General features: G+C 33.0%; 58 protein-coding genes (2 of these 58 cut by a window edge). 20 read left to right on the forward strand and 38 right to left on the reverse strand.

The window, feature by feature from the left end; all coding sequences use genetic code 11:
- On the reverse strand, positions 1-645 hold the 5' portion of the coding sequence (locus BK821_RS00345; protein ID WP_046835678.1) for an AEC family transporter. It extends 264 nt beyond the left edge of the window; 645 of the gene's 909 nt are visible here — the first part of the coding sequence; its start codon is at positions 643-645; its stop codon lies beyond the left edge, outside the window.
- A 135-nt stretch (positions 646-780) separates the two neighbouring features.
- Here BK821_RS00345 and BK821_RS13395 point away from each other — a divergent pair, with 135 nt between their 5' ends.
- On the forward strand, positions 781-954 hold the full coding sequence (locus BK821_RS13395; RefSeq protein WP_169746230.1) for an SE1832 family protein: 174 nt from the start codon (positions 781-783) through the stop codon (positions 952-954).
- Between the two features lie 67 nt (positions 955-1,021).
- Positions 1,022-1,339 carry a membrane stabilizing protein MspA gene (gene mspA, locus BK821_RS00350; RefSeq protein WP_046835679.1) on the forward strand — a complete coding sequence of 106 codons (318 nt, stop codon included), beginning with the start codon at positions 1,022-1,024 and terminating at the stop codon, positions 1,337-1,339.
- 109 nt (positions 1,340-1,448) lie between these two features.
- Here mspA and BK821_RS00355 read toward each other — a convergent pair whose 3' ends face one another.
- From BK821_RS00355 to BK821_RS00365, 3 genes are all read right to left on the reverse strand, one after another.
- Positions 1,449-4,580 (reverse strand): efflux RND transporter permease subunit, encoded by a 3,132-nt coding sequence (locus BK821_RS00355; protein WP_071330955.1) that lies wholly within the window; start codon positions 4,578-4,580, stop codon positions 1,449-1,451.
- Between the two features lie 289 nt (positions 4,581-4,869).
- Positions 4,870-6,120 carry a lipid II:glycine glycyltransferase FemX gene (locus BK821_RS00360; RefSeq protein ID WP_071330956.1) on the reverse strand — a complete coding sequence of 417 codons (1,251 nt, stop codon included), beginning with the start codon at positions 6,118-6,120 and terminating at the stop codon, positions 4,870-4,872.
- Positions 6,121-6,488: 368 nt separating this feature from the next.
- Positions 6,489-7,250: a VOC family protein gene (locus tag BK821_RS00365; protein ID WP_046835682.1), complete on the reverse strand. Its 762-nt coding sequence runs from the start codon at positions 7,248-7,250 to the stop codon at positions 6,489-6,491.
- Positions 7,251-7,498: 248 nt separating this feature from the next.
- On the opposite strand from BK821_RS00365, the gene BK821_RS00370 reads away from it, so the two are divergent.
- Both BK821_RS00370 and BK821_RS00375 read left to right on the forward strand, forming a co-directional pair.
- Positions 7,499-7,933: a MarR family winged helix-turn-helix transcriptional regulator gene (locus BK821_RS00370; protein WP_046835683.1), complete on the forward strand. Its 435-nt coding sequence runs from the start codon at positions 7,499-7,501 to the stop codon at positions 7,931-7,933.
- A 1-nt stretch (position 7,934) separates the two neighbouring features.
- Positions 7,935-9,140, forward strand: a complete 1,206-nt coding sequence (locus tag BK821_RS00375) for an MFS transporter (RefSeq protein ID WP_046835684.1) — start codon at positions 7,935-7,937, stop codon at positions 9,138-9,140.
- 69 nt (positions 9,141-9,209) lie between these two features.
- Here the strand turns inward: BK821_RS00375 and BK821_RS00380 are convergent, their stop codons facing one another.
- The 7 genes from BK821_RS00380 to BK821_RS00410 all read right to left on the reverse strand — a co-directional run bounded on the left by BK821_RS00380 (position 9,210) and on the right by BK821_RS00410 (position 14,132).
- Entirely contained in the window at positions 9,210-9,560 is a 351-nt protein-coding gene (locus BK821_RS00380; protein WP_046835685.1) for a transcriptional regulator, SarA/Rot family, read from the reverse strand.
- 504 nt (positions 9,561-10,064) lie between these two features.
- Complete coding sequence (gene moaA / locus BK821_RS00385; RefSeq protein ID WP_046835686.1) at positions 10,065-11,087, reverse strand: GTP 3',8-cyclase MoaA; 1,023 nt, start codon at positions 11,085-11,087, stop codon at positions 10,065-10,067.
- Positions 11,088-11,101: 14 nt separating this feature from the next.
- A complete protein-coding gene (gene mobA / locus BK821_RS00390) occupies positions 11,102-11,710 on the reverse strand; it encodes a molybdenum cofactor guanylyltransferase MobA (protein ID WP_046835687.1) in 609 nt (202 codons plus the stop codon).
- 6 nt (positions 11,711-11,716) lie between these two features.
- On the reverse strand, positions 11,717-11,950 hold the full coding sequence (gene moaD / locus BK821_RS00395; protein WP_046835688.1) for a molybdopterin converting factor subunit 1: 234 nt from the start codon (positions 11,948-11,950) through the stop codon (positions 11,717-11,719).
- A complete protein-coding gene (locus BK821_RS00400; protein ID WP_046835689.1) occupies positions 11,947-12,399 on the reverse strand; it encodes a molybdenum cofactor biosynthesis protein MoaE in 453 nt (150 codons plus the stop codon). The genes moaD and BK821_RS00400 overlap by 4 nt, the downstream gene beginning before the upstream one ends.
- Entirely contained in the window at positions 12,400-12,876 is a 477-nt protein-coding gene (gene mobB / locus BK821_RS00405) for a molybdopterin-guanine dinucleotide biosynthesis protein B (RefSeq protein WP_046835690.1), read from the reverse strand.
- On the reverse strand, positions 12,873-14,132 hold the full coding sequence (locus BK821_RS00410; RefSeq protein WP_071330957.1) for a molybdopterin molybdotransferase MoeA: 1,260 nt from the start codon (positions 14,130-14,132) through the stop codon (positions 12,873-12,875). Before BK821_RS00410 ends, mobB begins: the two co-directional genes overlap by 4 nt.
- A gap of 63 nt (positions 14,133-14,195) precedes the next feature.
- On the opposite strand from BK821_RS00410, the gene moaC reads away from it, so the two are divergent.
- Complete coding sequence (gene moaC / locus BK821_RS00415; RefSeq protein WP_046835692.1) at positions 14,196-14,681, forward strand: cyclic pyranopterin monophosphate synthase MoaC; 486 nt, start codon at positions 14,196-14,198, stop codon at positions 14,679-14,681.
- A gap of 56 nt (positions 14,682-14,737) precedes the next feature.
- Here moaC and BK821_RS00420 read toward each other — a convergent pair whose 3' ends face one another.
- A complete protein-coding gene (locus tag BK821_RS00420; protein ID WP_046835693.1) occupies positions 14,738-15,238 on the reverse strand; it encodes a MogA/MoaB family molybdenum cofactor biosynthesis protein in 501 nt (166 codons plus the stop codon).
- Between the two features lie 12 nt (positions 15,239-15,250).
- Entirely contained in the window at positions 15,251-16,255 is a 1,005-nt protein-coding gene (locus BK821_RS00425; protein WP_071331343.1) for a ThiF family adenylyltransferase, read from the reverse strand.
- A gap of 329 nt (positions 16,256-16,584) precedes the next feature.
- On the opposite strand from BK821_RS00425, the gene cudC reads away from it, so the two are divergent.
- Positions 16,585-17,136 carry a choline uptake/conversion transcriptional regulator CudC gene (cudC, locus tag BK821_RS00430; RefSeq protein ID WP_071330958.1) on the forward strand — a complete coding sequence of 184 codons (552 nt, stop codon included), beginning with the start codon at positions 16,585-16,587 and terminating at the stop codon, positions 17,134-17,136.
- A 115-nt stretch (positions 17,137-17,251) separates the two neighbouring features.
- Here the strand turns inward: cudC and BK821_RS00435 are convergent, their stop codons facing one another.
- From BK821_RS00435 to BK821_RS00465, 7 genes are all read right to left on the reverse strand, one after another.
- Positions 17,252-17,857 (reverse strand): ATP-binding cassette domain-containing protein, encoded by a 606-nt coding sequence (locus BK821_RS00435; RefSeq protein WP_046835695.1) that lies wholly within the window; start codon positions 17,855-17,857, stop codon positions 17,252-17,254.
- Positions 17,858-18,529 (reverse strand): molybdate ABC transporter permease subunit, encoded by a 672-nt coding sequence (gene modB, locus BK821_RS00440; RefSeq protein WP_071330959.1) that lies wholly within the window; start codon positions 18,527-18,529, stop codon positions 17,858-17,860.
- A gap of 12 nt (positions 18,530-18,541) precedes the next feature.
- On the reverse strand, positions 18,542-19,321 hold the full coding sequence (gene modA, locus BK821_RS00445; RefSeq protein ID WP_071330960.1) for a molybdate ABC transporter substrate-binding protein: 780 nt from the start codon (positions 19,319-19,321) through the stop codon (positions 18,542-18,544).
- A 108-nt stretch (positions 19,322-19,429) separates the two neighbouring features.
- A complete protein-coding gene (galT, locus tag BK821_RS00450; RefSeq protein WP_071330961.1) occupies positions 19,430-20,920 on the reverse strand; it encodes a UDP-glucose--hexose-1-phosphate uridylyltransferase in 1,491 nt (496 codons plus the stop codon).
- Between the two features lie 3 nt (positions 20,921-20,923).
- The gene (galE, locus tag BK821_RS00455) at positions 20,924-21,925 is read right to left on the reverse strand and encodes a UDP-glucose 4-epimerase GalE (RefSeq protein ID WP_071330962.1); all 1,002 of its coding nucleotides are present in this window, start codon (positions 21,923-21,925) and stop codon (positions 20,924-20,926) included.
- Positions 21,926-21,959: 34 nt separating this feature from the next.
- Positions 21,960-23,120: a galactokinase gene (locus BK821_RS00460; protein ID WP_071330963.1), complete on the reverse strand. Its 1,161-nt coding sequence runs from the start codon at positions 23,118-23,120 to the stop codon at positions 21,960-21,962.
- A gap of 110 nt (positions 23,121-23,230) precedes the next feature.
- The gene (locus BK821_RS00465; protein ID WP_046835701.1) at positions 23,231-24,238 is read right to left on the reverse strand and encodes a LacI family DNA-binding transcriptional regulator; all 1,008 of its coding nucleotides are present in this window, start codon (positions 24,236-24,238) and stop codon (positions 23,231-23,233) included.
- A 205-nt stretch (positions 24,239-24,443) separates the two neighbouring features.
- Between BK821_RS00465 and fdhD the strand changes: the two genes are divergently transcribed.
- A complete protein-coding gene (gene fdhD, locus BK821_RS00470) occupies positions 24,444-25,250 on the forward strand; it encodes a formate dehydrogenase accessory sulfurtransferase FdhD (RefSeq protein WP_071330964.1) in 807 nt (268 codons plus the stop codon).
- Between the two features lie 52 nt (positions 25,251-25,302).
- Here fdhD and BK821_RS00475 read toward each other — a convergent pair whose 3' ends face one another.
- From BK821_RS00475 to BK821_RS00485, 3 genes are all read right to left on the reverse strand, one after another.
- The gene (locus tag BK821_RS00475; RefSeq protein WP_046835972.1) at positions 25,303-26,043 is read right to left on the reverse strand and encodes a GNAT family N-acetyltransferase; all 741 of its coding nucleotides are present in this window, start codon (positions 26,041-26,043) and stop codon (positions 25,303-25,305) included.
- A 44-nt stretch (positions 26,044-26,087) separates the two neighbouring features.
- Positions 26,088-26,636: a biotin transporter BioY gene (locus tag BK821_RS00480; RefSeq protein ID WP_046835703.1), complete on the reverse strand. Its 549-nt coding sequence runs from the start codon at positions 26,634-26,636 to the stop codon at positions 26,088-26,090.
- Between the two features lie 165 nt (positions 26,637-26,801).
- Entirely contained in the window at positions 26,802-27,707 is a 906-nt protein-coding gene (locus tag BK821_RS00485) for an ABC transporter substrate-binding protein (RefSeq protein WP_046835704.1), read from the reverse strand.
- 534 nt (positions 27,708-28,241) lie between these two features.
- On the opposite strand from BK821_RS00485, the gene BK821_RS00490 reads away from it, so the two are divergent.
- Positions 28,242-29,405 carry a CapA family protein gene (locus BK821_RS00490; RefSeq protein WP_082104687.1) on the forward strand — a complete coding sequence of 388 codons (1,164 nt, stop codon included), beginning with the start codon at positions 28,242-28,244 and terminating at the stop codon, positions 29,403-29,405.
- Positions 29,406-29,626: 221 nt separating this feature from the next.
- Here BK821_RS00490 and BK821_RS00495 read toward each other — a convergent pair whose 3' ends face one another.
- From BK821_RS00495 to BK821_RS00510, 4 genes are all read right to left on the reverse strand, one after another.
- Positions 29,627-30,787 carry an acyl-CoA dehydrogenase family protein gene (locus BK821_RS00495; protein ID WP_101118192.1) on the reverse strand — a complete coding sequence of 387 codons (1,161 nt, stop codon included), beginning with the start codon at positions 30,785-30,787 and terminating at the stop codon, positions 29,627-29,629.
- Between the two features lie 396 nt (positions 30,788-31,183).
- Complete coding sequence (locus tag BK821_RS00500) at positions 31,184-31,531, reverse strand: transcriptional regulator, SarA/Rot family (RefSeq protein ID WP_046835707.1); 348 nt, start codon at positions 31,529-31,531, stop codon at positions 31,184-31,186.
- A gap of 313 nt (positions 31,532-31,844) precedes the next feature.
- The gene (locus tag BK821_RS00505; RefSeq protein ID WP_046835708.1) at positions 31,845-32,204 is read right to left on the reverse strand and encodes a membrane protein; all 360 of its coding nucleotides are present in this window, start codon (positions 32,202-32,204) and stop codon (positions 31,845-31,847) included.
- 14 nt (positions 32,205-32,218) lie between these two features.
- Positions 32,219-33,271, reverse strand: coding sequence for an LLM class flavin-dependent oxidoreductase (locus BK821_RS00510; protein WP_046835709.1), 1,053 nt, complete (start codon positions 33,269-33,271; stop codon positions 32,219-32,221).
- 502 nt (positions 33,272-33,773) lie between these two features.
- Here BK821_RS00510 and BK821_RS00515 point away from each other — a divergent pair.
- Complete coding sequence (locus BK821_RS00515; protein ID WP_046835710.1) at positions 33,774-34,496, forward strand: CHAP domain-containing protein; 723 nt, start codon at positions 33,774-33,776, stop codon at positions 34,494-34,496.
- Between the two features lie 653 nt (positions 34,497-35,149).
- Here BK821_RS00515 and nhaC read toward each other — a convergent pair.
- Together nhaC and BK821_RS00525 are read right to left on the reverse strand one after the other, a co-directional pair.
- Entirely contained in the window at positions 35,150-36,541 is a 1,392-nt protein-coding gene (gene nhaC, locus BK821_RS00520) for a Na+/H+ antiporter NhaC (protein WP_046835711.1), read from the reverse strand.
- A 45-nt stretch (positions 36,542-36,586) separates the two neighbouring features.
- The gene (locus BK821_RS00525; RefSeq protein ID WP_046835973.1) at positions 36,587-37,657 is read right to left on the reverse strand and encodes an NAD/NADP-dependent octopine/nopaline dehydrogenase family protein; all 1,071 of its coding nucleotides are present in this window, start codon (positions 37,655-37,657) and stop codon (positions 36,587-36,589) included.
- Positions 37,658-37,900: 243 nt separating this feature from the next.
- Here BK821_RS00525 and BK821_RS00530 point away from each other — a divergent pair, with 243 nt between their 5' ends.
- The 5 genes from BK821_RS00530 to BK821_RS00550 all read left to right on the forward strand — a co-directional run bounded on the left by BK821_RS00530 (position 37,901) and on the right by BK821_RS00550 (position 41,142).
- Entirely contained in the window at positions 37,901-38,272 is a 372-nt protein-coding gene (locus tag BK821_RS00530; RefSeq protein WP_071330965.1) for a DUF4870 domain-containing protein, read from the forward strand.
- 315 nt (positions 38,273-38,587) lie between these two features.
- Positions 38,588-39,055, forward strand: a complete 468-nt coding sequence (locus BK821_RS00535; protein ID WP_046835713.1) for a CHAP domain-containing protein — start codon at positions 38,588-38,590, stop codon at positions 39,053-39,055.
- A 135-nt stretch (positions 39,056-39,190) separates the two neighbouring features.
- Positions 39,191-39,511, forward strand: coding sequence for a DMT family transporter (locus tag BK821_RS00540; RefSeq protein WP_046835714.1), 321 nt, complete (start codon positions 39,191-39,193; stop codon positions 39,509-39,511).
- Entirely contained in the window at positions 39,511-39,825 is a 315-nt protein-coding gene (locus BK821_RS00545; RefSeq protein ID WP_046835715.1) for a DMT family transporter, read from the forward strand. Before BK821_RS00540 ends, BK821_RS00545 begins: the two co-directional genes overlap by 1 nt.
- 357 nt (positions 39,826-40,182) lie before the next feature.
- The gene (locus BK821_RS00550) at positions 40,183-41,142 is read left to right on the forward strand and encodes a 2-hydroxyacid dehydrogenase family protein (protein WP_071330966.1); all 960 of its coding nucleotides are present in this window, start codon (positions 40,183-40,185) and stop codon (positions 41,140-41,142) included.
- 112 nt (positions 41,143-41,254) lie between these two features.
- Here the strand turns inward: BK821_RS00550 and BK821_RS00555 are convergent, their stop codons facing one another.
- The 7 genes from BK821_RS00555 to BK821_RS00585 all read right to left on the reverse strand — a co-directional run bounded on the left by BK821_RS00555 (position 41,255) and on the right by BK821_RS00585 (position 49,322).
- Positions 41,255-42,379, reverse strand: coding sequence for an FAD-dependent monooxygenase (locus BK821_RS00555; protein ID WP_046835717.1), 1,125 nt, complete (start codon positions 42,377-42,379; stop codon positions 41,255-41,257).
- A 141-nt stretch (positions 42,380-42,520) separates the two neighbouring features.
- Positions 42,521-43,297, reverse strand: coding sequence for an N-acetylglucosaminidase (locus BK821_RS00560; protein WP_046835718.1), 777 nt, complete (start codon positions 43,295-43,297; stop codon positions 42,521-42,523).
- Between the two features lie 26 nt (positions 43,298-43,323).
- Positions 43,324-43,596 carry a hypothetical protein gene (locus tag BK821_RS13560; protein ID WP_046835719.1) on the reverse strand — a complete coding sequence of 91 codons (273 nt, stop codon included), beginning with the start codon at positions 43,594-43,596 and terminating at the stop codon, positions 43,324-43,326.
- 148 nt (positions 43,597-43,744) lie between these two features.
- On the reverse strand, positions 43,745-44,209 hold the full coding sequence (locus tag BK821_RS00570) for a helical membrane plugin domain-containing protein (protein ID WP_046835720.1): 465 nt from the start codon (positions 44,207-44,209) through the stop codon (positions 43,745-43,747).
- Positions 44,209-47,163, reverse strand: coding sequence for a formate dehydrogenase subunit alpha (gene fdhF, locus BK821_RS00575; RefSeq protein ID WP_046835721.1), 2,955 nt, complete (start codon positions 47,161-47,163; stop codon positions 44,209-44,211). Before fdhF ends, BK821_RS00570 begins: the two co-directional genes overlap by 1 nt.
- Before the next feature lie 281 nt (positions 47,164-47,444).
- On the reverse strand, positions 47,445-48,404 hold the full coding sequence (locus BK821_RS00580) for an LCP family glycopolymer transferase (RefSeq protein ID WP_071330967.1): 960 nt from the start codon (positions 48,402-48,404) through the stop codon (positions 47,445-47,447).
- Between the two features lie 126 nt (positions 48,405-48,530).
- On the reverse strand, positions 48,531-49,322 hold the full coding sequence (locus BK821_RS00585; RefSeq protein WP_046835723.1) for an inositol monophosphatase family protein: 792 nt from the start codon (positions 49,320-49,322) through the stop codon (positions 48,531-48,533).
- 463 nt (positions 49,323-49,785) lie between these two features.
- Between BK821_RS00585 and BK821_RS00590 the strand changes: the two genes are divergently transcribed.
- A complete protein-coding gene (locus BK821_RS00590) occupies positions 49,786-50,478 on the forward strand; it encodes a helix-turn-helix transcriptional regulator (protein WP_046835724.1) in 693 nt (230 codons plus the stop codon).
- Between the two features lie 29 nt (positions 50,479-50,507).
- On the opposite strand, the gene BK821_RS00595 is transcribed toward BK821_RS00590, so the two are convergent.
- On the reverse strand, positions 50,508-51,236 hold the full coding sequence (locus BK821_RS00595; protein ID WP_046835725.1) for a CPBP family intramembrane glutamic endopeptidase: 729 nt from the start codon (positions 51,234-51,236) through the stop codon (positions 50,508-50,510).
- Between the two features lie 172 nt (positions 51,237-51,408).
- On the opposite strand from BK821_RS00595, the gene BK821_RS00600 reads away from it, so the two are divergent.
- The 5 genes from BK821_RS00600 (at position 51,409) to BK821_RS00620 (ending at position 56,166) form a co-directional block, all read left to right on the forward strand.
- Entirely contained in the window at positions 51,409-51,738 is a 330-nt protein-coding gene (locus BK821_RS00600) for a hypothetical protein (RefSeq protein WP_046835726.1), read from the forward strand.
- A gap of 98 nt (positions 51,739-51,836) precedes the next feature.
- Positions 51,837-52,892, forward strand: coding sequence for a MupG family TIM beta-alpha barrel fold protein (locus BK821_RS00605; protein ID WP_046835727.1), 1,056 nt, complete (start codon positions 51,837-51,839; stop codon positions 52,890-52,892).
- Positions 52,892-53,779 (forward strand): N-acetylmuramic acid 6-phosphate etherase, encoded by an 888-nt coding sequence (gene murQ / locus BK821_RS00610; RefSeq protein ID WP_046835728.1) that lies wholly within the window; start codon positions 52,892-52,894, stop codon positions 53,777-53,779. The genes BK821_RS00605 and murQ overlap by 1 nt, the downstream gene beginning before the upstream one ends.
- 69 nt (positions 53,780-53,848) lie before the next feature.
- Positions 53,849-55,288 (forward strand): PTS transporter subunit EIIC, encoded by a 1,440-nt coding sequence (locus BK821_RS00615; RefSeq protein ID WP_071330968.1) that lies wholly within the window; start codon positions 53,849-53,851, stop codon positions 55,286-55,288.
- Positions 55,289-55,290: 2 nt separating this feature from the next.
- Positions 55,291-56,166, forward strand: a complete 876-nt coding sequence (locus BK821_RS00620) for a MurR/RpiR family transcriptional regulator (RefSeq protein ID WP_046835730.1) — start codon at positions 55,291-55,293, stop codon at positions 56,164-56,166.
- A gap of 146 nt (positions 56,167-56,312) precedes the next feature.
- On the opposite strand, the gene BK821_RS00625 is transcribed toward BK821_RS00620, so the two are convergent.
- Positions 56,313-57,671, reverse strand: partial view of an alkaline phosphatase gene (locus BK821_RS00625; RefSeq protein ID WP_071330969.1) — the 3' portion only. The gene runs 75 nt beyond the window's last position; only the last 1,359 of its 1,434 coding nucleotides appear in the window; the start codon falls outside the window, past its right edge — the gene reads right to left on this strand; its stop codon occupies positions 56,313-56,315.

Raw genomic sequence — 57,671 nt, forward strand, 5'->3', positions numbered from 1 at the left:
AAATCTTTTATCAATACTGAAATTCAACATTAATCCTAGTAGTATCATTGATAATGGCATATTTGCACTAGATAACACAGAGAAGAAATCAATCACTGGTGCCGGAAAATGAATATTAAGCATATTTAAAATAAACATTGTAATATAAGTCATTAAAGGGACTGATTTCACTAAATTTTTACCTAAATATTTAAAATCAAAACTATCCCCTGCACTACTAAAATAACTCCCCACAAAATAAGTAACACCAAACATAATAATCGCTCCACCAATATCTGCCATACCAAAATATATCATGCCAGTTTTTGGCCAAATTGCTTCAACAAGTGGATATGCAAACAAACCTATGTTCAAAGAAGCCATCATCATACCCGTTGTTCCTCTAATTTGATTATCATATTTTACAAATAGCCAAATTACTATCACCTTTGCTAGAACGCCGTATAAAATCATCATAATAGGCAATATAGAAAGAGACACATCTAAATCCGCTTTATTTAAATTCACTATCACAAGAGAAGGAAGTGTGACGTTGAGAACTAACGTTGAAAAGACTTGACTATCGTTAGCCTTAAAATAATTAATTCTTTTAAGTGCATAACCTAATGCGATGAGTAAAATAATTATGATAAATTGTTGTGTCACAATAATCCTTCTTTCATTTTCATTCTATTTTCATATATTAACATATTTCTTCGCTATTTTAGAAGCGTTCAATTTCGTGTTATACTTTATTAAAATACTACAGTTTTCACTGTATCGATAAAGGAGTACGTTATAATGGATTTAAATGAAAAATTAGCTGAACTTAAACATGACTACGTAAGATTACAAGGCGATTTAGAAAAAAGAGAGTCCGTCAACCAGCAAGTTGACCCATTATTACGCCAACTTGAAGATATAGAACAAGAAATTGCTGAAGTGCGTTCAGAAATTAGTCAAAAAGAACACTAATAACATCCTAGTCAACAAAAAATTTACATGCTAAGATTAAGAACGAATATAGAAAGGATGTCATTTAATGCAATTGTATCTTATCTTTTTACCCATATTATATTTAATCGTCAGTTACATAAGTATATTTAAATTGAATACGATTATAACCCGTATTTTACGTATAATCATGGCTTTGCTTTTATTATTTGTTGTAGCTATTACAACGTTATCCTTCCCTGCATTAAATTGGTGGGTATTTGTTATACTCATACTCATTGTTGGGAATGTAGAAATAACTGCTTTTAAATACGGCAAAAAAGATCAAAAAGCTGTAAATATTTTAAACATAATGAGTGTTATATTATTTGTAATATATGTTATTTTATCTTTAGTGTTATATTAAAATTAAACAGTATATGTATCAGTACAGAAATAGTAATTTATTTCTGTACTTTTTATTTATACAAAAAGGCATGGGTATTTTATCGATACCCATGCCTTTCATTATGTCATTACTTATACTTTCTCTTGTTTATCAACTTACCTTTCAAAGTAAATAGTATTTCATAAATCACTGGTACGACTATTAATGTTAATAACGTAGAGGAAATAAGTCCGCCTACAACAGTGGCTGCCATTCCTTTTGATATTATGATTGAACTGCTTTCACCAAATAGCATTGGTGATAAGGCACCAATGGTTGCTAGTGCAGTCATTAAAATAGGTCTAATACGTGTGGCACCCGCCTCTAATAATGCTGCTTGCATATCCATACCTTGTTGTTGCTGATTAATTACTCTGTCTACGAGTACAATTGCATTCGTCACGACAATACCTATCAACATTAGCATACCTATCATACTTGGTACTGAAATCGTTTCACCGGTCAGAATAAGTGCTATAACGACACCTATAATTGTATACGGTAATGAGAATAGAATTGTTAATGGCGCTAATGGGCCTTTAAATGTTAATACGAGTACTAAGTAAACAATGATGATTGCTGCTAACATTGCCACTGCTAGCTGAGTAATCGCCTTAGTAATATCTTCATTTGCACCGCCAACGTTGGTTTTTACATTGCTTGGTTTATCCATGTTGTCCACTTTAGTCATGACTTTTTGTGATGTTCCACCAACATCATCATTTGTTACTTTTGCTGAAACTGTCGCTGCGTAATCACCTGCTTTAGTATTTATTTTGTTTGGTGTAGTCGACATTTCTAGATGAGCAATATCGCTTAATACGATAGTATTTCCTGTTGGTGTTTTTAATTCTGTTTGTTCTAATTTGTTTTGAGTCCAATGTGTTTCTTGATTTTTTTTAATTTTTACATTTATTGATTTACCATGCTCTTTCACAGTAGTTATACTATCTTCAGGTGTGTTTTGATTTAAAGTCATAGCTAACTGTGAAGCTGATAATCCATAGTTAGACGCTTTGTTTTGATCTACTTTAATATTATATTGGTCATAGGTTTGTGATAAATCAGATTTAACATTAGCTATCCCTTTTATAGCTTTCATATTATCTTCTATTTTATTTAATGTTCCTTTTATCGCATTTAATGACGGTCCACTAACGGTAACTTTCAATTCATTATTATTACCACCTGTACCCATGTCTTGATTCGACCACTCACCTGGATGATTGTATTTTTTTATATGTTTTAATACTTTATCTGGCTCTTCATCAAAGTGAGGTGTGTCAGATTGATATTCAACCATAAGCGCTAAACTCTTAGAATTACCGGTAGGATCTGTTGGCGTCGCACCACCAACAGAATACTGCACAGTTTCCACTTTGCTTTTGTCATTTAAGTAGCCTTGAATTTCTTTCGCATGCTTGAGTACGCTTTGTTTTGTTTCCCCTGGTTCTGGAGTATAGGTCAAAGCCATATATTTATCTGAACCTGTTGAAATAAAACTCGTTCCTAGCTTAGCAGCGCCTAATCCAATGCTCAATAATAAAATCAAGGTACTCACAATAATCACAAACCACTTATGGTTTAATGACCATTTCAATACACTTTTATAGTTTCTGCCTACTCTTCCTAATGAAGTTGCTTTACGTTGTTTAATACCGTTCTTAAATAATGTCGCACTCAACGCAGGTACAATCGTAATTGAAACAAGTAGTGAAGCTAACAGACTAAACGCAATGGCTAAAGCAAACGGCCTAAACATTTCACCAACTGATCCTGTTACAAATGCTAAAGGTAAAAACACAATGATGGTTACAATTGTTGATGACATGATTGGTTTAAACACTTCATTTGTTGCACTTACTATTAACGCGTCTCCTGTTAACCTTTCGTCTTGTTGCGATAACCGTCTATAAATATTTTCTACTACTACAATTGAGTCATCAATAACTCGACCAATGGCAATAGTCAAAGCGCCAAGTGTTAAAATATTTAATGATACATTGCACAACTTCAATGCAACCATAGCTATAAGTATCGACATTGGTATAGATACAATTGAAATGGCAGTTGTTCTAATATTTCTTAAAAATAATAAAATTACGATGATTGCAAAAATAGTTCCTAAAACTGCTTTTTCTATCATTGTATAAATTGAATCTTCAATAGGTTTTGCCGTATCCATAACTTTAGTGGCCACCATATTAGGATTTTCTTTTACAAACTGTGCTATTTCTTTCTTGGTATCTTTAGCAACTTGTACTGTATTCGCATCTTGTGCCTTAATTACTTGTACATTAACTGCATCTTTCCCATTTGTTTTAGATATTGATGTACGTTCATCTCCTATAGTCACTGTAGCAATATCGCTTAATTTAACAGCTTTACCGCTATTACTAGAAGATGGTCCCTGAACAGAGGAATTTGGCGCGTCCTGTACTTCACTTTCCCCTTGTGACTGAGCACCTGCACCTGCTTGAATTGGAATACTTAATTGTTTTAATGCACTTACAGACGCAAATTGCCCATCAACAACAACAGATTTTTCTGTTTTATTAAATTGGAAAAGCCCTAATGGTGTCTGGCTCGTAGCACTTTTCAAATATTGTTGAACGCCGTCAGCAGTCATTCCCGTTTGTTCAAGTTTATCTTGATCAAAGTTAATTGATACTTCCCTTGTTGTTTGGCCATTAAGTTGCGCATTTTGGACACCATTTATCGTTTGGAGTTTAGGAAGTAAATGGTTTTTAAGATTACTCGTAGTATCTCTTAAATGATCACCTTTCATCGTAAATGAATATGCAACAATAGGAAAAGCATTCATAGAACTTCTACTTAACTCGGGGTCATCTACTTCTTCTTTAAATTTAATTTTATCAATTTCTTTTTTTAATTCATTTTCAACATTATCTAAATCTACGCCTTCTTCATATTCTACAGAAATGATAGATGCATTTTGAATAGATTGTGCGCTAACGCTTTTAACATTAGCCATAGACCTCACTTGATTATCAATCTTGTCACTTACTTCTTCTTTTACTGTTTCTGGCGTCGCTCCCGGAAGCATTGTTTGCACTTTAATCATAGGGGGTTCAACATCTGGCAATAGTTCAAGTTTCATTTTCGAACTTGAATATACCCCTCCTAAAATGACAAGTAATACCATTAAGAAAATCGCAAATTTATTTCCCAATGAAAATTGCAATAACTTTTTAATCATTCCCTCATTCCTCTCTCCCACTTTCATATCATATAATCAATTTACCATAAGTTGAATTACTAAAATATCTATATTCTAATAATTCTATAAAAACACAATGATAAAAAATTTATATAATATACTAATAATAATTATTTTCCTCATCAAAAAAACCTATTACGCTTTTTTAGTAACCCATTCTATGTACCAATAAATATGAGTAAGTCTGAATCACTTACCGTCTTTAACATAGGAGGTATACTATTAAAAAACTTAATAGGTAAAATGTTTGTCTTTATTTTATAATGTATTATTTACGTTTTAACTTGCGCGAAATTTTAACTTTAGCTTTTGTTAACTTAGGCTTAACGTTTTCAATGATTTGATAGAGAGGTTTGTTTAAAACATAATCAAATTCTCCAATTTTTTCACTTAAATAAGTACCCCAAACCTTTTTAAAAGTCCATAATCCATAATGATCTGAATCTTTGTCAGGATTATTATCTGTGCCACCAAAATCATATGTTGTCGCTCCATGTTCTCTAGCAAACTGCATCATAGCAAATTGCATATGGTGATTCGGTAAAAACTCACGATATTCATTGGATGAAGCACCATATAAATAATATGCTTTATTGCCTGCAAACGTCAATAACGCTCCAGATAAATAGATACCTTCAGGATGTTTTGCTTCTAATGCTTCCATTTCTTTTATAAGTTCTGCAGTTTTATTCATTTTTTGTTCAGCATCATTAATTTTATTTAACGTTTTTTTATCTTGCTTTTTATCAGCTAATTTAGCTTTTTCAAGTTCTAAATCTGCTAAATCCTGTCTCAAGTCATTTAAAACTGGTTTCGGTTGAAGCTTAACTAAAAATAGTTCCGCATCACCGTCTGGATGAAGCGCATCATATATATTTTGGAAATAGCTAATATCTCGTGTTAAGAAACCATCTCGTTCACCCGTAATCTGCATCAAGTTTGCAAATGTTTTTAAGCCTTCTCTATTCGAACGCTCTATAGTAGTACCACGTTTTAATGCCAATCTAACTTTAGAACGGTTACGTCTTTCAAAGCTTTGAATCAACGCTTCATCGTCTTTTTCGATTGGTGTAATCATCGTCATTCTTGGCTGAATGTAATCTTTTGATAGTCCTTCTTTAAAGCCTTTATGCTTGAAACCTAGCGCTCGTAGATTTGTTAATGCATCCGCGCCTTCGTCTACTTCAACATCAGGGTCAATTTTAATTGCATAAGCTTTTTCTTCTTTAGCAATTTGCATCGCATATTCTAAAAGTGATTCTAGTGCAAGTTTGTTACTATAATCAGTAACAAAACCTCTAGATATATAACATAGCGTATAAGGTAGTTTAGGCACTTTTTTAAATAAAAGTTGTGCCACTCCAACGATTTCTCCCGCTTCCCCAACTGCAATACGCTTTGAATACCATCCAGTTAGTTTTTTTGTTTCCGCCCATTTAGTCAATTGTAATAAATCACCTTGAGGATGAGCTTTAACAAATGCATCATGTTCTTGATTTGTGATATTCATCTTTTCCATAAAACTGATATCTCCTTTATCTTACAGTACATTAATATTATACATTGCTTGACTCATTCTTTCACATATAAACCATTGATTTGCTATACTATAATAAAAGTAAAAAAAGAGGTATTTAACATGCGCATTTTTATTCTTAGTCTACTATTAATTATAAACGTTATCTTTGTGATTCATTCTTTAGGTCAAACCCTTACCATTTCATATCTTAGTTTAAGGATTTTGTTTGCGGCATTAACTTTTATTCTAACAATATATCTATTATTATTGCGCACGAATAAATTCTCAACTTATTTAACTATTTTAACATTAATTATTTCTTTGATACACATTTTTATTATTGCACATAGCGCTTATGTTTATATCTATTAATCAGCTTCAAAACGATAACTCACGCCTCTTATGATGAGCGTATAAGGCGATGTTGTTAACGTATCTTTGATCACAATAGATTTATAACCAGAGTACTCTCCATCCAATATACGATATGTTATATCATCTGCTTTTAATTTTAATACTGTCTCTGTGGCTGATTCGCTAATGATTGTCATATCAAACCATTCTTGCCATTTCTTTACAGTATGTGCGCGTTCTGTACTATATAATTCAATACCTTTCACACTAAATTCTTTTTGTTGGAAAGGCGCTATTTTTTTATTTCTCACTTCTTCACGTTCATTCCACTGTATGAAAAAGGGAGGTTTAACTCTATAATCTGGATCAGCAATATACAATAATTTCCAAGATGTTTTATCGCCCTTTTTATTCTCTCTCTGCATGTTTACTGGTCCAATCACTTCTATATTTCGGTTTTCTAAATCCCTCTTCAACTGCTCAATATCTTGCGTACGAAACGCTAATGTCTTTACCCCTTGTTTATAATTATCTTGTACTATTTTTGATGGAAAAGAAACGCGCCCTTCGTCAGACTTTATAACTTTTTGTAATATCTCAGGCTTAAATACATCTAATAGTTCAATATAGGCATTGTTTAGGTAAGCTAATCGATTAAAAGTACCTAATCTTACATGTTGACCCCCTTGGTGTAAAGTGAATAAATGCCCTGGGTATTTAAAGTCATTTAATTGATGAACATAATGGATAATGTGATCTAATTTTAAGTTTTGCATAGTAAGTGGCCCCTTAACGTTTGTTTACAGTTCCATATTACCAAACTGCGCAATGTATTACCTGTTTCAACCGCTTTTAGAAATTAGAATTAGCCCTTGCTGAATAATCCTAATTAAAAATTTTACGTTGTCTATTATTTACCCATCGCCCCTTCTTCGTAATCTCCTATTGCTTTATTACAAAAAAAGGATTACAATAATATTGTTACAAATTAAGTTAGCAAAGCTAACTACTTTCGGAGGTTCACATGTATACAAAAGACTTCTTCAACCACTTAACTGCTGTTTATAGACCCTATATAAAATTATTACAACCTATCTTTGATGAATTCGAAGTATATCCTGCACAATGGTTAGTATTAAAAGACCTCGCATATAATGGCCCAACAACTCTAGTACAAATTTCAAAACGACGTGCAATAGAGAAACCGACTACACGGAAAATTTTAAAAATTCTTTCTGAAAAATCTTTACTCACAATAGAACAAGGTATAGATAAACGTGAAAAAATATTAACGTTATCTGAAGATGGAAAAATATTATTCGATAATATTACTCAACGTATCGAAACCGTACAAGATGATATTGTTAAACATACGAATCTATCTTCATCACAATTAGATGAAGCAATTACAACCATTCAATCAATTCATGAACAAATATCAAAAATGGAGGAAGCATGACATGAACCAATCACAAACAGTTAAAGCGCCCATATGGACTAAAAGCTTTAACATTAACTTTATTACAAATTTTTTAGTTTATCTATGTATGTATCTACTCATAGTCATTATTGCTAGTTATACTAAATCCGAATACAATGTTTCAGATAGTGTAGCTGGTTTAGTATCCGGACTCTTTATTATTGGCTCCTTAATTGGTCGTTTCGCAACAGGAAAATATGTCAATAAAGTAGGACCTAAGCGTATATTGCTTATCGGTTTAGCTCTATTAGTCATCACCCAACTATTTTACTTTATAGAAGGGTCATTGGCTTTACTTATGTTTACTCGATTAATTAATGGTATTGCTACTGGTGTAACAACTACTGCTACTGGTACCATTGCCGCTTATGTTACACCACCTGAAAGAAAAAGTGAGGGCATTAGTTTATTCTCATTAAGTCTAGTTATCGGTGCAGCAATTGGTCCTTTCTTTGGCCTATTACTTATTAATACATTTCCAATAAAACTATTATTTTCTATTTGCCTTATTTGTGGGGTAGTAAGCCTAATCATATCGTTCTTTGTTAACCTTCAATTTGACATCATTTCGAATCAAGATGCTATTGAAAAAGCACCAAGTAAAAAATTCAATCTAAGCAACTACATTGCAAAAGAAGCGGTGCCTGTAGCTGTAATTATGCTAATATCTGGATTAACTTACTCATCAATACTTACATTTTTACAATTTTTTGCACAAGAAATTAACTTAGTAACACTTTCTAGTTATTTCTTTATATTTTATGCAATTGCATCACTAATTACTCGTCCAATTGCCGGTCGTCTGATGGATCAAAAAAATGAAAATGTGGTTGCTTATCCAGCGTTCATATTCTTATTTTTAACATTCATTGCACTCAGTGTCACAAGTAATGGTTGGACTCTCATTCTTGCTGGTTTGTTATTAGGCGCTGGTTATGGCAACATTTCATCATGTATGCAAGCTATCGCCATAAAAGTATCTCCACCAGCTAAATATGGTATTGCTACATCAACCTATTTTATTGGTTTAGATTTAGGTTTAGGATTTGGTCCATATGTACTTGGATTTGCAACTTCATCGGTTTCATATGCTCAACTCTACGCTATAATGGCAATTATTGTAGCAATTACAATGATTATATACTTCCTTGTACATGGTAGAAAAGTGAAACACATCAATGCGTAACAAAAAACGTAACATTCGTCATTGTGGAATGTTACGTTTTTTTTATATCTTCTTAAAATTAATCTTATGCTATTGAGCGATTTTAATATTTTCTATTTCACTTATAATCTCATCTAGTAATTTGATTTGAACTGTATTGAAATAGTAAAATACTTGACGTTCATCAGTTTCTGAACGCACTTTTGATATCAACTCTTTCTTATATATTTTTCTAATAATCACATCAATTTTACTTGTGTCCCATAACATCTCGAAATGTAAGGTATCTCGTAATTCTTTTCCACTAATTTTTTGAGCATCATAAACTTTATACAAGACTACGAACTCTTCTATAGATAAACTATGTATTGATTTAAGCCAATGCTTCAATTGACTCAAAGCTCTCTCTGATGTAATAAAATATGATACTTTACTTTCCATAATAGTTGCCTCCTCATTGTCTACTCTAGTTGTATTAAATGGCTTTATATAATGAATAAGCTTTTAAAATATTATATAACACTTTCTTCATTAAATTTATTATTTTTAAAGAAACAGATAAATGTTTTCTACTATAGAAAATAATTTATATATCCTACCATACATATCATTTTTGATTCATATAATCTAATACCTTTTTTATAATTAGCGTTTACTTCTTTCAATTTCTTACTAAATCATTTGAAATAATATTTTAAACAAATTGCTCATTTAATTTATAATTTGATAATATACGATTTTAGGTTATATTTTATTTTCATAAAAATGCCATGAATAGATTTATATCTTTCACTTTTTAGACAATATAAAGAACTGAAGTACTTCAACATGTGAGATACTTCAGTCCTTTAGTTTTTAGTATAGCGCTTATTTTATTATCACTAGTTAACATATAAAGCACCTCATTAATGATGCACTAAATTGATAACGCCTATCTTCTTCCTCTTATCCACCAATATAATTCATATTTATCTTTTTACGTTTTCTATTTGCCACAGTTTGTTCGGTCCGTTCATCAGAGTAACGATCATCTCTTATATGCCACAATGCTTTAAATTGTTCTAACAATGCATTGTCACTTACACCTGAACGCATAAAAGATTTAACATTAAAGCCATCCATTTCACTGAAGAGACAACCATAAAACTTACCATCTGATGAAAGCCGTGCACGTGTACACGTTGAACAAAAAGATTGCGACACACTGGTAATCAATCCAAACTGTGCATCATTATCGTTATGTCGATAATACTTCGCTACTTCCCCATAATACTTAGGTGGTACAGGGGAAATATCAAATCTAGACTCTATCATATTAAGCATATCTGCTTTGGATACCACTTTACTAAAGTCCCATCCATTGTCATTGCCAACATCCATAAATTCAATAAATCTAATTTCAATATGCTTCTCTTTAAAATATTGAACCATTGGAACGATTTGGCTGTCATTCACACCTTTTTGAACAACCATATTAACTTTCACATGAAAGCCAATAGAAACGGCGTAATCAATTTGGTCTAAAATAGTTGCAGCCTTGATATTTCGATTATTTATTGCTTGAAATACTTCATCATCAATGGCATCTAAGCTCACATTTATTCGTCTTAATCCAGCATTGTATAGGTTTTGACCGTGCTTTTTCAAAAGTAATCCGTTGGTTGTCAAACCTATATCTTCCACACCATCAATTTCATTGAGTTTATATATTAATTTATATAAATCACGTCTGAGCAATGGCTCACCGCCTGTAATCCGAATTTTTTTCACGCCTAATTGTGTATACACTTTCGCTATCCGTGCCATTTCATCAAATGTAAGCAATTCATCTTTAGGTAAAAAAACAAAGTCATCACCAAAAATTTCTTTTGGCATACAATAATCACAACGAAAATTGCAACGATCGGTAACTGACAATCTTAAATCGCGAATTGGACGTCCGAGTTTATCAGTTATTTGTTCTACCATAGCAATAGGCCTCCTTATCTATTCATCATAACTTGCTTTAAATCGTTCAAATCTTGTTGATAGTTAATGTTTTTGTACCAATATGATGTTGATTCAATTGCTTGAACATCTAGCCAATCACTTTCAACTTTTGTATATACATTCTTTAAACTATAATCGTCTGAAGCTAAGGCTTCATCTATATATTGCAAAGCATGTGGACTATAAAAAGCTAGTGTAGGAATGGGTCTTCCATTGTCTTTAAAACCCGCGATATCTAATTGATCCTCTATAAGGTGTTCAATCATAAATTGGTATAATTTACTAATTGCCTTTTGTGTAATCATTGGGGTATCCACAGATATCACAAAAAATAATTCTTCATCCTTATATTGACGCATAACTGAGCGAATACCTGCCAATGGTCCTTTATCTTTATTTTGGTCGTCATCTATAACTATATTAGGATAATCAAAATGACTCGCTAATTGTTCATTTGTACTTATAACAATTTGATTAAACATATTTGTGGCTTCTAACACATCAATAATTCTCTTATAAAACGTTTGCGACTCAATCTGTGCAAAAGCCTTGGGTTCACCGAATCTCTCAGATTGTCCTCCGGCAAGTATAATAGCTTTCATCTCTCTTTAACCTCCGCTAACTGGTGGAATCAATGCAATAATGTCATTAGGTCGAACAATATCGTCATTTTTTACAAATTCTTCATTTACTGCGACTTGAAATTTTTTATCACTGATACTAGGATAACGTTTAAATAGATCAATTATAAAATCTTCCACAGTGATATCATAGTTTAAATTTATATCTTCCGTATCTTTCTCTAATATTTCTTTAATTTCTGCAAAATAAAGTACTTTCATGATTGACCTCCTTCAATTGCATCTTCATAACTTCCATGTTGGTGCCCTTGCCATTGCGCACCATCTTCCCATATTTCTTTTTTCCATATAGGGACAATTTCTTTTATACGTTCAATCGCATACTCATTTGCTTCATATGCATCTTTTCTATGTGGGGAAGAAACACTGATTAAAACTGCGATATCTGAAATTTTTAATGGACCAATTCTGTGAACAATTGCCGAGTAGGTGCCTGGCCATTTCACTGATATCTCATTTCCGATTTGTGCTAACATCTTTTCAGCCATTGGAATATAAGCTTCATATTCTAAAGATTCTGTTTTAATCCCTTTAGTCCATTCTCTTACATGACCAGTGAAAATGACTACTGCGCCTTGGTGCGCATTAAGCACGTATTCTCTATACTGCTCTGTTTGGATAGGTTCACTTACAATTTCGAATTGTTTCATTTAGTTCATTCCTTCTATATTAAAAAAAGATAATAACCATTGCTCATACTTAGGTAATGCATCCACTTCGTCTAAATTAATACGATATTGTATATTTGTAAGATGCTCTAATACATTTAACTCACTTTTGTCTCTATAAACTAACACTTTATCAAAATTCGCTTCTTTAAAGCCTTCTACTAATATAAAGTTTGTTTCTATTGTAACAGATTCATTGATGATTTCATCTAGAGATTGTCTGTATTTTCTTGTAACCGATTGTTGATAACTTGTTCCTTGAACAATACTTTGATCCGCACCAGCTTGAAAGTGTTTCATATGATCGACATCATCGCCTTGTAGCGTAATATCATCCATATCATGTCCATGATGTTTAATTGTTGCTATATTAAAGCCTTGTGACTTTAAAAATTGAACTGTGTGCATCATTAGCGTTGTTTTACCTGTGTTTTTATAACCTACAATTTGTAAAATCATAGTTGCCATTCCATTTCATAACTTTGTGATTCAGTCAATAATACATTCACTGTATAACCCTTTTTATAGCCTCTTGTTCCCCCTGGTAACATGATCATTGCATTGCTATGTGCTATAGCTACTACCGCGCCTGATTTGTTAAAGCCTGAAGGCACTACAGTCATCTCTTTACCATTAAAGGTTGCACGTGCGCGAATAAATCGCGTAAAGGGGTTAGGCTTTTTAAAGTCTTCCATTAATGTAGCTCGTACTACTTGTGGATATATCGCCTTAGCCCCCATCATATGTTGCACTGCCGGCTTGACGTATAGCTCGAAACCAGTAAAGCATGCTGAGGGGTTTCCAGATAAACCAAATAAGTATTTTCCATCTGCAACTGCTACTGTAGTCACACTCCCAGGTCTCATTGCAATTTTATTAAATAATACTTCAGCTTCTATTGCTGCATATATCTCAGGCAAGTAATCAAAATCACCAACAGATACACCACCTGTTGTAATAACAATATCATGACAGCTCATAGCTTCTTTGACAGCTTGTATACTACTTTTGAGATCGTCTTGTTGTATTTTATAAGATTCTACCTTTAAATCTAACTTTTGAGCTAACGCAACAATCATAGGACCATTTGAATTTCTAATTTTACCAGCCTGTAAATTATCTGTAACATCTAGCAACTCACTACCTGTTGCTATTACTGCAATAGTAGGCTTTTTAAAAACAGGAACTTCTCCATAACCATATGTCGCCAGTACTGCAATAGCTCCTGGATTTATTTGTTGTCCTTTTTGCAATACAATATCACCTGTCCGCGTTTCTTCACCTTTTAGCGATATATTTTCATTGGCTTCAAATGGTTTGCGCAACGTAAAACTTTGATTACTTTCAACAGTTTGTTCTAACATTACAACTGCATCTGCCCCTTCAGGTATAGCTGCCCCTGTCATAATTCTGACCGCTTCAAATTCACCGACAGTTTTTTCGGAAACAGAACCCGCACCAATATGATCAATCACATTAAATTTTATTCTATGATCACCATTTGCACCTACCGTATCTTGGCTTCTAATCGCAAAACCATCATATGGGGATTTATTAAACCGAGGAATATCATAAGTAGCTACAATGTCCTCAGCTAATATATGATTTATACTTTCATGTAATACGACCGTTGTTTGTGTCATAACGATATTTTGACTAACAACACGTTCAATAGCACTACTAACAGAAATTGGATTTCTCTTTTCAACTGTCATATAATCTACTCCTTACATATATTTATTTCGTGATATACTAAAAAACGATTAGGAGGGATATTTTTGTCTGAATTCACACATATTAATGCCCAAGGAAATGCCAAAATGGTTGATGTTTCAGAAAAAAACATTACCAAACGTATAGCAATTGCTCACTCTAGTATTACGGTAAACCCAGAAATTTATAAACAGATTGTTGATCACACAAATAAAAAAGGAAACGTCTTAAATACTGCACAAATTGCCGGTATTATGGCTGCTAAAAAGACTGCTGACATTATCCCTATGTGTCATCCATTACCGCTCACTGGTGTCGATGTTGATTTTACTTGGCAAACAAATAAAACTACTTATACATTAAACATTCAGGTCACTGTGTCAACAACTGGTAAAACTGGTGTAGAAATGGAAGCTCTTACAGCAGCTTCTGCGACAGCCTTAACTGTTTATGACATGGCCAAAGCCTTAGATAAAGGCATGATTATTGGCGAAACCTATTTGTTATCTAAATCTGGTGGTAAAACTGGGGACTTCCAACGTGACGCTTAGTTATCCTCAAAAGAGCAGGAATAAATAGCACGAGCCCAATTTTGTTTGGGCTCTAATTATTTTTTAATTTCTGTTACTAAATGATTGAGTTCAGGTTTTATTAATCTGTCTAATGCTAATTTAATTGCTCCTGTTGACCCTGGGAGGCTAAATATCAATTTATCCTCAACTGTGCCTGCAACTGCACGTGACAATAATGCGCGTGTCCCTACATCTTCTGTATAACTTAAATATCTAAATAATTCTCCAAATCCTTCTATCTCTTTCGTTAATAATGAAGAAACTGCTTCTATTGTCACATCTCTTTTGGCTATGCCTGTACCACCAGTAGTAATAATTACGTCAATATCTTGAGACAACCATATCTTTAATTGATTTAATATTTCAGATATATCATCTTTAACAATACAGTAATGCTCCTTTTCTACTGAAGCATTTATTTCTGATAATAACGTTATTATTAAATTACCACCTTTATCTGTTTTATAATCTCTTGTATCTGAAACCGTTAACACTGCACATTGAATGTCTCTATCTAATTTAATATTTGTATGCATAAACGCGCTCCTTTATCCAAAAAGTTGGTTGATTAAGGTTATAGCTTGGTTTGGGTGTTTCATTTTATGAATTAATAATCTACCGCCTCTAAAACTCACAATAGGATGTCCTTTAAATTCGAAACGTAACATATATGGATTCCGTTGATAATCAATGGCTTGCTTAACTAAAAATGATTCTATTATTTCCTGGGAAATTTCTGGGTTTTGGTATTGAATTGTATCTCTTCCGCATAAACTTACATACTGTCGCTTTGTTTCATTTATATAAGGATAACTTGGGTTTTTACCACATGTAGGGCACGTCTCTCTTTGTATTTTACTAAATCCAAATACGTAGTGGTTGCCTTCCCATATATCACCATAGGTTAATTTTGTAGGTATGTTTTGTTGCGTTAGTATTTTAAGTGCATCTCGTGATTGTAAACTCGTAGTCATTGTCACCGCAGGCTGTATCACACCTACAGTATCACAAGTCATATTTATCATTGGTAATTGAGGCACTAAACAGTTAAAGCAAGGTGTCTTACCTGGAATAAATGCTGCTTCTATATATGTACTTTGAACTACGCCACCATAAATCCAAGGAATATTCTGTTGAAAAGCAAAATCATTAATTAATTGTCGAGTTTCAAAATTATCAGTGGCATCTAAGATTAAACTTACCTTTGTACCATAATGCTCTAAAAATTGTCTGTCAACGTGTGCAATATGCGCATGAACTTTTAAATCTGATCGAATTTCAGTCAGCTTATTTTCTGCAGCAATCACTTTAGGCAATGCTGCTTTTGCATCTATTTCTGTAAATAATGTTTGCCTTTGCAAATTACTGAATTCAATATAATCCCTGTCAACAATCGTTATTTCACTCACTCCTGCTCTTACCAAACTTTCTGCAAGATGCGTGCCTAAAGCTCCCATACCAATTATGAGTACATGAGAATGCATAATTTTATATTGTCCATTGTTACCAATAGCTTTAAATAATGTTTGTCTAGAATATCGGTCTATAGTCACCACAATAATCCTCTCTATACGTCATTGCTTCCATTATAAATCTTGCATCAGAATGTCACAATGGTTTGGTATCGATAATGTATAAACACGTGTATTCCCTAATTCGGGTACTTATTATCACTTAAAATTTTTAATACAATAGCTTAGATGCTGCATTTATTATTTGAAATGTTCTCTTAACCTATAATTGTGGCCTGAATCATGTATATTACTTAAATACAAGTATCCATTTATGAAAATAGTAAAATATTAAATTGCTCACTATAAATAATATCCATTGAATATGCGTTCGTGGTACAATAAATTGAATATAATATGGAGGTGAATGAATGGCACGTTCAAAAGGCTACGAAGAACAGCTTGAACAAGCTAAAGATATAGTCATAAACTCTATCGGAGAAACAATGGACCTTTATGGGGTTAACCGTAGTGTCGGTAACTTATATGGTACGATGGTCTTCGAACAAAAAAGTATGACTTTAGATGAAATGCGTTATGAATTACAAATGAGTAAACCAAGTATGAGTGCAGGTGTTAAAAAACTTCAAGAGTTCGATGGTGTTAAGCAACAATTTATCAGAGGCAGTAGGAAGCAACATTTCACTGCTGAAAAAGATTTTTTCACATTCTTTGGCAATTTCTTTTCTTTAAAATGGAAACGTGAAATTAAGTTAAATATAGAAGCGATACATAAAGCTGAAAATATACTTAATCCCATTGTACATTCAAATACAGCAGCTCCAGAAATCATAGAGGAAGCAAAAGAAGTATTAATTCAAATTGAACATTCTAAAGTCTATTACGCTTGGCTTTCAACACTAAGTGATGCATTAGCTAGCGGCAAGATTTTCGACTATTTTCCTATACCAGAAGATAAATAGTAAAAGGCATGAAGCACATCACGGTGACTTCACGCCTTTTTATTATGTCGTAGTTTTCACCTTGCACATGTTTTTCAAATCGAGAGAACATCAGATTTTCACACCTCTATTGCAGTCAACCAATTTCAACTACTTCTTGTGCTAATAATTCAGCTTCATAATTTGAATGTGTTACAAAAATCAACGGAATTTGCCATTCGTCAAATATATGCTGAACTAAACGAATACTTTCTTCTTTCGTCGCATCATCAAGACTAGAGAATGGCTCATCTAATAGTATTAAGTCCGGTTTAGTACTTAAAGTTCTAGCAAGTGCTACGCGTTGTGCTTCCCCACCTGATAACCGTGCTGGAAATTGTTGCTTTAAATGTCCTATATTTAATTGGTGCATTACTTTTTCAATATGCTCAGATGGTTCAGCCATAAATGTGATATTTTGATACACATTCTTATTAGGAAACAATTGATAATCTTGAAACAAATATCCTATATTCCTGTGTTGAATTTTAACTTCAATATGCTGCGTTGTATCTGTTAGAACATGGTCTTTTAATTCAATATATGCCTGATCTGCAGGTTTTAAACCAGCGATAATATTTAATAATGTTGTTTTACCAATTCCAGACGGTCCTTTAATTGCACATATTTTAGGGTTTTTATGATGTAGATGAATATCTAAGCGTGTATGTTCTAGACTATGATTAATTTTTATATTTAACAATTAATCTACCTCCTGAAAACGGTCTTTGTTTAACACATTAATTGTCCCAATCACTGTAATCGCAAATGCAACAAGCACAATCACCCAAAGCCAAGCTTGATGTTCTTTACCTTGTTCTACTAAAAAATAAATTTCTAAAGGTAACGTATTAGTTTTATTTGGAATATATCCGGCAACCATTAGCGTTGCTCCGAACTCTCCAATGGCACGTGCGAAACTCATCATAACTCCAGATAATATGGATCGTTTTGATAAAGGTAAAATTAATTCAAAAAATATTTTACTCTCGCTTGCCCCCATCGTTCTTGCAGTATTGAGCATCTTATTATCAATACTACGAAACCCTTGGACCGTATGTTGGTACATCAAAGGTAAACTTACAATTACAGATGCTATAATGGCCCCTGTCATTGTAAATACGACAGGTAAATGTAATACATTATCGAAAAATGAACCGATTATATTTCGCGGTGAAAATATAATTAGCAAAATAAATCCCATTACTGTTGGAGGTAATACAATAGGTAAAACAATTATACTCTCTAAAACTCTAGCAAAAAAGCCATGCCTTTTATACAACCATCTCGAGATAAAAATACCGATAAAAGTAACGATAATCGTACTTATTATTGCTACTTTGAGCGATATCCAAAACGGTGTAATATCTGGCATTATCAGAACCTCCTAGATTTCAAATTGATATTTTTTCAATATATTTTTAGCTTTGTCAGTTTTAAGGAAATCTATCCAAGCTTTAGCTGTTTTTTTATCTGACGTTGCAGCCGCCTTATAAATAATTGGGTTATTCAAATTTGCAGTATTTAGCGATTTAACTTTACTATTTCCATTTTCCTGACTTTGATACAAGTCTGTTTTATAAACATAACCTAATTGTGCGTTACCTTTTTCTACGTAATTAAGAACTTGACGTACATCTTTAGCAAAGACCAAATTACTTTTTACTTGGTCATAAAGATGATGCGCTCTCAAATATTGTTCAGCATATTTGCCCGCAGGCACAGATTTAGCTTCTCCAATCGCTAATTTATCATTTGCTTTTAAATCTTTTACCGATGTATATGTACTATCTTTTGTTCCAATAAGCACTAGCTTATTTTTGGCATATTCATATGTATAGCTTGCTTTCTTTTGTTCTTTTAATGCATCAACATCTTTCGTATTAGCTGACATGAGCACATCTACAGGTGCTCCTTTTTCAATTTGTTGTCTTAACGCACCAGAACCACCATAATTAAAAGTAACATTAATTGATTTATGCTTTGTTTCAAATGCCTGCTCTAAATCTTTTGTAACATCAGTTAAACTTGCTGCTGCTGATACTTGCAATTCTTGCTTTTCATTATCTTTATGCTTAGCATTGTGGTCGGTCGAACTTGAACAGCCTGCTAAGACAAGACAAAATGCAACTACCACTAATATGATATGTCTGTATTTAACTTTCATTTTAGCAACTCCTTTTGGTCATTATTATATGCTTAATTATAAAAAAACAAAAGAGCTGGCCAAAACGAAATATATTTTGACCCATCTCTTTTGTAAATTAAATTGATACTATAAACTATTAATAAAACGACTAAAAGCTTGCTGTCCTTGGTCTGTATTTTTAAATACGCCTGCATCCTCCAATACACGTTTGAACTTGTAACCAACTTCATTATCCACGATTTGGTCGACATTTGAACTACTAATATCATAGTTCTGCAACATCTTTTCTGCCCATTGTTGGTGAACACCTATATCTAATTGTGACTCACCTAACAAGTATCTTTTCACCTGTCTCAATTCTTGCTTCAAGCGTCCAGGTAATATGGCAGTGCCCATTACTTCTATAAGACCAATGTTTTCTTTTTTTATATGTTGTACGTCTTTATGTGGATGGAATATACCATCAGGATATTGCTCTGAGGTTTGATTGTCACGCAAGACAATGTCTAGCTCATATTGTTGGTGTCTGTATCTTGCAATAGGTGTAACTGTGTGATGACGTTCTCCTTTATTGCTATATGCTCTAATTGCAACTGCTTCGTCTGTATATTGATTCCACTGATTCATGACGTATGTTGCTGCTTCAATCAGTTCATTTTTCTTTGTACTTTTTAAACGAATAACACTCATCGGCCAATTTAGTGTACTCGCTTGAATTGAAGGGTACTCAACTATCTTAAAATTTTCAACTTCAGCAGCATTATCCATAGGAAAGACATATTTCCCAGATTGGTAATGATTATGAGATAAAATAGATCCCCCCACAACTGGTATATCAGCATTTGAACCTATAAAATAATGTGGAAATTGGTCAATAAAATCCAACAAATTAACGAAAGTTTGTTGGTTGATTTTCATAGGTACATGGCTTTCTGATAATACAATACTGTGTTCATTAAAATAGGCATATGGAGAATATTGAAATGCCCATCGCTGATTTCCTAGCATTAAATGAACGATTCGATGATTTGATCGAGCAGCTTGTAATACTGAACCTACGTATCCTTCATTTTCAACACATAATGCACATTGAGGATAATCTGAACTTGGTGCTTCTTTCGCTTGTGCAATTTGCTGCGCATCTTTTTCTGGTTTTGAAAGGTTAATTGTAATTTCAATGTCACCATACTCTGTCTCTACGTCATAATTAATATTATGAGCAATCGCATCTTCTTTCACATAATGATTACGTTTTGATAATGTATAAAAGTAATCTGTGGCCGCTTCAGGTGATACCTTGTAAGCTTTATTAAACTCACGATTAAGCACAGAAGGACGCGGTGTAATTAAATCTAAAATTTGTGCTTCAACAATTTCTCTTTGATACAATACATCTTCAATACAATTTTGATCAACTGCATTTTGTATCCAATATTGCGTTATCTCGTTTGCTGTCGCACTTTCATTTAATGTAGCTATTGAAGTATTATCTATACCGCTTGCATTTAAAATACGGATCAATTGATTTTGAATATATATGGCATCTTCTACTTCATAATCTCCATACATGACGGCTTGAGATACAAATTGTTGAACTAATTGTTGGTTTAATAACACGTCTTACCCCTCCATATCTTCTTGATAACCATTTGGATGTTGGTAATGCCATTGCCAAGCTGATCCAATGATGTCATTGATATTGTCATGTTTTGGTTGCCAACCTAATAATTGTCGTGCTTTATCACTTGATGCCACTAATTTACTTGGATCACCTACTCTTCGTTCACCTACAATAGCTTTAATCTCTTTTTGAGTCACATTACGAGCTGCTTCTAATATTTCAAATACAGAGTACCCTTGACTACTACCTAAGTTAAATGCACCTGGCTCCCCATCATTTTGTAAATATTCATATGCTAAAATATGCGCCTCTATCAAATCTTCAACATGTAAGTAATCACGTATACATGAACCATCTTCCGTATCATAATCATCTCCAAATACGGTTATTTGATCTCTTTGACCTAGTGCAGTTTGTAATACAATGGGAATAAGATGCGTTTCTGGACGGTGATCCTCGCCAATTGTGCCATCTTCTTTAGCACCAGCTACATTGAAATAGCGTAATGCAGCATATTTTACTCCATAGGCTTCGTGACTCCAATGCATCATTTTTTCCATCATTAACTTACTTTCACCATATGGACTTGTCGGTGTTTTAGAATCTTCTTCTGTAATTGGTACTGAATCTGGTTCTCCATATACTGCTGCAGTTGATGAAAAAATAATATACTCAACTTGGTGTGCATACATTACTTCAAGTAGAACTTGCAAACCTTGTACATTATTATTAAAATACGCTAACGGCTTTTGTACAGATTCTCCTACTAAAGAATACGCGCAAAAATGAAAGACGCCTTCTATAGATTCATTAGTAAATATGTGCGTTAAAAACCCTTGGTCTCGGATATCTCCTTCATAAAATTTCGCGTCTCTATGAACAGATTGTCTATGACCTGTGCCTAAATTATCTACGACTACGACGTCATATCCTCTAGAAATAAGTTGATCTACCGCGTGACTACCTATATATCCTGCGCCACCTAAAACTAAAACAGCCATATTAAAAATCCTCTCTCGATTTATAGTATCGTTTTTATAATATTTTCACGCCATCACTAATACCTACATGATAAAATGATGGTAAATATCCAATTTTTTCTTTATACGCGTGAGATACCTCGTCTTCCAAATGTTTGATGCTATCTTTATGTACTAATGCAATCGCACAGCCTGCAAACCCGGCACCTGTCATCCTCGCACCTAGTACACCTTCAACTCGTTGTGCTGTTTCAGCTAGCGTGTCTAATTCAATTCCAGTAACTTCATAATCAACTTTCAGGGAAGCATGAGATGCATTTAATAATTGTCCAAAACTACTAAAATCATTTTCTTTTAAATATTGATGTGCTTTTAGTGTACGTTCATTTTCAGTTACAGCATGTCTCGCACGACGTAATTTAACCTTATCTTTAATTAACTTTTGATGTTGCTCAAATTGCTCAAAAGATAATTCCCCTAAAGCATCAATATCAAGTTGTTGTTGTAATGCAGCTAATGCATCCTCACACTCAGCACGACGTTCATTATATTTACTCTCTGTTAATGACCGACGTTTATTAGTATTCATAATTGAAATGACATAGTCACCGAACTTCGCAGGGACATAATCATATGCTAAAGTTGCTGTATCAAGCAATATCGCATGTTCAGATTTACCCATGCCAATAATAAATTGGTCCATAATACCTGAATTAACGCCCATAAATTTATTTTCTACAGTTTGACCTATCTGAATCAGTTGCAATCGCTCTAAATCTAATCCAAACAATGCTTTCATTAACCAACCTGTCAATAACTCAATTGAAGCTGAAGAAGAAAGACTTGCACCATTAGGAATATTACCTTCTATTAATACATCAAACCCTGAATCAATATGCTCAAATTCTTGAGATAAATATTTAATTACGCCCTTAGGATAATTTGCCCAATCGTGCTTAGAATCAAAACGTAATTCCTCCAAAGTAAATGTAATGATGCCTATATCTTCAAAATTATTTGAATAAAGTTGTATAATACGATCATCTCTTTTGCTTGCTAGACCATAAGTACCTAATTCTATGGCCGCAGGAAAAACATAGCCACCATTATAATCCGTATGTTCCCCAATAAGGTTGATTCGTCCAGGTGCAAAAGCACTTACTTCTGCCTTTACTCCATATAATGACTCAAACTTTTGATGCATTGCTTGTAACATAACAATCCCACTCCTTTAATGTTTCAATAATTCAATTAAGTTAATAGACCCCTTAAGTAAGTAAACACAAATAAAGTTTACTTGTTTACTAACTGTTTTGTCAAACAAGACTATGTGTTTGATTTAAATGTATTTCTCTCAATAAGTTGTGCTTCTACCACCACATGTATTGCAATACGTCGTGTGTTATTGATACGTTCTTCCGCCATTCTAACTGCTATCCTGCCAAATTCATCAACTGGTATATGCACACTACTAATGGAAGGTACAGTATACTTAATCACTTCCAAATCATTAAAACTAATCAATTTAATTTCATCTGGAATTGTAACTTTTTCATATTGCAACTGTTGTAGAATGCCAATAGCCACCATGTCATTACCTGCTATAAACACTTCTGGCAGTGATTGTTGCTTCGCTAATACTTTTACTGCTCGTTCTCCATCTTCTTTGTCCCAACCATCAAGTATTGAAATATCTTCAATTTGTTGTTGTTTACACCATTTTTTATATGCTTCATATCTGACATCTGTATTATTATAAAATGGCTCACCTGACAAATTTCGTATAGTATGATAACCGCCGACATACGCAATTTTAGATAACTTCAATTGACCTAACTGATTAAGTAAATGCGTCATTGAATGATTAAGATCAGAATACACTGCATCTATTGATTTAGGCGTATTCGGATTATTAATAACGATAATATTTTTATTGCGTTGTTTAAGGATTTCTATTGCATCTCGAGAAAAATTCCCTACAACAATGATTGCGCCAGCCTTATCAATTTTTGCTAAATCTACTTCTGATTGATTACCATCTATTCTAATAGTACGCTTAAGTGACAAGTTTAATCGTTTAACTTCCGCTTCAATCGCTAAACGAATCTCCCGATAGTACGGATCCGACATTTCTTTAGCTCTTGAAGCATATGTGATTATCTGTATGCTTTTATTCTTTCTAGATGATTTTTGATATTGTAATTTATCAGCGATGTCATGTATTCTTTGTCTTGTAGTTTTAGATACTGAGAGTGTTGGATCATTATTTAACACTCGTGAAACTGTACCTGGACTCACCTCTGCTGCTCGCGCGATATCTCTAATACTTGCCATTCGACTCACCTCTAACTATTGTTTACTTTAAGTTTACCTGTATATGATTTTTATAGCAACAATGATAGTTATTTCAATTCACCAATTTCTTACGTTCATACCTATAATTTCAGTTCATCACTAACTATAAAATCAAATCTGATTCTTTTTTTTATGGGTGGAAATGCGCTAAAATGAACAGTGAATTATAAAGTGAGGTGGGTATATGAACGAGGATATATTAACAAATCAATCTATTGTAAGATACGAGCAAGGAAAGCTATTTCACACTACAGATCATTATGTAACTGAATTCCCACTAACTATAATGGTCAATGGAGAAGAATTTGCAACAGTTATTTGTAGTCCAAACAACCTAGAAGAATTAGTACTAGGTTTCTTAGCCTCTGAAGGAGCCATTCTGAAAAGCGCTGATTTAAAATCTATTCAAATTGATGATAGTAAAGGCTTTGCTCATGTGGAATTAACACACACATTAGACGATCGATTCACATACTCTACAAAACGTATGATTGCTTCATGTTGTGGCAAAAGTAGAGAATTTTATTTTCACAATGATGCCGCTATTGCCAAAACTTCTATGTCTAAAGTAACTTTAAGCCCACTTCAAGTCGTGAACATGATGACAAGATTACAAAGTGCTAGTACTATATTCAAACAAACTGGTGGTCTCCATAATGCGGCAATCAGTGATGGAGATACATTCTTTGAACATCGACAAGATATCGGACGCCATAACGCTTTAGATAAATTATATGGTTTTTGTATCCAAAGACATATTCCAATACGTGACAAAGTACTCATTTTTAGTGGCCGAATATCGTCTGAAATATTAATTAAAGCTGCAAAAATCGGCGTCGGTATCATCCTTTCAAAATCTGCGCCAACAACATTAGCCATTACCCTCGCTGAAGATTTAAATATAACTGCAATTGGTTTCATTAGAGACGGTAATTTCAATATCTATAGCCACGCAGAACGTATTAAAGCTGTGGAAGCAACAGAAGATTAATTATCCTTCGGTTGCCTTCACAGCTTTAAATTATTTTAAATCTATACGTTATTTAATCTACATTTTCTTTTAAAATTTGATAACAGAAACTAATAAAGATATAACCTTGCTTTATATACATGTGTTTAGCGCTATCTTCACCATCTGCAATAAGTATGATAGGTCTGGCACCAGCAACATTTGCAACAAAAGATTGCATAATGCTACCAATGCCTTTATTTTGATAACGCTCTAACACGCCAAAACCATCTATTTCTACCGTCTTATCGGTAAGAATTAAGTCTAAAATACCTACTGGTACGCCTCTATCGTATGCTATCAAACGTGACTTTTGATCATCATTAAATTGACTTCTTATCATCTTAATACTTTCTTCCGCATATGCTTTCCCATAAGGTTCTGCAAATTGCTTATAAATTTCAATATAATCTTCTAATATACCTGAATGGACAAATGACACTTCTATGTGTTCATGATATCTTTGTTTTATATTTGTACTTTCAATTGCATATAACTCCATTATACCTAATTCAAAGTGTTCCGACTTTAATTCATCCATCCATTTCTGTTCTAAACTTTCATTTTCTGGAAAAGTAAATGCCAAATGATTTGAACCTTGTCGTTTATGTAATTGAAATTGTTTAAGCATATCCTTTTTCCAAGTTTTAATCGTAGGCATCTGTTTATAGGCCCATTTATTCACATCAAATACAAGCGGTTCTTCGGGTGTTAAATAGATTGTTTTTTGAGCATCGTAACTATAAACAGTACCTTGTTGATATATATCTTCCATTGATATCACCACTAGCAAATCACCTACGCTTATACTTATGAATTTTATTTTAACAATTGCTGAAAACGACTATGATTAAGTAAAACATTCCCAACTAAACTTGCTATAATCGCCTTTACAATATCTCCTGGTATAAAAACCAATGACAAAGTGATTGACTTAGATATTGGTAAATTAGTAATAAGTCCCATGATTATTGTACCCACAACATCAAGCAAGATTGCCCCAATCACAATTGTTGTAATTAATAATACAATAAAGTTAATCTTTTTAAAATACAAATCTCTAACTAAACCAATGAGATATGCAACAACTGGATACATGAATAAAAAACCAGCTGAAGGTCCTGCAAATACGCCGATACCACCGCGTCCGCCAGATAACAATGGCAATCCAGTAGCAACAAGTATTAATAAGATAATTACACTTAATGTCCCATATTTACGTCCTAGCAAAATAGCTGCTAAGAAAATGCCTATGTTTTGCAAGACAATAGGTACTGGCATAATTGGTAATGGAATCGCAGGTACAAAACCTAATACAGCTATAATCGCTGTCATCAAACCTGTATATACTAAATATTTTGTAGTCATGTTCACTCCTCCTCAATGTAAAAATTATACCACTAATGTAAACATTTAAAAATAAAAAGTTTACATAAAGTAGCGTTATTTTTAACATTAAAAAAGCTATCAACATTCAAGTTGATAGCTTTTCCCCTAATAAGTCACTGATAAATCATTTTTAAATTCATTTAATTATTTGTTTAAAAATTTCTCTTTTAAATCTTTTCTCATATATTCTAATGTATAAGGATCATTGTACCAATATGTTTCAGCTTGAACTTGTATAACATTGTCTTTCTGGACGGCAGGTAAGTTGTTCCATAAGTTAGTTTTTTCATAAGCAGGTTTAGATTTTCCTTCACTTGTAGAAACAATATAATCACCTGCATAATCAGCAATCTTCTCTTGTTTTACTTCTGCCCAGCCTTCTTTTTTAACTAATTTCTCTAGTTTATCTGGCATATTCAGACCAAATGCTTGATATAAAACTTCGCCACCGCGTCCCCAGTTTGGTCCATAGCTATATAGTTTTTTATCGAATTCATCAAAGATTGAGACTGTTGCATCTGCGCCAATTTTCTCTTTAATTTCTTTCCCATCTTTTTTAGTTTGGGATTTCCATTTATCTTCCCAAGCTTTTGCTTTTTCTTCTTTGCCTAATAACTTAGCTAATTCTTTTTGTTGATCTAAGTATTTATGTTTTCCATAATCAAAGACAACTGTTGGTGCTATTTTCTTATACTTTTTAATATTTTTATCTGTAGAGTAAACGATAATTAAATCTGGTTTTGTTTTTGCAACTTTTTCTACATCATTTTCCCCAATTTTTTCAACGCCTTTGAATTTATCTTTTAGAAGTTTACTACTATCGACTTGTTTATTGACAGCAACAATTTTTCCATCAAGATATTTAATCCCACCTGCATATGTTGGCGCTACAACAGCTATGCGTTTTGGATTTTTCGGTACATCTATACTTTTCCCACTATCTTGTTTGTATGATTTTGTATCTTCCTTACTAGAATCACTATCAGATTTATTACCGCATGCTGCTAAAATTAAGACTAAAGCAATTAACGGAAACAATAATTTTTTCATCATTCTTCCTCCATTGAAAATCATTATCAGTTAAATTTGATTATATAATCTTTCAAGTAAATTTACAATACTTAGTTTATTAAATATATCTCATTTGATATCACAAAAATATAAATACTATATTAATACATGAAGGATAATCAATGTTTACTTTATATATTGAAAGGGTTTAAATAATTAAATGTTAATACACCTGCTATAATGACATATAAGGCACAATTCCATTTTCATATTTACCAAAAGATAAATAAAATAATTAAATTAAAAATCTAAACATAAAATGTTGGAAAAAGTGGTATGAGTATCCAAAGAGGATTATTCACTTGTTATTAAAGCAAATCATAACGACCAAATAAATTAACATAGTCATTCATTCAGCGGGCATGATGATTTCAATTACAATTCTTAGGCGGATTAGTATGTGTTTACAATCCACTGAATAACTAATCTAAACTTTTAACATTAATGAACAAACGCAGTAGCAGTAATATTTATGTTTGATATACTCGCTTATTTACTCATCAGAAGGAGGATATGATGAAAAAGTTCATGCTACTTTCAACACTTCTAGTTGCATTCATTTGTAGTCTATTATTGATTATTAATTTAACTATTTTACTATTATCCGTTACTAATAGTAGCAAAAAAGCAGATTTTGTCGCTGTCGGTGATAATCTCATACATCCTGTGGTCTACAATAATGCAAAAATTGCTGCTCATAGCTATGACTTTAAACCTATGTATGCAGCTATTAAACCATACATAAAAGATAAGGATGTAGCCTTTGTAAACCAAGAATCTCCTATGGGTGGTGATGATATACCATATTCTGGTTTCAAAAGGTTTAATACACCAAGCTCAGTTGCTAAAGATTTAGTCGACACAGGCTTTAACGTAATCAATGGATCAAATAACCATTCTTTAGATCAAGGCACTCACGGAGTTGAACAAAGAATTCAAACTTGGAATAAATATAAAAAAGAAGCTCTTTTCACTGGAACATTTAACTCAAAAGAATCACGTGATAAAATTCATGTATTCAAATCTAAAGGCATTAAAATTTCATTATTAAGTTATACCTTTGGTACAAATGGATTAAAAACAGATAAGCCGTACCAAATTAATTATTTTAATAAAACACAAATGAAAAAAGATATCCATAAGGCAAAAAAACACAGTGACCTTGTTATGGTCTCAGCTCACTGGGGAAATGAAGGTAAACATAAGCCAAATAAAATGCAAAGACATTATGCTCAATTTTTAGCTAATCAAAATGTTGATGTTGTGTTAGGCACACATCCTCATGTCATTCAACCTGTAAAATGGGTTCAAGGAAAAAATAATCATAAAACATTAGTTGCCTATTCACTTGGTAACTTCTTGAATGGTCAAGAAACAGGTACGGAGAGTAATCATTTAGGAGGTAGTATTCAATTTGACATCAAAAAACAACTTGGGCAAACTTATATAGATAATGTAAAATGGCGCTCTATCGTTAACCATTATGAAACACAGAATCAGCGTCTGGGAAGTCTTAAAAAAAATTTCGAACTATATATGTTAGATGATTACACAAATGACTTAGCTAAAAAACACGGCGTACAATACCAAGATGATAGTCACATGTCTAAAACACATTTAAATGAAATCACTAAGAATGTAATTGATGATGAATTTTTGGATAAAGCGAGTTATTAATCTAAGACCACAGCTAACAGTTTAGTATAATTTAGTTGTAGCCAAAGCAATCATTTATTAATACTAAACCAAAATAATAGGCTTTAACGACATAATACGTATCTAGTAAATTTAAATTACCAGATGACGCTTACAGATACTAAGTCGTTAAAGCCTTATTTTTACATGCGCATTAACTAAACATCAACATAAAATTTGCCTAGTTAAATATAGTGATGGCCTTATTTTTTATCAAAAAGACCTAATACCGATGCTGCTATATTGGTGTATGCCATATCTTCCATAGGAGGATTATGTAACCCTGCACGCATATCTCTGTAATAACGTTGAAGCGGTCTGTCCATTTCAAGACTCTTAGCCCCTACGATTCGCATTGCAATATCAATCACTTCGAGTCCTTGATTCATCACTAAGATTTTGCTTGCAGCTGTTTCATTCCATAATTGCGTGTCCTCATCATTGGTTGTATACAAAGCAGCTGTACTCCATAAAAAGTGACGCGCCGATAGTAAAAGTGATTCCATCTTTCCTATATTTTGTTGAACTGTAGATAAATCACCAATCGTTCCTTCTATACTATTTGGACTATGTGCTTTAGCAAAATCAATAGCATAGTCTCTTGCTGCTTGTGCGATACCTAAATACACACTCGGAATATGTAAAATCCATCCGTTGGGTTTCTTTCCAGCAGCACTTCTGAGTTCGACAAAATTACTTTTAGAGACATGCACATCATTTAACACTAAGTCATGACTTTCTGTAGCACGCATACCTATCATATTCCAATTATCAGCTATTTCTACACCCGCAGTCTCTTTGGGGATTAGAAAATAACCTACTTGCTCTCTTGCAGTATCATATGCACTTACAATGAAATGCGTTAATCCTTTACTCATAGACGTAAAAGTCTTCACACCGTTAATTACAAATCCATCATCCACTTCAACCGCATTTGTAGATGGTCTACCACCACGAGTTGGACTACCTGTTTCTGCTTCACTGATAGCCCTATTAACTAGTGCCCCGTTTTTCATTTCATCTGAAAACATCTTGAGCATAGATGGCTCCCACATTTGTTGTTCGTATAGTTGACCAACCACACTTAAATGCCATCCTATAGAAAGTGCTGTTGGGCCATCAATCGTTCCTAAATAACTTTGTATAATTACCATATCTTCTATGGTTGCACCTTCTCCACCATAAGCTTTAGGTAGTGTTAATAAGGTATAACCTTCATTGACTAACCATTCAATATTTTCATAAGGAAAGCGCGAATGTATATCATTATAATCTGACTTATCTTTAAATTGTTCTTTTACTGTATCTAATTTTTCAATCCATTTTTTTTGGATATCCGAATGTATTAACGCGGAATAACTCACTTTCATCACCTCATAGTTAGCTTCTATCCTAGATATTCCTAGTTTAACACTCGACTTTATTGAAAGAAAGTTTTTCAGTGTCAAACCTTTCTACACCTATAAGCCTTTATCTAGTATCTTTTTAACGTTTACGTAATTATTTAAATTCAATTCACATTAAAAAACCAATAGAATCCTACTAAGTTTAACAGGATTGATTGCGCTCTGGATAAGGGACTGTTACGACGATGATTAAACTAAACAATTTTGTAAATCATATATTATATACAGTCTCGTACTAAAAAAACAAACTATTATTAAAACAGCAATAGTTTGTTTTTTATGATTATTGATTATCTTATTATCTTTATTCGCAACTTCTTTATCTAACTTGCTCATTCAGCTTTTTGTCTTATCTTAAAGCTGTTTTTGTAAATTTTCTATAGTATGCTTTATTTTTTCACGTTGTTGCGCATTTACATAAACAACGATTGTACGTTCATCAATATCGCTTCTTTTTTTATTTAAATATTCCATTTTTATTAATTTTTGAAGTGATTTTGTTAGGTAATAAGGCTTCAACTGTGAATATTGCGCGATGTCCTTAGCAGTAATTTCGTTATTATTATTATTGTAAATATAGTTTAAAATAAATACTTCTTCATAATTCAATTGGTATTGGTACTTTGATTGTTTAAAGAAATTTTTACCTTGTTGGTATTTTTCGATAAGTTCATTTAATGATTTAAAATGTTGTAGTTTCATATAACCACTCCTTATGTTATTTCTAGTTGTTAATATAATAATTTTATCCTATTTAACACTTTTGATTCAATATGACTAACTATGAAAAATATTAAGATTTCCTACTCTTTTTTTAATGTTTTGTTTTAATTTTCAAATTTTAGTGGTCTATAGATACTTTTTATTACTAAAAATTGAATAGATAAACAATTAAATTTTCAACGCTATAACTTTATTTTTCCAAGAACTTCCTATTGTAATGTGAAACAAAAAAGAACTGGCTCACACAATGATGATGTGTGAGCCAGTTCTTTTTAATACTTAAAATCAGTTATTATTTTTTCTTACAATTGATTGTATCTAATAAACTTAATGCTGCTAAACCAGTTAAGTCTAGAGCGTGTTTAGCACCAGCTTTACCGTGTCCAGCTTCAAAATGTTTATAAGCTGCAACGCCTAATACTGAAATTGATAAAAGCGAACCTAAACGTGATAATTTTTTACTCGCAAAACTTAATACAAAAAATACTGCACTTAAAGCTTCAACTGCTCCAGCTAAAGGCACTGCGCTTGAAGGTAAGTTAAATACCTCTACAAAAGTATCTTTCATTGATTGGTCACCTTTTAATTTAGGTTTTGCTGCATCATACAATTCTTTGGCTAATTTTAAATTTGTTAAATAACGTAATATCATTATAAACGCTCCTTCTATTTGTTTTCAAAATATTTATCTACAATAGGTTTCACACGTTGTGCTAACAATTTGATAGTAGTCAGTGTTCTAGTATGAGGTATAGAACCTACTGGGGTGTGTAACATAAAACGTGTAAGACCTAGTGTTTCAACCGTTTCGATTATCTTTTGTGCGACAGTCTCTGGACTCCCTACGTACATTGCACCATTTGGACCAGCCTCTCGTTCAAAACTATTTTCATCATAAGGTGCCCAACCTCTTTCTTTGGCTAGCACATCATGACTAAATTTGACAGAAGGGAAGAACTCGCGCTTTGCTTGTTCATCTGTTTCCGCAATATATCCCCATGAATGTGTCGCAATAGATAATTCTTTTACATTGTGTCCATAAGATTCTGCTATAGATTTGTACATATCTATATTGCGTTTAAATCTTTTTGGGTCTCCACCGATTATAGCATAAGTTATAGGTAATCCTAACGCTCCTGCTTTTAACGAAGATTCAGGTGTCCCTCCTGTTGCTATCGCAATCGGTAATGGCCCATTTTCAGGTCTTGGATACACACCTAAATTTTGTATGGATGGTCTTAGTTCACCTTCCCAATTTACGATGGGATTATGATTAATGTTCATCAATAAATCAATTTTTTCATTAAAAAGTTGTTCATAATCATTTAAATTGTATCCAAATAATGGAAATGATTCAATAAACGATCCTCGACCAACCATAATTTCAGCACGCCCATTTGAAACAGCATCTAATGTAGAAAAGCGTTCAAACACACGTACAGGATCATCTGACGAAAGTACTGTTACTGCACTACTCAATTTAATGTGCGATGTATTTCTAGCTGCTGCCGCTAAGACAGTAACAGGGTCAGAAACTGCATAATCTGATCGATGGTGCTCTCCTAAACCGTAAACATCTAATCCATAGTAATCTGCCGTTTCAATTTCTTCGATAATATTTCGTATTCTTTGTGCATTAGTCACCGCACTTTGTTGTCCATCCTCTACATAAATATCAGTATTATCAGCAAAAGATGTTAAGCCGAGTTCAACTTTCATTGCTTCACCTCACTTAACTAGTATATTTTTTATACCATTATATTAAGGCTTCATTAAGTAAGTGTCAATATCTATGCTTACAATTTAGTTTCTTTTATTCAAGTCCTTATTCTGACTACTATATTAATTATTGAATATATGTTTTTTATATAATATCTTAAGTTAGTAAATTTTAGTTTATTTTAATAACTATTTTCTCTCATTTATTATTGTTTGAAATTTTCTGTTATTTTACAGCGTTGTAATAAAGCATAGTGCAATTATACACTAATAATTCGGAAAACGTTGATATAACAACCTTTCCTAACTATTTTAATAACACCAATTTATTACATAACTGAATAAATTATTAGAACTAAATTACAAAACGATAACATCGCCCACAAAGGGATGTTTTTCTGATAAAGTAATTCTTGTCGTTGAAACAGCGAATAAAAATTATAAATTTGTCATTAGAGACTGGGATAGCATTACGAAACAATTTTTAGGAGGATATTTTACAATGAAGAAAATCGCTACAGCTACAATCGCAACTGCAGGAATCGCTACTTTTGCTTTTGCACAACATGATGCAGACGCAGCAGAAAATAACAATGGTGGGTATAATCCTAATGATCCTACATCATTCGAATATTCATATACAATAGATCAACAAGGTAACTACAATTATGATTGGAAAGGTAATTGGAGCCCTAAACAAGCACAACAAGAAAATAATAATAGTGGTTATAGCTACAATACACAAGCTAGTTCTACTCAATCATATACAGCAAGCAATAATACAACTGGTGGAAGAGGCGCAGTTTCACACTCTACTTCAACAAGCAATGTTAAAGTAAGTACAACTAGTGCACCATCAAGTTCATCAAATTCATCAAGCTCATTTGCAAGTAATTCAGGTTCTTCAAATAACCTTTATACTTCTGGTCAATGTACATATTATGTATTCGACAGAGTTGGTGGAAAAATCAGTTCAACTTGGGGTAATGCTAATAACTGGGCAAGCGCAGCAGCTGGTTCAGGTTATACAGTAAATAACTCACCTTCACAAGGTTCTATTTTACAATCTTCAGCTGGTGCTTACGGTCACGTTGCATACGTTGAAAATGTAAATAGTGATGGTTCAATCGAAGTTTCAGAAATGAACTACGGTGCTGGCCCTGGTGTTGTTACTTCACGTACAATTTCAGCTGGTGAAGCTTCAAGCTACAACTATATCCACTAATAAGTGAATATAAATGACAAAGCAAACGCTATTTTTAGCGTTTGCTTTGTTTTTTTTATTAATTAACTTTAAATTTCTAAATTATAGTTATCTTCACCATTTTTAGGTTCGTCATGTGAATCTTTCAGATCACGCGTGTAGTAAGCACTAGTCTAAAATTAGCACTGGTGCTCTACATGAGAAAATGTGAAAAATTGTTGATTAAAATAGTACTTATAGATTATCTTTCTTTTATATAAATAGAACTAAAAGTATCAGTCTAGTATTAAGTGATTAATTAAACGCGTTGGATTATAACCTTTAAACATTCCCAATAAAATAATTATAGTATTATTAAAATGACGCTCATCTAAACACTAAATTCATAATTAACCGGTTCTATATTGCATCATCGCTACAATATACAATACAAAACCGATTACAAAATAGATAAAAGAAGGATATTTTAAACTTTATCTTCATTAGAAGTATCGATGAATACCATGACTCATAGCAATATCGCTACAATTATCACTATAAGGCAGATGGAATCACCTCATCTATACTTATGTTTATCCGAATTATATACTTTTAAACTTATCAGTGAAAATTCATCTCCAAAAATCAAATAATGTCTAGCTCTTTATCTCTATTTTTATCACTAATACTTATAGTCATGCTTTTGCTTTCTTTATAGTAATACCTGTAAATCCATAAAATAATGCAAAACATATACATAAATAACATGGGACCGTCCAGATAAAGAATTGATCTACAGTTACACCTAACTGTTGTGTATAGTAAATACCTGATGTTCCCCAAGGTATAAGCGGAATAATCATTGTACCTGAATCTTCTAGCGTTCTAGATAAATTTGTTCGATCCAAATCCATCTTATTATACATATCCATCATTAATACACCCACCATAATGATAACTACAGAAGCTACACCTGCTGCTAATACCATTATTAAACTACCAATGATGGTAGTTAATATCAATTGACCTACCGTATTTATATTTTTTGATATTTTGTGTAATATAACATCTAAACATCCTGCTTTTTCTACGATTCCAGCAAACGCATAACCACAAAAGATAGTCACAACGATTTCAGTCATGCTCATCATGCCACCTTGTTCAATCAAGGTTATTGATCTTTCTGAAAGTGATCCACTACTAGCAGGAACCATACTCTTGGTGAATCCATCAAATGTTGCTTTGAAACCGTCTATAATATTAAAACCATTATTTAACGCACCCACACCTATAGCGCTTAAGCTTGATAATAACATCGCTGGTACTGTAGCAACCTTACATGCTAAACAAGCTACAATAACGATAACTGGTATCCAAACAAATATATTAATATGATAAATTTGAGATAGCTCTGTTAACATTTGATTAACTTGTCTTGTATTTGTATTCCCACTATATTGTCTTCCAGCAATATACCATACAATCAAACCGATGATTGAGGCTGGTATGGTTGTCCATATCATAGCTCTAATATGCGCAAAAATATTCACTTTAGTAACCAGTGCAGCTAGATTTGTCGTATCAGATAGTGGAGACATTTTATCACCGAATACTGCACCCGCGATAATTGCACCTGCTGCCATACCCGAACTGATATTTAACTCGCTCCCAACCGCCATCAGTGCAATGCCCGCCGTAGATGCAGAACCCCAAGCAGTACCTGTAGCAACAGAAGTAATTGCACAAATAATAAAAGCAGATACTAAAAATAAATGAGGATTAAGAAATTCTAAACCATAGTAAATCAAAGATGGGACAGTCCCTGAGTACATCCAAGTACCCACGATGATGCCTACTGCTAAAATAATAAATATAGCTGGCATTGCTGTTGCTAAACGATGCGTTATGCCTTCTTCTAAATCTCTCCATTTCAATCCCACTCGTCTTGCAATCCAAGCTGCATATGCTGAAGCTAAAATTAATAAGGGCTGAATTGGAATTTCAAATACGACAAAACCTGTGATCACGATGATAATCATGATTATGATTGTTGAAATAGACTCTAAAAATGTGGGCTGCCTTATCATACACATACCTCCCTTTAATGATTTTATTAAAATAATCTTTCGTAGCTATTCCAATCCTAATTTTCCTTTTCCTAATTCATCTATTGTAAGGCCTTCTTCAAACAAATCACGCTCTAATATTGTAGATGCTATCGTAATGATTGCGTCTATATTTGGCGTTGCAACGCCAATATGATGTCCTAGACTGGACCATAAGACCAAACCATATGTAATATCTTCAGTTAAATACCGATTTTTCACATGGTTTGGTCCTTTGATTTGTGAAAAAACTGGACTGGTATTAAATAATCTATTGAGTGGTTCGTCCTCATCCTTTTTATCTAAATATCCCCGTTCAATACGAGCTTCTTTCGCTGTTGACAGTTCAAATCCTAATTTACGTCCCAATGTTAAGCGCTCCAATTCAACGGCATGTAATAAACGCACAGTATGCTTTGTGATTCCTTCGCCATATAGAGCAAAGTCATTTGCATAATCGATACGTCCTACATTTAACAATGTTGGGCCTGGATGTACTTCAGGATTCCCATTTTCAAGATTGGTCTTCCACAAACTTTCTTCTTTAATCAAGTATGGATATAGCGTTTCTATTTTATCAAAACTCTCACTTAAATATGTTTTATCATAAGTTGAAAAGTAAACTTTTCTTACATTTAAAGATAAGTCAACGCGCGCTAACTCAAAATTGACACGTGTGCCGTAAGTTAATGTATTTACTTCTGCGAATTGTGGTAATGCATCTATATGCATTTCTTCTAAAACGTTTATAAAACGAATGGATGCCATTGCAGCTGCCATATTAAATAGAATTAATTGATTATTTTTCAAAAAAGGTGCCATTGTATGGGCATACTGTTCAATAAAAGAAGATGGCATAATCACTTGAATAACTTCTGCATCATCAAGCACATATTCCATATCATCACTGATATCGCTAAATGCAACGAAACTTTCTTTACCTTCATTATTAAAAGTAAAACCATTTTGTTCTATAGCTTTATTAAATTTATCAATAGATTGGTTTCTACAGTATAATTTAACCTCGTGTCCTTTCTCTACCATATCTAATGCTGCAGTTACAGCTCCATTCCCTGAACCAACAATTGCAATTTTCATTATTTCCCTTCTTTCTTTAATAAATAATATCATTTTAACTTTAAGCTTTACTTCATTGTATAACCTATTAATAATTTCAATAAACCCAGGTTTCTCCCCTTTCATTTATGATTAAACTTTTTGAATATTGCCTCATTAAGCAATTTTTTATTCAAATTTCCTTAAAAATAACATTTGCTCAATTGAAATATCAATAATCAAAAAAATTTGGTATAGTTAATACATTCAAAGGAGGCACATATGATGAATGAACAATATAATGCATACACATCTGAAACAGTACAACAATTCTCTCCTACTCGTGACGAACGAGTGATGGCTACATTGATTTATGTATTAAGCTTCTTTACTTCACTTATTGCACCACTTATTATTTGGCTAATTAATCGAGAAGATTCACCATTTGTGGACAAAGTGAGTAAAAATTACTTCAACTTTTTACTTTCCTATTTTATTTGGTCTATACTTGCATTAATTTCTATCTTTATTTTAATAGGTTTTATTTTAGTTCCTGTTATTGCACTTTTAAATTTTATATTTACTATCGTAGCTGCTGTAAAATCATATAATGGAGAAGATTATTTACCTCCATTATCTATCAAATTTTTTAAATAATACTAATCACAATATTAAGATTATTTACAAGTAGTGTAATATTAAAAAGTGATTTTCAATGTTAATTTTCCGTAAAAACTGTTGAATAGCCCTTTAGGTCCTGACTTCATCTTGTAACCTCACATATCGTTTATTACAACGATATGTGAGGTCTTTTTAATTGGTTTACAAAAACGTAACAAACCACACAAACCTTGATTCATCTGTTAAAGTATTGTTTGTCGTGAAAAGCAAAGAAGAAATCAAACATTCAATTAACAAATAAACGATTGAATTATTATATAAGCTTTAAAATTTTGGGAGGATTTATTAATTATGAAAAAATTATTAACAGCAACAACTTTAACAGCAGGTATTGGCGCAGCAATGGTAGGATTAGATCATGGACATGATGCAAATGCAGCAGAACAAACACAAACAACTAACGAATCTACTACACAATCAGCTTCAGGTTCAAGCGCTAACTTATATACTTCAGGTCAATGTACTTGGTATGTATTTGATAAAGTAGACGGTAGCATCGGTTCTACTTGGGGAAATGCAAATAACTGGGCATCAGCTGCATCAGCTGCGGGTTATACAGTTAACAACTCTCCAGAAGAAGGATCAATTTTACAATCAACTTCAGGACCTTATGGACACGTGGCTTATGTTGAAGATGTAAATAGTGATGGTTCAGTACATGTTTCTGAAATGAACTATAATGGCGGACCATACTCTGTAAGTGAACGTACTATTCCTGCTGGTGAAGCTGGATCATATAACTATATCCACGTTGACTAATCAACGAACATCCCCTTTAAAACCAGTAAAGTCATAGACTTTACTGGTTTTTTTATGTCTTAAAAAACGCTATTGCAGTTGCTTAAGATATTTGAGAAAATAAATACGTTTCGTAAAAAAGGAGGCACACACACCATGCAATGGTTGAAAGTTATACTAGCTGGACTCATCGAAATATTATGGGTAACCGGTTTAAACGTTGCCGATTCTTTTCTAAGTTGGATTGGCGTCTTAATTATTATTGTTATTAGTTTCTTTCTGGTCATATCAGCATGTAAATCCTTACCTGTTGGTACAGTATATGCCGTATTTGTCGGTATTGGGGCTGTTGGTACAGTACTCGTAGATATGATTGTTTTTGGAGATCCTTTTAGTTTGATTAAATTAGCGCTAATTGTATTATTGATTATCGGTATTATTGGATTAAAACTTACTACTGAGGAGGCTGAAGCATAATGACTTGGGTTATATTACTAATTGCGGGACTACTAGAAGTACTAGGCGTAGTCATCTTAAATGAGATTTCGCGCACTAAAAAGAAATGGCTGGTTGCGCTATTAGCTGTTGCATTTATTTGTAGCTTTAGTACGCTTAAAGTAGCAATGAATGATATACCTATGGGCACAGCCTATGCAATATGGAGCGGAATAGGTACAGGTGGTGGCACACTCGTTGGCATGATTGTTTATAAAGAATCTAAAAATGCTAAACGTATGTTCTTTATTACGCTAATTATTTTATCAATTGTAGGATTAAGACTAGTAAGTTAACTAACAATCATCTACAATACCATCTCATAAAACAAACTTATAGCACTATTAATTCAAAATTACCAAATCCAATATACAGACTCTAAAGATGGTACTGCAACTAATTTAATTAGGTGCGGTGCCATTTTATTGTATAGATGTATCATCATACTATTAATATTTTTAAACAAGTGAAGAGGATTATGAACAATCGATTTCAATTACTATTCATCTCTTTTACTTTATAATAATGAGATAATCCTTCACTAAATCCCTCTTGTTTTTTGTAAGCGCTTAAATTTCATAGTCAATTACTATTCAAAAATTTGTTTCACACTTTATTATTTACTATACTTTAAGTAAAGGAAGTGATTACATATGGTAAAAGTTTTTATCGCTGGTCCAATACCTGAAGTAGGACTTAATTTATTAAAAGAACAAGGTTTTGATGTAGATGTTTATGAAGGTCAGGGTATTATAGATCAAGATAGTCTAAAGCAAGGTGTAAAAGATGCAGATGCGTTAATCAGTCTACTTTCTACAAATGTCGATCAATCAATCATTGATGCAGGTAAACATTTAAAAATTATTGCCAATTATGGTGCTGGTTTTAATAATATAGACATTACTTATGCACGTCAAAAACAAATCGACGTTACAAATACGCCCAAAGCTTCTACTAACTCTACCGCAGAGTTAACGTTTGGCCTTGTACTTGCCGTTGCAAGACGTATCCCAGAAGGTGATACATTGTGTCGTACTACGACGGGTTTTGATGGATGGGCGCCACTGTTCTTTCGAGGAAGAGAAGTATCGGGTAAAACCATTGGTATTATCGGTTTAGGTGAAATTGGAGGCGCTGTCGCTAGAAGAGCTAAAGCATTTGATATGACTGTATTATATACAGGTCCACATCAAAAGAAAGATAAAGAACGTGAAATTGGCGCAAAGTACGTAGACTTAGATACTTTGTTGAAACATTCTGATTTTGTAACAATTAATGCCGCTTATACACCTGATTTACACCACCAAATTGATACTGAGAAATTTAAATTGATGAAAACAACAAGTTATCTTATCAATGCCTCACGAGGACCTATTGTGCATGAACAAGCCTTAGTACAAGCGTTGAAAGATAAAGAAATTGAAGGTGCAGCTTTAGATGTTTTTGAATACGAACCCGAAATAACTGATGCATTAAAATCTTTAGATAATGTAGTACTCACACCACACATTGGTAATGCCACATATGAATCTCGCGATATGATGTCTAAAATCGTGGCTAATGATACTATATGTAAATTGAATCATAAACAGCCAAAATTCTTAGTGAATTAACTTGCCAAATGATTATTAAATACTTACTTTAGCTATATCCGCATACAATAAAAACCTAGCTGCACATATATTGAATATGATGTGTAGCTAGGTTTTGTTTTATAATTATTAATTATTTTTGTTTAGATTTATATAAAAATCTCGTTTGATTACTTATTAATTTGTTGGGTATCATTTTCGCAATAGCATTTCTAACTGCAACCACAAAACGATTGCGTCGTTGCGCAATTTTGCCTATTTTTCTAGAACGTAGCGTTACTTTTTTAGTATGTTTTACTCTTAGTTTATCATAACGTTGAAGTGCTTCGTCAAAATCATAACTGGCAATACAGTTTGCTAAAATAATCGCATCTTCCATTGCCTGTCCTGCACCTTGTCCCATATTTGGTGTCGTTGCATGCGCTGCATCACCTAATAAAACAACGCGTTGATAAATAAATGACTTCAAAGGATTAAGATCATAAATATCGTGTAATAATATATCTGTTTCACTTTGTTTATCCAGTATTTTTCTCACTTCATTAGGAAAATGATTAAATCTAGCCTGGAGGTGCGGTTTACCATATGATTGCATCTTTGTATCTTTTTCTTTTGCATTGATAGAAATAAACCAATAAGCTTGATTATTTAGTAGTGGTACAATACCTACTCTGCCTTTTTTAGACCAATATTCTTTGGCTATGTTTGTATGTTTAATATCTACATCTTCCACTAAGCCTCTAAATACTGTATAACCTTGATATATAGGTTTACTATTGGGTACTGTAACCTCACGTGTTTTTGCATGAATGCCATCTGCCCCAATACACAGATCAAATGACTCCTGTTCCTGCGTTTCAAAATGTAATGTCACTTTTAATGCACCATTATCGATATCTGTAACATGATGATTTGTAAATATTATTTGATTAGGTACATATGACTTAATAATATCTATCAATGACTGACGTGTCATTGTTAAATTAACTGTGTTTTTTTTCAATTTCATTTTAGATAACATATTATTTTTGTCGTCTAACACTTCCATCGTGTCAATCACTTGGCCAACATTTTTAATGCCTTTTGCTAAATCATGTTTCCCTAATTTTTCAATGACATTGCCACCGATTCCGATGCCTGCACCTACTTCAGAGACTTGACTATTTTTTTCAAAAATTTTAACCTCATGGCCTTGTTCATTTAATAAAGCTGCTGCCGTTAAACCACCGATGCCTGCGCCTACTATTGCTATTTTCATTTTTCATTCACTCCACATTTCCCTAGTCTTTTCCATATTACTCATAAATATTAATGCTAATTTTAAATGCCTTATACAGATAAAAAAGATAACATTAAAACCTTATGTTATCTTTGCCATAATGCTAGTATAACTCAATCGTTATAAATAGTAGTCATCATGAATATGATCTTTTCTAATACCTAATTGTTTATAATAATGTTTCATAAAACTAGCTATGTTTTCATCCCACTCTACGTCACTAGCATATTGATGATTGCCAGGGTTTTCGGGATTCCAACGCATTTGGTACAACGTTAATTGCTCCTTATTAAGATAATTTTTACGTACAAACTTTGCTCCACCCATAATTGCTCTTTCTGGGGATGTCCATGATTGTTCTTTAGCAAAACTACTGCCCGTGTGAACCGCATTTACATCAAATGCACCAATACCATAAAAATTATAATATTTTTTCCCACCATCTTCGATACCATTTGCAAGCTCTGATTTACCGTGCCCAGTTTCTACAAGTGCATGACTCACTAAATATAATACATTCACTTCATATTTATCTTGAGCTTTTAAAAATGCCGCACCTTGATTTTTTAATATACCTTTATCTTTTAAAATGTGATTTAATTCATCTTCTGACATCGATACTGCCTCAGAGATATCCATATGATTCAAATTTGCTTTATCACTGTTTACATCCATAGCTTTTTTTACATCTGCCTTCGAAGCATTTATAAATTGGCCATTTTTTTCTTTCATATTCAAAGTGCCTTCACCAAGTTGTCTATCAACCGCTTCGTCAAATGTATATGACTTTTGATTATCAAATAAATGTGTTTCATTAATGATAAGCAGAATCGCAAAAACAGCACTTATGATTATCAATAATATTAACGGTAACCTCCGCTTTATATTTTCATTCATTTTGAGAAAAACTCCCTAACTTACATTTATTTAGTCAATGTAACATAAGCAAAAATAATAGCAATTAAGACAATTATAAAAGAAATATTAATTGTTATCCTCATGCCTTTTCGATCTCTAAATAAAGTATTAAATATCGTTAAACTAATCACCAGTGACAATACAAACATTGTAATCGCCATCACCATATTTAAAGTAATTAAAAAAATTATCCCAATGACTAATAAAATATTTGAAAATATAGCCATCACTTTTATCATTTTCGGATTGATAAGCTTCCACTCCTCATCGTAAAACATATGTAATATTTAAATTCTAATAATAGAAATTGTATCATATTTATTACTGTTGCAAATATGTCATTTTAGAGACAACAAAAGATAACACTCGATTTGTGCCGTAGCCTAAATCGAGTGCTAACTTTATAATTATTCGATTATATCGCTATTATCTTGACATTCCTCTTAGCATATTAAGCATATACGTTAAGCTGCGATTCATTTCGTCATCTTTTAAGATGCCCATCAATCCTGTTATTGATGTTTTTTGATTTGGATTAGCTTGATTAGCAACATGCAAACCTTTATTTACTTTGTTTAGCATCTCAGATAAATCATTTACATTTAAATCACCTAGTAAAAATACAAGTGAGGCCATATTAGAAATCAAACCAGAATAAGTGTCCTTATTTAATTCAACTGCAAATTTGTTAGCAATAACCCCTCTACTTTTAACTGCACCAGATAAAGCATCTAGTATTTTCGCATCGTCTAAAGTACTAATAATGTTGATTGCTTTCAAAATACTATCTTTATTCTCAACAATTGCATCTGTCACTTCTTCTAAACTTTCTTGTTTGATCTGCGCTTCTGACTTTTCCATACGTTTAATTTTAGATATTCTTTCAGCCATTATCTATCCACCTGATTTCCTGGGAAAGTATAGTCTTCACGTTTCCACTTATCTTCAACTCGTACACTATATTGCGGTTGGCGTTGTTTATTCACACGGAAGTTTGTTGGATTTAACGGGGACTTACCTCTACGTGTCTTCACTTCCATACGACAACTTGTACGTTTATACGATGGCGTATCTGTATCTTTATCTACATCACTATTTGTCAGTAAGTTAATCGCACCATGATCGCCATTAACCATTGCATTGTTATTCAGTGGTATATAGATTTCTTTGCCTTTCACTCTATCGGTAACATGAGCGATTAACTCAGCTTCCCCCGTATCAGAAATTAATTTAATTTCTGCACCTTCGTGAATTCCGCGCTCTTTTGCTAATTCCGGTGAAACTTCGACAAACGTACTTGGCATTTTGTATTCAAGGCCAGGTACTTTATAAGTCATATTGCCTTCATGAAAATGCTCTAATAGTCGTCCATTGTTCACATGTAAATCATATTTTTCATTTACTTTAAAGAAATTATCAAATGTTAATGGATAGAATTGGGCTTTACCATCCTCAAAGTTAAATCCTTCTATATAAAGTGTTGGTTCGTCTGTACCATCTTCAGCTACAGGCCATTGTAAACTGCTATATCCTTCTAGTCGATCATAATTCACACCTGAATATAATGGCGTTACTCTAGCGATTTCATCCATGATTTCACTCGGGTGTTGATAATTCCAATCATAGCCTAAAGTCTTTGCAACCGATTGTATGATTTGCCAATCTGGCTTAGAATCGCCTTTGGGTTCCAATGCTTGATATAAGCGTTGGATACGACGTTCAGTATTTGTAAATGTTCCTGTTTTTTCTAATGAAGGACTTGCTGGTAATACTACATCTGCATACGATGCAGTAAATGTGAAGAACTCATCTTGTACAACTAAGAAACCTACTTTTTCAAGCGCGGCTTGTACAAAATTAATATTAGAATCTACTATACCTGTATCTTCACCATATAGATAAAGTGCATCTATTTCACCTTCATGAATACCTTCCATCATTTGGTGATTATCTCGACCGACTTTATCAGGTAACGCTTCACCGTATTCACGTTCAAATTTCGCTCTAATTTCATCATCCACTACTTTTTGATAGCCAGGAAATTGATCAGGCATACTTCCCATATCACTACAGCCTTGAACATTATTATGTCCTCGTAAAGGATATGCGCCTGTGCCTGGTTTTCTATAGTTTCCAGTAGCTAATAATAGATTTGAAATTGCAGTTGATGTATCGCTACCGATATCCTGTTGTGTGACTCCCATAGCCCAACAAATAGATACTGATTCAGCGTTCACAACTTGTTTTGCGAAATCAATTAACGCTTCTTGAGAAATACCAGTCGTTTCTTCTGCAAATTCCATTGTGAATGGTGCTAAAGATTTATAGTATTCTTCAAAATGATTTACCCACGTGGTAACAAATGATTCATCGTGAAGCCCATGATCAATAATGTATTTTGTAACAGCTGACAACCAAACTAAATCAGTACCTGGTTTAGGCTGATAGAAATTGTCAGCACGTTCTGCCATTTCATGCTTACGTATATCAAAAACATTTAAAGTATTATTATATAATTTGTGACCACGTTTAATACGGGACGCAATAACCGGGTGTGCTTCAGCTGTGTTCGTACCTATGAGTACAACCATATCTGCGATTTCAAGATCATCGATAGAACCCGAATCTCCGCCGTGTCCTACTGTTCTAAATAAACCTTTAGTTGCAGGTGCTTGGCAATAACGGGAACAATTATCAACGTTATTTGTACCAATTACTTGGCGTGCTAATTTTTGCATTAAATATGATTCTTCATTCGTTGCTTTAGAAGAAGAAATGAATGCTAAACCATCTGGCCCGTGCGTAGCTTTTACTTTCAAGAAGTTTTCAGATACGACTTTCAACGCTTCTTCCCATTCTACTTCTTCAAACTGACCATTTTTACGTACTAACGGTTTAGTTAATCGTTCTTCAGAATCGACATAATCCCAACCAAATTTTCCTTTAACACAAGATGAAATTTTATTTGCTGGAGATTCGTGTTGAGGTTGTACTTTTATTACTTCTCTATCTTTTGTCCACACATCGAACGAACATCCGACACCACAATAGGTACATACTGTCTTTGTTTTTTCGATACGTTCTTCACGCATAGCTGCTTCTGAATCTGAAACTGCAAATAATGGACCATATCCAGGTTCAGCTTTTTTAGTTAAATCAATCATGGCTGCTAATGAACCTGGTTCTAAATCTGTCATATAACCAGCATTACCTTCCATATTGACTTCCATCATGGCATTACATGGACAAACTGTTGCACATTGCCCACACCCGACACATGAAGAATCATTAATAGTAGTATCATTGTCCCAAATTACACGTGGTTGTTGGCGTTCCCAATCAATTGTAAGTGTTTCATTGACTTGAACGTCTTGACATACTTCTACACAACGCCCACATAAAATACATTGATTTGGGTCATAACGATAAAATGGACCGTAATCTTTTTCGTATGGTTTTTCTTTATATTCATATGTTTGATGTTCTAGTCCCCACTGATCCATTGTATTATGAATCTCGCAGTCACCATTGTTATAATCACAAACTGTACAATAAAGCATATGCTTTTCTAATATTCTATCTAAAGCTTCTTTTTGACTTGTCTGGACGTTATTATTTTGTGTATGAACGACCATAGGCTTATCAATTATTGTGCTACAAGCACGTGCCATTTGACCATCTATCTCAACAGTACAAGTATCACACGTTTGAATCGGACCTAGCGATTCGTTGTAACAAATTGATGGAACAAAAGTATCTTGAGATTTAATAAATTCAAGTAAATTTGTCCCTGGTTCAACAAGATAATCTTTCCCATCTAACGAGACAATTAAGTGTTCTTGCATAGTTTTCACCCCTATTAGTTTCATGTACTATACCCGTATGTGCATTACAAATTCACAACTAACATTTAATCTAAAAAGCCCCACACTTTTTAATTTAATGTTAGTTATATTGTATACGTATTTCTTCAGAATGTTAAGGCTTTCCCTTTCTATTTTAATTTTCATCAATAACAAAGTTAGGTTCATATAATAGAAAAGCAACATTTACTTTAGACTTTTATTTTACCTAAAAAAAATATGAGTTTTAAGCAATTGCTTAAAACTCATAGAATTTATAATTATTAAATACCTAAATTATCTTTAATACTGGACTCTATTTCACTTAGCGAACTGTCGCTTGGTACAAAATAGTACAAGCCATCGTCTTGAATGCCGCCTTGACCCTGTAATTGGTGTCTATTCACATTATCATTAGCATCATTATATTTACTTCTAATTTTGTTTAATTCACCAATCGATAAATCTGTCTTCACATTATCTTTAATATGATTCATTATGGAATTAAAATGTCGAATAGAACTTACACTTGTAAGTTTGTTGGCTAATCCTTCTATAACAATCTGTTGGCGTTCTTGACGTCCGAAATCTCCGCCTGCGCCTTCTTCTTTACGACTTCTTATAAAAGCCATCGCTTGTTGTCCATCCATATGTGTTTTTTCGCCTTCATTAAATTGTTGGCCGTCATATGAGAATGTAGCATTACTTGTTACGTCAATGCCACCCACTGTATCAATCATATCTTGCATGCCATCCATATCAATTGTCGCATAATGATCAATTGGCACATTTAATAATTTCTCTACCGACTTCACTGCCATTTCTGGTCCGCCATAGGCATAAGCATGGTTAATTTTTTCTGTTGTTCCTTTACCAACAATTTCTGCTTGCGTGTCTCTCGGAATGCTTACAATTTCAGTTGTTTTTTTCTGAGGATTGATAGATAACACCATGATTGTATCACTACGTTGACCACCACCGTTAGCAGTTCTTTTTGCATCAGAATCTACACCAAATAATGCAACAGTAAATGGATCACCATTATTTAAATTGACATCTTTATCTCGTAGCGAGGATTTATTTCTATCTAAAGGATTGTGTATCGAACCACCGACAGAAAATATTTTAAAACCTAGATAGATTACTGCTATTAGCGCTAATAAAACTAATATGCCAAAAAACCATAATACAATTTTTTTGGATAATCCCATTTTTTTTTGTTTGTAATAATTAGAGCGACTCACTCTTATCATGCCCCATTCTGTATTCAATTTTCATTTAATACATTCATTATATAGTAATTAGCTTGTTTTGACATAGTGCTTGAGACCTATAGTCCACCTCAACTTGAATAACTTTGTTATGCCCCTTTATTTTTCATAACCTTGTCCAGAATTTAATATTTGTAAAATTTGTTCATGACATGCACGATTACTAATTATAAAATTGCCGCCTTTGGAAAAATCAACTGGTTGGTTATTTAAAGAAGTCATCTTCAGTCCTAATTCACGTGCAAATAAGAATTGCGCTGCTATATCCCAAGGTTTTGGGTTTGTATTTATATGCGCTCCAAATTGTCCATTAATTACTCGAATAGAGTCTAGACCACATGAACCAATGAAACGATAGCTAAATGATGCATCATGCAAGTCATGCATCGTTTCATCATTCATTACTAAAGAATTAAATGAAATGATCGCATCTTTTAATTCAATATTTTCTGGTTGTTTTAATGGTTCTCCATTTACATATGCACCAAATCCTTTTACAGCTTTATAAAGCTTACTATGAGGATAATCATATATGTACGACAATACCGGTTCTCCATCAACAAAATATCCTAATATAATACAATAATCTTCTTGCTGCTTAACTAAATTTGTCGTCCCATCAATTGGATCCATAACCCACACATGGCCTTTTTTGGCATGTACTTCATCGTTCGATTTTTCTTCAGCTAGCAATTGATGTTCTGGAAAATGCTTATTTAAAAATAATTCGAATTTATCTTGAATTGATTTATCCACGTTAGTCACTAAATCAAATCTATTTTGTTTCGTGCCTGTAACCATATCTTGTATGAGTTGTGGAATAATATCATCTAGTGTAGCGAGCCACTCTCTGACAGCATCATCGATAAAAGTTAATTGTTCTTTCTCCATTTCTACACCTCTTTTTAATAATTAAATGTAAGCATTGCTATCAATAGCTTACTATGTATAATTTGTTATATCTTATCATAATATTATTAGTGAAATATATGATAAACATAATTAGATTCAAGAAAATTTAGCCTTATTATTCAACGTCTCACTTTTATGACATAAAAAATAAAACCGACTAGATACTCTAGCCGGTTCAATAGAAAGGAAAGTAAGTAATAAATATTGAAGATGTTTGCTTTAGTAACTCGTACGAATAGGTGTAATCAAAACTATATGTAATAGCCTACCCCTTTGTCATCTATTCGATACCCCCTTGTTACTAACTACATATTATCACAACTTTCCAATTAATGTAAGCGTTTTCTCTAAAGTTTTTTAAAAAAGTTTTATAAATGTCGTCATTGTCACTTTTATGATATAATAAATGTAATATGTAATCATTTGGGAGGTGACTTTCTTAGTGAATAAACGCGAGCGACAAAATAAACTTGTTCAAGCTATTCAAGAGAATAGACAAATTACAGCATCAGAATTGGCAACAAAGTTAAATGTATCGAAAAGAACAATATTAAGAGATATTCAAGATTTAGAAGACCAAGGTGTAAAAATTCTAGCAAAGCATGGAAAACTTGGGGGCTATCAGCTACAGGAAACACCAAATAGTTATGAAATTGAATTAACTGAGAACCAACTATCCGCTTTATTCTTAGTCCTTAACGAAAGTCAATCTATCTCAACGCTTCCTTATAAAGAGGAAATCAATGCAATTATAAAAAAATGTTTAAACTTACCTTATACTAAAATGCGACGTACGCTCAAAAAGTTAGATCGCTATATTAAATTTGATGATCAACAATATACAAATTTACCGGCAATTTTCTCTAATGTTCTTATTTATTGTACCGAAAGGAACGTAATGGCAATGGAGTATGATAATCATAGCCGTGTCATTACAGAAAATGTTATATTCATTGGCTTATTATGTGAAGGTGGCTTGTGGAAAGCAGTCGTTTTTGAAATTGGTCTTGGTAAAACTAATGAAATTCCAATTGTAGATATACAAGATATTTCTTATTCTTTTGAGAAAACGATTAAAACACAAGATATTACTATAAATAATTACCAACAATTTTTAAACCCAACTGAGCCATAACCAATCAGTTGGGTTTTTATATTATATGTTTAATTTAGTGTGTAAATTGTTAATATAAAAGAAATCAAATTATTTAACATATGTAAACTTAAACTTGAAATCAATTTTCTTCCTGATTTTAAATACGCATACACTAATCCTATCGCTAAAATAAAGTAACTTCCAAATTCTAAAGGTGACTCAGCACCAGTCACATGCATCAGTGAGAATAATATCGCTGAAATGACTCCCATCACTTTAAAATTAAATTTCTTCCCTAACTCACCAATAAGTAAGTGTCTAAAGACTATTTCTTCTACAAATGCTGCTGCCACCACCACAAGTAAGAAAGTAAATGGTAAAAATTTGGGATTTTGAAATAAAATATTTAATTCTCTTTCATTTTGAGTTTCATCAAATCCTAAATCTCCAGGTAAATATTGAACACCTATATTATATCCATATGAGCAAATAAACATAGTAATAAATATCATTAATAAAAAGAATACATGACGCTTTAAATAATAGGCATTCGCTTTAAATCGCGGTTCAAAATCATGCCAATGTAGAAAATAAAAACAAAATATAGTGACAACATATGCTAACAATTGGGCAAGTGAACTTAATAGCATGTCACTGCTTTCACTTCGTTCTTCTAAATAAAAAGTACCATAGACTATACTAACATTAGATAATATAAACATAGTCACTATAAATATCACAATTAGAGAAAAATCTTTCCACACAATATCTTTAAATTGAAACTTTTCTTGTTTCATTTTATGTCTACCTCTTTCAACTTTATAATCTTTCAATTTTCATTTTAGCTAAAGTTACTATTTTGGCATTAATTATTTTTAATATGTCAAAAAATAATTAGCCACAGTATACCACTTTTATTACATCATAATAAATTAAAGCCCCAGTAAACCTTGAAGAAAGGAAGTCTATATGTATAATCAAACATTTCACCAATTAGAACAACGTATTTCTAAGTTACTCAACCTTATAGAAATCTATAAATATAGCATAGTTACAAATAATAAAAAGAAAGAACAATATAAAAAAGATATACATGATTTTATTGATAAAGAATATGTCACTATGAAGCAAGATTCACTCCTGCATCACTCATTGATCCATTATAATTATTTCCAATTCATCACTGATCAAAAGACCCAACCTATCGATGAACTTACCGTTGGTCATACAGTCAAGTATATAAACAGCGTTCAACAGCGATTATATCGAATCCATCAATTACTATCATTATTTTTGTAACAATATTTCAAATAAAAAGATATTATAACCGAAAATTGTAATACTATTTCATTTATCGTATAATGAAAGCGATTACTTATATGTGAGGAGTGTTTTAAATGCATGGATTTTCTATTTATCTAAGTCATCCTATAGACAAGTCGTATATAGACAGCATGATTGATTTAGGTTATACAACTATTTTTACATCAGTACAAATTCCAGAAGAAGATGATGACACGAAATATCGCTATTTAATTGAGCTACTAGATTATTTATCAACAAAACAAGTTACGTATATGATTGATATTAACCCTTCGTTACTCAACCATTCTTTTTACCAATTTTTACAACAATATGAGCAAGCTCATTTTATTATCCGTATTGATCATAGCACCTCTATTGATATTGTCACCGAAATCATCAACCACGGTTTTCATTGTTGCCTCAACGCTAGTATTGTCTCAGAACTTTTACTACAACAGCTTTCCTATCAATTAGAAGATTTCTCTCATCTATGCTATTGCCATAATTATTATCCGCGTCCAGACACTGGTTTAGAATCACAATTTGTAAAAGCACAAAATGAAATGATTCTTAAATATAATGCACATGCAAATATTTATGGGTTTATCGCTGGCTCAACACTACGTGGTCCAATATATAAAGGTTTACCAACGATTGAAGCTACTAGATACAAACACCCCATTGAGAGTGCTCAGATATTAAGAGATCATTTCGTTGCACATATTATGATAGGAGATACACAGCTCCATCTAGAATATGCTAAACGACTTATGGATTTCTTACGACACAGACATTTCTCACTAACGATTGAAGTTTTAGATCAACAAGCGCAATATATTTTAGAAAAAACACATACTGTACGTCCAGATAACCCAGGCAAAGTCATCAGATCACAAGAAGCTCGACACTACTGTACAACAGAAATCCAACCCTTCTTAACGAATGAGCGATACTACGGTGCAATTACTATAGATAATATACGAAATGGTCGCTATCAAGGCGAATTACAACTTATAAAAGAACATTTACCATCACATGAACACATCAATATAGTAGGAAAAGTCTTGGCAGAAGACGAATCATTGTTGCATTGTATGCGGCCAAACGACAAGTTTAATTTTATAAATAAATCTACGGAGTTGAGATAATGAATCATTTAATTACAGAATCTAGAAATGAAAATACGATGCAACTAGATGAAATGACTATTCTTCAAGCATTAGAAACTATGAATAATGAAGATCAAAAGGTCCCACAGCAAATAAAACAAGTCCTCCCTGAGTTAACTAGAGTAATCGAAATCACCACACATCAATTTAAAAATGGTGGACGTATCATCTATATGGGGGCAGGTACAAGCGGTAGATTAGGGGTACTTGATGCTGCAGAGTGTGTGCCAACTTTCAATACAACATCGAATGATTTTATCGGTTTGATCGCAGGAGGACAACGTGCTATGACTGTTGCAGTTGAAGGTGCTGAAGATAGTCAGACACTTGCTGAAGCAGACTTATCACATATCCATCTCACAGATAAAGATGTCGTCATAGGGTTAGCAGCAAGCGGCAGTACACCTTACGTTAAAGCAGGATTAACATATGCAAATGAGCTAGGCGCACATACCGTTGCTATATCCTGCAATGTAGGCAGTGAAATAGGTCAGATTGCACAAATACCTATAGAGGTTAATGTCGGTCCTGAAGTCTTAACTGGTTCGACTAGACTTAAATCTGGTACAGCACAAAAACTTATACTTAATATGATTTCAACAATTACTATGGTAGGCGCAGGTAAAGTATATGGCAATCTCATGGTTGATGTAAAAGCGTCGAATGACAAGTTAATTGATCGATCTATAAGAATCGTTCAAGACATTTGCGATATGTCTTATGAAGCAGCTCAAGAACTCTATACTGATGCAGACAAAAACATCAAAACGGCTGTCGTTATGTATTTATGTGATATTTCAAAAATACAAGCTGAAACAAAGTTACGTCAAAATGACTATATTATTAAACAGGCCATTAAAGATTAGTACTCAATAACTCATTCGATTTAAACATTAAAATGATGAAGCTTTGCTATATAAGGAGGTAAACAAATTATGACCAAAGAACAAGTATTAGCAGAACGTATTATAGATGCTGTCGGGGGCATGAATAATATAGATAATGTTATTAATTGTATGACACGTGTAAGAATTAAAATCATAGATGAAACTAAAATTGACTACGACACATTAAAAGCAATTGACGGTGTCATGGGCGTAGTCAAGGATGAACGCATACAAATAGTAGTTGGGCCTGGCACAGTAAATAAAGTAGCCGACCATATCTCACAACTAAGCGGTGTAAAATTAGGTGAAACTATCCCTCACGACACTAAAAATTATAAAGCTGAAGCACAAGCTAAAGCACAAGAAAATAAGACTGCATTTCAAAGTAATCAAAAAAGAGGCAAGTTTAATAAATTATTAAAAACAATAGCCAATATCTTCATCCCCTTAATTCCCGCTTTCATTGGGGCTGGGTTAATCGGTGGTATCGCCGCTGTCTTGAGTAACTTATTAGCTGCTGGTCAGATTTCTGGAGATTGGGTCACACAACTTGTAACCGTATTCAATGTTATTAAAGATGGAATGTTAGCTTATTTAGCAATATTCACTGGAATTAACGCAGCTAAAGAATTTGGAGCCACACCAGGACTAGGTGGTGTCATTGGAGGTACAACACTATTAACAGGCTTAACAGATAAAAATATGATTACTAACATATTTACAGGTGAGCCACTTCAACCAGGACAAGGCGGCATTATAGGTGTTATTTTCGCAGTATGGCTCCTAAGCATTGTAGAGAAAAGATTGCATAAAATCGTCCCAAATGCCATAGATATTATTGTTACTCCAACTGTCACTTTATTTATTATTGGCTTATTAACAATATTTATCTTTATGCCATTAGCGGGCTTTGTATCTGATGGTCTCGTATCAGTAATCAACGCTATTATTAGTATTGGCGGCATTTTCAGTGGTTTTATTATTGGTGCCTTTTTCTTACCATTAGTCATGTTAGGACTGCACCATATTTTTACACCTATTCATATTGAAATGATTAATCAAACAGGTGCAACCTATTTATTACCTATTGCAGCTATGGCAGGTGCTGGACAAGTAGGTGCTGCATTGGCATTATGGATAAGATGCAAAAGAAATACTACATTGAGAAACACTTTAAAAGGTGCTTTACCAGTTGGTTTCTTAGGTATAGGTGAACCATTAATATATGGTGTCACATTGCCACTTGGTAAACCATTCTTTACAGCTTGTATTGGTGGTGGCATCGGTGGTGCTGTTATTGGCGGCATTGGCCATATTGGGTCAACTGCTATAGGACCTAGTGGTATTTCTTTACTTCCACTTATTTCAGACCATATGTATATAGGGTATATTGCAGGGCTACTTTCAGCATATATAGGCGGCTTCATTTTCACATATTTCTTTGGTACTACTAAATCCATGAGAGAAACAGATAGTTTAGGTGGCTAATAATGACCAATATACTTTATAAAATTAATAAACAATATGATCAATTAACTAAAAGCGAAAGAAAAATTGCTGATTTTATTTTAGCTTCACCTCATGAAATCATAAATATGTCAGTTCAAGACTTATCTGAAACAATCAATACCAGTACCGCCTCTATAGTTAGGTTTAGTAAAAAAATTACCGAAAAAGGATTTCAAGAACTAAAACTTTCTATATCTCGTTACTTACCTGAAGATACCAAGCAACTTAATCACTTTGAGCTAGCTGATAACGAAAGTGTAGCTACACTCAAATCAAATATGTTAGCGCGTGTGACAGACACCATGAATTGCGCATCCGTACAAATCAATGATCATGATATAGATGCTATTTGCAAAACAATTAAACATGCCCGCACAGTATTTCTATTTGGTTATGGTGCATCCATGATAATTGTTACTGATCTTTTCCAAAAATTTTCACGCATCGGTATCAATGTACGTTTACTGCAAGAGACCCACTTATTAATGTCAACATTAGCTTCACATGATGCACATGATTGTATCATCTTTGTAACTAATAAAGGTATTCATAGTGAAATGCTATCGATGGCTACAATCGCATCTAATAATCATGTAAATATCATCACCATCTCTAGTAATGATAATAACCCTCTCGCTAAAATTGCTGATTACACTTTAATCTATGGAGAAACAGATGAGAATGAATTGCGCATGGCTGCAACAACTTCCCTTTTCGCGCAATTATTCACAGTAGATATACTTTACTATCGTTATATTGCATTAAATTATCAAAATTCACTCAATTTGATTACACAATCTAAACTAGCTTTAGATGAGTATCATAGGTACTTAACTACTATCCAATCCAAACATTGACACCGTAATACATTTAAATAATCATCTGGCTTACAGGATAAGAGAAGATAGATACTTATTCATATTTACAATAAAAAGAGACAAGCAGCTAGGGTTTGCACTGCTTGTCTCTATCTATAAATAGATTAATATTCAATATAGTCTAATTACTGTTGCACATCATTTTTGAAAAAATCAAATATATTTTTAGCACTGTCTGTATTATCAATATTGCCTTCAAACTTATCACTGCCTGGTCCATACGCATATGTGTTTACATCTTCACCCGTATGACCATTCGTAGTCCAACCTGTATGTGATGCGTCATTAATTGGTTTTTGAACTGCATCTTGTAATTTTTGTAACTGATCTTCATACTTCTTATCTGCTTCATCCAATTTTTTCAGCTTTTTAGCTTCATTGCTTATTTTTTGGATTTGATTAGCAGATACTTCAAAACCATAACCTTCTTTAATAACTTTTTCAGGATCTTTACCATCTGCAATGGCTTTTGTCATATATGAACCTGAATGTTTCATTTCTCGTATAGCTTTAGGGTTCCATAAATAGTCTTTACCTTTAGCAATTGTCATACCACCTGTTGAATGATCGGCAGTAGCGACAACTAATGTATCTGGATTTTGTTTTGCGTAATCCATAGCGTAATCAAATGATTTCTCAAAACCTGCCATTTCTGACATAACTCCAGTAACATCATTTGGATGGCCCGATTTATCAATAGACGCACCTTCTACCATTAAAAAGAAACCTTTATCATTTTGTTGCAAACGTTTAACTGCACTATCAGTCATATCTACAAGTTTTGGATTTTTATCAGGTGCATCTACTTGTAAAGGCATATCGTTATCCGCGAATAAACCTAATACTTTTTTATTTGTTGAATTTTGTAAATCTGTTTTATTATCTACTACATCATAACCATCTGCCTTGAATTTATCAGCAATATTTCCATTTTTTTCACCAAAATATTCAGCACCTCCACCAAGTAAAACATCTACTTTGTGTTCACCGTTAATTTTGTCATTATAAAATTGCTTTGCAATTGCTTCCTTTTTATCACGGCTGTCTAGGTGTGAAGCATAAGCAGCTGGCGTCGCATCAGTAAGTTCAGCAGTTGAAACTAGCCCTGTAGATTTACCATTCTCTTTTGCTTGTTCTAAAACAGTTTTAACACTCTGTTTGTTTTCATCTACACCAATAGCACCATTATATGTTTTATGTCCAGAACTAAAAGCAGTTGCCCCAGCTGCTGAATCAGTTACATTCTCTTTAGGATCATTAGGATTTGTACGCTGTGTACCTGTTAAATGCTTATCAAATGCTGTTTTTTCCATTTCTTTTGTTTCTGGTTTATCAGCAAAATAGCGATAAGCAGAATTGTACGAAGGTCCCATACCATCTCCAACTAAGAAAATAACATTTTTAGGATTTTTAGTATTTCCCATATATGATACATCCTCTTTATTTGTCGGCGCTTGTCCTCCACTTGAAGCATATGTAGTTGG

Source organism: Staphylococcus sp. LCT-H4 (assembly GCF_001866145.1).
GTDB classification, from domain to species: domain Bacteria; phylum Bacillota; class Bacilli; order Staphylococcales; family Staphylococcaceae; genus Staphylococcus; species Staphylococcus succinus.

Excerpts from the sequence above, each read along its gene's own strand:
- BK821_RS00365 (WP_046835682.1), bottom strand. The coding sequence starts at position 7,250 with ATGCAAAACTTAAAATTAGATCACATTATCCATTATGTTCATCAATTA.
- BK821_RS00530 (WP_071330965.1), top strand. The coding sequence starts at position 37,901 with ATGAATGAACAATATAATGCATACACATCTGAAACAGTACAACAATTC.
- BK821_RS00515 (WP_046835710.1), top strand. The coding sequence starts at position 33,774 with ATGAAGAAAATCGCTACAGCTACAATCGCAACTGCAGGAATCGCTACT.
- BK821_RS00615 (WP_071330968.1), top strand. The coding sequence starts at position 53,849 with ATGACCAAAGAACAAGTATTAGCAGAACGTATTATAGATGCTGTCGGG.
- BK821_RS00410 (WP_071330957.1), bottom strand. The coding sequence starts at position 14,132 with ATGACAGTTGAAAAGAGAAATCCAATTTCTGTTAGTAGTGCTATTGAA.
- BK821_RS00480 (WP_046835703.1), bottom strand. The coding sequence starts at position 26,636 with ATGACTACAAAATATTTAGTATATACAGGTTTGATGACAGCGATTATA.
- murQ (WP_046835728.1), top strand. The coding sequence starts at position 52,892 with ATGAATCATTTAATTACAGAATCTAGAAATGAAAATACGATGCAACTA.
- BK821_RS00400 (WP_046835689.1), bottom strand. The coding sequence starts at position 12,399 with ATGAAACAATTCGAAATTGTAAGTGAACCTATCCAAACAGAGCAGTAT.
- BK821_RS00525 (WP_046835973.1), bottom strand. The coding sequence starts at position 37,657 with ATGAAAATTGCAATTGTTGGTTCAGGGAATGGAGCTGTAACTGCAGCA.
- mobB (WP_046835690.1), bottom strand. The coding sequence starts at position 12,876 with ATGATTTTACAAATTGTAGGTTATAAAAACACAGGTAAAACAACGCTA.
- fdhD (WP_071330964.1), top strand. The coding sequence starts at position 24,444 with ATGAACGAGGATATATTAACAAATCAATCTATTGTAAGATACGAGCAA.
- BK821_RS00585 (WP_046835723.1), bottom strand. The coding sequence starts at position 49,322 with ATGGAGAAAGAACAATTAACTTTTATCGATGATGCTGTCAGAGAGTGG.
- BK821_RS00380 (WP_046835685.1), bottom strand. The coding sequence starts at position 9,560 with ATGGAAAGTAAAGTATCATATTTTATTACATCAGAGAGAGCTTTGAGT.
- BK821_RS13560 (WP_046835719.1), bottom strand. The coding sequence starts at position 43,596 with ATGTTTTACGATGAGGAGTGGAAGCTTATCAATCCGAAAATGATAAAA.
- BK821_RS00550 (WP_071330966.1), top strand. The coding sequence starts at position 40,183 with ATGGTAAAAGTTTTTATCGCTGGTCCAATACCTGAAGTAGGACTTAAT.
- BK821_RS00595 (WP_046835725.1), bottom strand. The coding sequence starts at position 51,236 with ATGAAACAAGAAAAGTTTCAATTTAAAGATATTGTGTGGAAAGATTTT.
- cudC (WP_071330958.1), top strand. The coding sequence starts at position 16,585 with ATGGCACGTTCAAAAGGCTACGAAGAACAGCTTGAACAAGCTAAAGAT.
- BK821_RS00505 (WP_046835708.1), bottom strand. The coding sequence starts at position 32,204 with ATGATATTACGTTATTTAACAAATTTAAAATTAGCCAAAGAATTGTAT.
- modA (WP_071330960.1), bottom strand. The coding sequence starts at position 19,321 with ATGAAAGTTAAATACAGACATATCATATTAGTGGTAGTTGCATTTTGT.
- BK821_RS13395 (WP_169746230.1), top strand. The coding sequence starts at position 781 with ATGGATTTAAATGAAAAATTAGCTGAACTTAAACATGACTACGTAAGA.
- mobA (WP_046835687.1), bottom strand. The coding sequence starts at position 11,710 with ATGAAAGCTATTATACTTGCCGGAGGACAATCTGAGAGATTCGGTGAA.
- BK821_RS00465 (WP_046835701.1), bottom strand. The coding sequence starts at position 24,238 with ATGGCAAGTATTAGAGATATCGCGCGAGCAGCAGAGGTGAGTCCAGGT.
- moaA (WP_046835686.1), bottom strand. The coding sequence starts at position 11,087 with ATGGTAGAACAAATAACTGATAAACTCGGACGTCCAATTCGCGATTTA.
- BK821_RS00355 (WP_071330955.1), bottom strand. The coding sequence starts at position 4,580 with ATGATTAAAAAGTTATTGCAATTTTCATTGGGAAATAAATTTGCGATT.
- BK821_RS00360 (WP_071330956.1), bottom strand. The coding sequence starts at position 6,120 with ATGGAAAAGATGAATATCACAAATCAAGAACATGATGCATTTGTTAAA.
- BK821_RS00490 (WP_082104687.1), top strand. The coding sequence starts at position 28,242 with ATGATGAAAAAGTTCATGCTACTTTCAACACTTCTAGTTGCATTCATT.
- BK821_RS00560 (WP_046835718.1), bottom strand. The coding sequence starts at position 43,297 with ATGAATGAAAATATAAAGCGGAGGTTACCGTTAATATTATTGATAATC.
- fdhF (WP_046835721.1), bottom strand. The coding sequence starts at position 47,163 with ATGCAAGAACACTTAATTGTCTCGTTAGATGGGAAAGATTATCTTGTT.
- BK821_RS00535 (WP_046835713.1), top strand. The coding sequence starts at position 38,588 with ATGAAAAAATTATTAACAGCAACAACTTTAACAGCAGGTATTGGCGCA.
- nhaC (WP_046835711.1), bottom strand. The coding sequence starts at position 36,541 with ATGATAAGGCAGCCCACATTTTTAGAGTCTATTTCAACAATCATAATC.
- BK821_RS00555 (WP_046835717.1), bottom strand. The coding sequence starts at position 42,379 with ATGAAAATAGCAATAGTAGGCGCAGGCATCGGTGGTTTAACGGCAGCA.
- BK821_RS00460 (WP_071330963.1), bottom strand. The coding sequence starts at position 23,120 with ATGTTACAAGCAATGCATCAAAAGTTTGAGTCATTATATGGAGTAAAG.
- BK821_RS00420 (WP_046835693.1), bottom strand. The coding sequence starts at position 15,238 with ATGCATACAAATATTAAATTAGATAGAGACATTCAATGTGCAGTGTTA.
- BK821_RS00605 (WP_046835727.1), top strand. The coding sequence starts at position 51,837 with ATGCATGGATTTTCTATTTATCTAAGTCATCCTATAGACAAGTCGTAT.
- mspA (WP_046835679.1), top strand. The coding sequence starts at position 1,022 with ATGCAATTGTATCTTATCTTTTTACCCATATTATATTTAATCGTCAGT.
- BK821_RS00475 (WP_046835972.1), bottom strand. The coding sequence starts at position 26,043 with ATGGAAGATATATATCAACAAGGTACTGTTTATAGTTACGATGCTCAA.
- BK821_RS00500 (WP_046835707.1), bottom strand. The coding sequence starts at position 31,531 with ATGAAACTACAACATTTTAAATCATTAAATGAACTTATCGAAAAATAC.
- BK821_RS00545 (WP_046835715.1), top strand. The coding sequence starts at position 39,511 with ATGACTTGGGTTATATTACTAATTGCGGGACTACTAGAAGTACTAGGC.
- moaD (WP_046835688.1), bottom strand. The coding sequence starts at position 11,950 with ATGAAAGTACTTTATTTTGCAGAAATTAAAGAAATATTAGAGAAAGAT.
- BK821_RS00600 (WP_046835726.1), top strand. The coding sequence starts at position 51,409 with ATGTATAATCAAACATTTCACCAATTAGAACAACGTATTTCTAAGTTA.
- BK821_RS00570 (WP_046835720.1), bottom strand. The coding sequence starts at position 44,209 with ATGGCTGAAAGAATATCTAAAATTAAACGTATGGAAAAGTCAGAAGCG.
- BK821_RS00620 (WP_046835730.1), top strand. The coding sequence starts at position 55,291 with ATGACCAATATACTTTATAAAATTAATAAACAATATGATCAATTAACT.
- galE (WP_071330962.1), bottom strand. The coding sequence starts at position 21,925 with ATGGCTGTTTTAGTTTTAGGTGGCGCAGGATATATAGGTAGTCACGCG.
- modB (WP_071330959.1), bottom strand. The coding sequence starts at position 18,529 with ATGCCAGATATTACACCGTTTTGGATATCGCTCAAAGTAGCAATAATA.
- BK821_RS00540 (WP_046835714.1), top strand. The coding sequence starts at position 39,191 with ATGCAATGGTTGAAAGTTATACTAGCTGGACTCATCGAAATATTATGG.
- BK821_RS00375 (WP_046835684.1), top strand. The coding sequence starts at position 7,935 with ATGAACCAATCACAAACAGTTAAAGCGCCCATATGGACTAAAAGCTTT.
- BK821_RS00510 (WP_046835709.1), bottom strand. The coding sequence starts at position 33,271 with ATGAAAGTTGAACTCGGCTTAACATCTTTTGCTGATAATACTGATATT.
- BK821_RS00370 (WP_046835683.1), top strand. The coding sequence starts at position 7,499 with ATGTATACAAAAGACTTCTTCAACCACTTAACTGCTGTTTATAGACCC.
- BK821_RS00485 (WP_046835704.1), bottom strand. The coding sequence starts at position 27,707 with ATGAAAAAATTATTGTTTCCGTTAATTGCTTTAGTCTTAATTTTAGCA.